Below are 57,671 nucleotides of genomic sequence, written 5' to 3'. Positions count from 1 at the left end.
CAGTCTTGGGCGAGTCATGGAGTTGCGTGGCGAAGAACCCACGGTGTTTTCACCGGTCGCGCCGAAACCGTTTCCGACTTCGGGCGAGCTGCGTTTCGACGCGGTGCACTTCAGCCATCCGGGCCGCCCAAGTACGTTGAGCGGGATCGAAGCGACGATTCCCTACGGTTTGAAAGTCGCCTTGAGCGGCGGCTCCGGCGTTGGCAAATCGACGCTGATCGACCTGCTGCAACGGCATCACGATCCGCAGGCCGGGCGGGTGTTGCTCGGCGAAGTGGATCTGCGTGAACTGGAACTGTTCGAACTGCGCCGACGCATCGCCGTGGTCAGTCAGGACATCGTGCTGTTTCGCGGCAGCCTCGCCGACAACCTGGCTTACGCAGTGCCGGACGCCAGCCGCGAAGCCATCGCCGAAGTCGCACGGCTGGCGCAACTCGACAGCCTGATCGCGTCGTTACCCGCAGGCCTCGACAGCCCATTGGGCGAGCGCGGTCAGCAGTTGTCCGGCGGACAGAAACAGCGGATCGCGATTGCCCGGGCGCTGTTGCAGGATCCGCTGATTCTGGTGCTCGACGAGGCTACATCGGCCGTCGACGAAACCACCGAGCGCGAAGTGATCGAAGCCATCGACCGGTTGTTTGCCGGGCGCACGCGGATCCTCATAAGCCATCGTCCGTCGACCCTGGCCGATGCCGATCTGCGCTTTGAATTGCTCGACGGTGTGCTCATTTCGAAAACGGTGCTGCATGAAGCCTGAATTGCGGATTGGTGTGGTCGACAGCGGGCACTCGGCGGCGCAGCGAGTGCAAGTGATTGCCGGGCGGCGATTCTCGTTGCTGGAGGATGGACTGGCTGAATCCGATTTGCGCGACGATCCCCTCGGGCATGGCAGCGCGGTGATCGAAGCAATCAGCCGTCGGGCACCGGCCGCACAGATTTGCGTGGCCCAAGTGTTCGATCAGCGCGGCATTACCAGCGCTTTGCAGATCGCCTCGGCCATCGACTGGCTGGTGGCGCAGGACGTGCGGCTGATCAATCTGAGCCTCGGCCTGCGCCAGGATCGCAGCCTGTTGCGCGAGGCCTGCGCGGCGGCGGTGGCCCATGGAGTGTTGCTGTGTGCATCGAGCCCGGCGCAGGGCGCGGCGGTGTTTCCAGCGAGTTATTCGCAGGTGTTGCGGGTGACCGGCGATGCGCGTTGTACCGATGAGCAATGGTCATGGCTCGACAGTGCGCAGGCGGATTTTGCCGCGTGTGTTCGCGGCACTTATCCGGGGCAGTCCGGGGCCAGTCTGGGGTGTGCCGCGTTGAGCGGGCATATTGCCGGCTATCTGCTGGAGTATCCGCAGGCGAGCAATGTCGAAGTTATTGACTGGCTGAAACAGCACGCTAGTTATCGCGGCCCTGAACGGCGTTTCGATCCGTGACTTCGATCCTGATTCTCGGTGCCGGTCCGGCTGGTGCGGCGGTCGCATTGGGGCTGCGACGACTGGGTTACGCGGTGACGCTGGTCAGCGAATGGCGGCGGTTTTCGGCCCTCGAAGGTGTGTCGCAACGGGTGTTGGAGGCGTTGCGTGGTACCGGGTTGAATCATGCTTTGGCGAATGCCACGTTGCCGTCCCAAAGGCAGGTTGCGTGGAACGGTCAGCAGCATGCGCAGAACATCGAGTTTTTGCTGGATCGTCCGACTTTTGATCGCGGCTTGCGTGAAGACTTGCGGGTGGCCGGGGCCGAGGTGATTGAAGGGCGAGTCCTGAATGTTCATTCCTCGGCTGAGGGGCATCGGGTTGAACTCGATGGCGGTCAGACGCTAACGGCAGATTTTCTGGTGGAAGCCCGTGGGCGACAGGCGCCGGCGTCCGGTAAAGGTCTGCGCGGGCCGGAGACGGTCAGCCTGCTCAATCGCTGGCAAGGCGCGCCGGGTGTGACTGCCAGCGCCGTGGAAAGCCTTGAAGACGGCTGGGCGTGGATGGCCCGACGGGACGATGGCCAGTGTTATTGGCAGTGGACGGTGGATGTGGCCAGCGCCCAATTACCGGGCAAGGCGCAGTTGCTCGACTACTGTCGCGCGCGGCGTAAGGCCTCGGAATTTGCTCAAGCCTTCTTTGCCGCCGGGCAGGAATTGGAGTTGCAACTGCACGCTCGCAGCAGCACCGCGATTCTTGCGCACCAGGTCTGCGGTGATAACTGGATTCGTGTCGGCGATGCCGCGATGGCAGTGGACCCGCTGTCGGGTAACGGGATTTTTCAGTCGCTGTCCTCGGCGTTGCAGGCGCCGGTGGTGATCAACACGCTGTTGCGCAAACCGGAACGAGCGGCGCTGGCCCAGCGTTTTCACCGTCAGCGTGTGGAGCAACTATTCCTGCGTTTTGCGCGGATCGGCCGGGACTTTTATGCCGATGAACAGCGTTGGCTCGATCAGCCGTTCTGGCAGGCGCGGCGGCAGTGGCCAGATGCTGAAGTGGCTCATGCGCAAGCGGACTTTGCCGCGTTGCGCATCGAGCGGATGCCGGTGTTGCGTGACGGGTTTGTCGATGAAGCCGAGGTGGTGATCACGGCGGATCAACCGCTGGGGATCTGGCATGTGCAAGGTGTCGAGCTGGCTCCGCTGGTGCATCGCTTGCGCGATGAACCGGCAGATCAGGTGTTGGCGGGATTGACGCTTGAGCAGGGGCGAGCCGTTCGCGGGTGGCTGTTGGCTCAGGGTTTCAAACCCTGAGCCGTGAGCGCAGTCATTACAACTTGATCAACACCGACTTCAGCTCGGTGTAATGCTCGATCGCCGCATACCCCATCTCGCGCCCGACTCCGGACATCTTGTAGCCGCCAAACGGCAACGCCGGATCCAGCGCGCTGTGGCAGTTGACCCACACCGATCCCGACTTGATCCGCGGAATCATCCGGTGTACCGCCGCCAGGTCGTTCGACCAAATGCTCGCGCCCAAACCGTAAGGGCTGTCATTGGCCATGCGCAGCGCATCGGCCTCGTCATCGAACGGAATCGCCACCAGCACCGGCCCGAAGATCTCTTCCTGAACCAGCGAATGCCGCTGATCGACATCGACAATCACCGTCGGCTTGACGAAGAACCCCGGCCCGAACTGCTCGCCGCCGCAGGCGATGGTCGCGCCGCTTTCCCGGCCCATTTCGATGTAGTTGTAGACCCGCTCCTGCTGGCGCGCGGAAATCAGCGGGCCCATATCGATGCTCGGGTCGAGGCCGTTGCCGAGTTTCATCGCATTGGCGATGTCGCTGATATCGGCCACCACATTGTCGAAATGCTTGCGCTGCACATACAGCCGAGAACCGGCGCAGCAGACCTGGCCCTGGTTGAAGAAAATTGCACTGGCCGCACCCGCCGCGGCGGTTTTCAGGTCGGCGTCGGCCATGACGATGGTCGGTGATTTGCCGCCCAGTTCCAGAGTGACCCGGGTCATCGAGTCCATGGCGATCTTGCCGATTTGCTTGCCGACAGCGGTGGAGCCGGTGAAGGTCAGCTTGTCGACCAGCGGGTTGTGGGTCAGGGCGGAGCCGGCCGTGATGCCGGTGCCGGTGACCACGTTGAACACGCCTTCGGGGTAGCCTGCTTCCAGCACCAGTTCCGCCAGTTTCAGCGCGGTCAGTGGGGTTTCGTCGGCCGGTTTGAGCACCACGGTGCAACCGGTGGCCAGCGCCGGGCCGAGTTTCCAGCAGGCCAGCAGCAACGGGAAGTTCCAGGCGACGATGGCGCCGACCACGCCGACTGCTTCGCGACGAATGAAACTGTGGAACTGATCGCCGGGCATCAGCGGCAACGAAACGTCGACGCTGGAACCTTCGATCTTGGTCGCCCAACCGGCCATGTAACGCAGGAAGTCGATGGCCAGTTGCACGTCCATCACCTGCGCCACCGCCGCGCTCTTGCCGTTGTTCAGGCATTCCAGTTGCGCCAGCAGCTCGGCGTCGCGCTGCATCAGGTCGGCAAGTTTCCACAACAGGTTCTGCCGTTCGCGCGGACGGGTGCGGCTCCAGGCCGAATCATCGAAGGCTTGCCGGGCGGCGAGCACCGCGCGGTCGACATCTTCCGGGGTGGCTCGAGGCACCACACACAGTACTTCACCGGTGGCCGGGTTGTGCAGCGGCATGGTCTGGCCGTCGGTGGCTTCGACCCAGTCGCCGCCGATTAGCATGCGCGGCGGGCGCTGGATAAAGGCCGAGGTGGCAGGGAGCAGATAGGGCAGGGGCATGGCGAAACCTCTTGTTGTTCGATGGGATCGAGAGGGGCTTTCGCAATGGTTGTGCCAAATGCTCGAAGGTGGCGCACAGCCCGGTTGTACGGGCTAACGGAGGAGGCGATTGAGTGGCAGTGGGCGTTAATTTGTCTCAAAACGCGACACCCGTTGAGAAGCAAGATACGCGTCCTACAAAGCCAACGCCGCTGTGATGGGGCTTGAGCAAAATCGGACCGTTTCAGGTGTAGGAAAAGCCGCGCGTCTGACAGTTTTTACCGACTGGTGGAGGCATGAGGTACGAGCTAAGTTGCTTGGTGTATAGGGTTTTCCTGCCATGGATTTGGCGGGTCAGTGTCTTCACAGGGATGTCGATGAACAACTTAACCATTCGATGGCTAACCAATTTTACGATGGGCGTGGGGACTGGATTTCTGGTGACGGGGATTGCGGCGCTGTTGATCGGCGACCTGGCCGATTTCGATACGATTCGGGCAGGTGCCTGGATGGCTTCAATCAGTTTTTTCGTAATCGTTACCTCATTCGGTGTTGCCATGATGGAGGGAAAATGATGGCGGCTTTAATTGTGGGGCTGTGGTGTATGGGTGTCAGTTTGCTGCTCGCGTATGGGTATCACCGGGATCGTCGAATTCAAGCGGCCCAGCGTGATTCCGCGGCATTGGCAGCCAAGGCCGGCGCCCACTGTGAATGCTCGATGGTTTGCAACTATTGTGGGCGTTACAAGGTTCACCCGGACAACTCTGTTCGCTAGGCGCGGGTAAACAACCAATACAAGAGCCCCGTCATTGGCGGGGCTTGTTTTCGTGTGGGTTCGGCAGGCGTCACTCTTCTGGAGGTTTTTCATGGGGGATGCTGCCAGCTCCGGGTCATCTGTCGCGCGACGCAATGTCGCTGACGCCGCAACAACTATGCTTGTCTCAGACTGCAACAGCTGTCGCGAAATTGGACGTCGGCAAGCACCGCCAGTACCGCCACTTCGCCTTGATCTTCACGTAACTGCTTGATTGAAAAGCTTATCGGCAAGCTGGCACGCTCCGTGTATTGCTCACAGCAGACGTTTCGCTTGCCTCCGTTCGTGCATCGCCACGAACGGCAGAAACCATAAAAACGATAAGCCACAACAATAAGAAAGCACCGTGCGAGGTTCGACGTTGATGAAGAGAAAACTCCGATCAGGCATGAGCGCCAGCCTGCTGGCCGTGGCCGCTTGCGTGGCCCTGCATTCGCCGTACAGCCTGGCAGCCCGCGATGCCCAGACCATCCTCAAGGAAACCTGCCAGGGCTGTCACACCCCTGAAACCGGCGACCAGTTGAGCCGCATCAGTCACCAGCGCAAGACCCCGGAAGGCTGGCTGATGAGCATCGCCCGGATGCAGACCATGCACGGTTTGCAGATCAGCGATGACGACCGTCGCACGCTGGTCAAATACCTCGCCGACACCCAGGGCCTGGCGCCCAGCGAAACCGATGGCGTGCGTTACGCACTGGAACGGCGGCTGAACACCGTCGAGCAGTTCGACGAGAAAACCGCGCAGATGTGCGGCCGCTGCCACTCCGGTGCGCGGATCGCCCTGCAACGGCGTCCGGCTCAGGAATGGGAACGTCTGGTGAATTTCCACCTCGGTCAATGGCCGTCGCTGGAATATCAGGCCATGTCCCGCGATCGTGACTGGTTCGATATCGCTCGCAAGGAAATGGTCCCGCTGCTGGCCAAACGTTATCCGCTGGATAACCCGGCATGGCAGTCCTGGATCAAAACCGCACCGAAAGCCGAGGCGCTGGTGGGCGACTGGAGCTTCAGCGGCCATTTGCCAGGCAAGGGTGAGCTGGCCGGCACCATGAGCGTCACCGCCGATGGCAGTGACACCTTCAAGGTCGCCGTCAAAGGTCAGTACGCCGACGGCAGCCCGTTCAACGGCGACGGCAGTGCGATCCTCTACACCGGCTACGAATGGCGCGGCAACCTGACCGTCGATGGCGTGACCATGCGTCAGGTGTTCGCCGCACAGGGCAACGCCATGCACGGCCGGATGTTCGAGGCCGAGCACGATGAGCGCGGTTTGGACTTTGTCGCCGCCAAACAGGGTTCGCAGCGCTTGCTGGCGGTGCAGCCAGGTTATGTGAAGGCAGGCAGCGAAACCGAAGTGACCCTGATCGGCAGCGGTCTGAGCGGCAAGCCGAATTTTGGCAAAGGCGTGGACGTGGTCGAAGTGGTCGAGCAGAACGCCGACCGGATCAAGGTCAAAGCCAAAGCGGCAGCCAATGCCCAGCCGGGTCTGCGCGCGGTCAGCGTCGGCAGCCTGAAAGGCCCGAACCTGTCGGTGTACAGCAAGATTGCCTCGGTCAAAGTGGTGCCGGAATTCTCGGTGGCACGGATCGGCGAGGGCGGCGTTTCGACGCCGAAAGTCCAGGGCCGCTTCGACGCCGAAGCCTGGGGCAAGGGGGCCGACGGCAAGCCGTATCGCATCGGCGTGTTCCCGGCGCAATGGAAAGTCGAAGCCTTCGACGAGCGCGCCAAAGAGGACGAAGACGTCAAGTTCGCCGGCACGATGCAGGCCGACGCGGGCGTGTTCACCCCGGGCGATGCCGGGCCGAATCCGGCGCGCAAGATGTCCACCAACAATGCCGGCAACCTCAAGGTGATCGCCGCCGTCGACGACGCAGGGAAATCCCTGACCGGCGAAGGCCACCTGATCGTCACCGTGCAACGCTGGAACAATCCACCCATTCCCTGATGTTGAAACGTGAGTTGAGCTGAGCGACAGCGATTCAGACACTTTTCGGAATGACCGCAAGTCCCCCACGCGGGGCTTGCACAGGAGGTTTGCAATGGGCGCTATCTTGAATCTGGTCGAACGTAATCTGCACGAAGTGCACGTCGACGCCGACCGCATGCTGTTCCACATCCCCAGCAGTTCGCTGTTTGCCAGCGATGAACTGACCGGTACCATCATCGATGCGTTGCGCGGCCCCGGCTGCTCCTCGGAGGACTTGATCCAGCGCCTCGGCGCGCGGTTCAACGGCGAGGAAATCAACGAGACCCTGCGCGAGCTGATTTCGCTGGAACTGGTCAGCGACGGCTCGCCGCTGACGCCGGACATCGCGGTCAAACGCGTCGAGCGCACCGCGATCAACACCGTGGTGCTCAACGTCAACACCGGCTGCAACCTGAGCTGCACCTACTGCTACAAGGAAGACCTCGACAAGCCGTCCGCCGGCAAGAAGATGGACGTCGAAACTGCCATCGCGTCAGTGGAAATGCTGTTGCGTGAATCCCCCGACGAAGAACGTTTCACCGTGGTGTTTTTCGGCGGCGAGCCGTTGAGCAACCGCAAGTTGATCGAGTACATGGTCGATTACTGCGAGAAGCGGTTTGCCGAGGCCGGCAAGTTCGTCGAGTTCGTGATGACCACCAACGCCACGCTGCTCACCGAAGAAACCGTGGACTACCTGAATGCCCATCGCTTCGGGCTGTCAGTGAGCATCGACGGGCCGAAAACCGTGCACGACCGCAACCGCATCACGGTGGGCGGGCAGGGCACCTATGACGTGGTTCGGCGCAAGGCCGAAATGCTGCTGTCGCGCTACAACAGCCGTCCGGTCGGAGCGCGGGTGACCCTGACTACCGGCGTCACCGACGTTGAAACCATCTGGGATCACCTGTTCAACGAACTGGGGTTTGCCGAGGTCGGATTTGCTCCGGTGACCTCCGGCGATATCAGCAGCTTCAACCTGACCACTGACGAGTTGATCGAAGTATTCGCCAGCATGAAACGCCTCGGTCGGCGTTATCTGGAGGCTGCGTTGGAACACCGCAATATCGGTTTCTCCAACCTGCATCAACTGATCACCGATATCCACGAAGGCCATAAAAAGGCCCTGCCGTGCGGCGCCGGACTGAAGATGCTGGCGGTCGATCACAAGGGCGAACTGAACCTGTGCCATCGCTTCACCGGCTCGTCGCTGCCGACCTTTGGCAACGTCCACAGTGGCGTTAAACAGGTCGAGTTGAACGACTTCCTGTCCCAGCGCCTGGATCGCACCAACACCGGTTGCCATGACTGTCAGATCCGCAACCTCTGCTCCGGCGGCTGTTATCACGAGAGCTATGCCCGCTACGGCGATCCGGCCCACCCGACTTATCACTACTGCGAACTGATGCGTGACTGGGTCGACTTCGGCATCGAGGTCTACACCCGGATCATGGCCAACAACCCTGCGTTCATCAGCAGCTACATCACTCCGCGCAAGGCTCACTGATATGAAACATCTCAAGGCAATCAATAACAAAGCGTTGAAGCTGGATCAGGCCGCGGACGAGAACCGCATCGAAGAAGTGGTGGCGATGAGCTCCGTTGCCGGTTGCGCCTCGACCACCGACCCGGGTTGGGAAATCGATGCCTTCGGCGGGGTGTCGTCGCTGTGCCAGCCGATGGAGGCTGACCTCTACGGTTGCTCCGACCCGTGCTGGTGGCCGGCCCAGGTGCCGGACATGATGAGCACCTACCCGGACTGGAACAAGGATGCCCAGGCGTCCAACGACAACTGGCGCAACCTCGGCACTGTCTTCCCGAAAGACAAGTGATCCCCAAGAAAAAGGATTCCAGCATGCCTAGCCTCAACAAAGCCTGCGGTGTTGCCGCACTCGCGGTTCTGAGCGCCTGTTCGCTTCCGGTTCTGGCCGATGAAAACACCGCGCTGCAAGACGGTCACGAGTACATGTTGACCACCAACTATCCGAACAACCTGCACGTCATCGACCTGGCGACCGACAGCCTGTACAAGTCCTGCAAGATGCCCGATGCCTTTGGCCCCGGCACTGTGCAGCTTTCGCCGGATCGCAAGACCGCGTATGTGCTGAACAACCATTACGCCGATGTCTATGGTGTCGAACTGGACAGTTGCAAGCAGGTGTTCCACGCCAGCATCACCCAGCAGCCGGGGGAAAAGGCGCGGTCGATGTTCGCCTTCACCGTCAGCCATGACGGCAAGGAGCTGTACACCATCGCCAACCCGACCCAGATGCTCAATGACCGATACGAGGTCAAACAGCCGCGTCTGGACGTGTACGCCACCGACGCCTGGATGGACGCCAAACCGGTGCGCAGCTTCCCGGCGCCACGGCAGTTGACGATCATGCAGAGCGGCGATGACGGCACGCTGTATGTGGCCGGTGCTGATGTGTACAAGGTCGATGTGAAGAGCGGCAAGTTCGACGTGCTGATCCCCAGCCGTCACTGGAAACGCCCGAACTACAGCGCGCCGGACGTGCTTTACGTGTGGAACCAGCAGACTTACCGCCACGATTTCTCTCTGCTGTACACCGCCGCCAAGTTCAAGGATAAGAAGCAGGATCCGGCCACCGCTGAATATCTGTACGGCTTGTTCAGCGTCGATCTGAAAACCGGCAAGACCGAAACCACCGATTTCGGCCCGCTGACCGAGATCTACTTCAGCGGCATGCGCTCGCCGAAGGATCCGAACCTGATGTTCGGCGTGCTCAATCGTCTGGCCAAGTACGACATCAAGCAGAAGAAGCTGATTCAGGCGGCGACACTGGATCATTCCTACTACTGCATTTCGTTCAACAAGGAAGGGAGCAAGATCTATTTAGCCGGGACGTTCAACGACGTGGCGATCTTTGATGCCGAGACCATGAAACAGACCGGCAGCATCAAGTTGCCGGGCGGGGATATGGCGATTACCACGGCGCAGATTTTTGTTCGGTAATTAGCGGCGTCAGGGATGACGCCTTCGCGAGCAGGCTCGCTCCTACAGGGAATTTGTGAACGGCACAAAACCAATGTGGGAGCGAGCCTGCTCGCGATGAGGCCTTCAACGGCTCGGAAAAATCAGGCCCCGGGCACCGGGCAGCTCATGTCACCTTCCTCACATTTCAAATACTGTTTGAGCGCTTCGGTTCGCGTCTTCGTCACCGAGGCGATGCAATTGTTGTAGATCAACGGATAAACACTCCCGCCTGCCACGCCGGATGCCGAAAACTTGCACTCGGCATCACGAAAGCCAATCCACGCCCGTTGCGCGCTCACCAGCAGTTTCTTGCCATCAGGGTTGTCCTTCAACCGGGCGGTAATCTGCTGATAAACCGCGTTCAACTCCTTGTCCGCCGCCTTGTTTTCCTGTGCGGCGCACTGATTCATCGTCGCCTGATCGCTGGCATTGGCGCAGTCTACGGCAGCTTGACCAACGGAAGTGAAAAGAAAGGGTGTCAGGGCCAGAAGCAGGCGTGGGGACATGAGTCATCTCGCTTTGATGAATGAACGTGCCGGGCAGTTTAGCGACTTCGCCGCGCCATCAGGATTTATGCTGCCTCGATGCGTTGAGCAACCGTTCGGCAGTCGCCGCAATTTCCTCTCCGTCATGCAGTTTTTCCAGCCACCCGGACGGGATTCCCTGCACGCCGTAATGGGCGCCGGCCAACTGGCCGACGATGGCAGCCGTGGTGTCCGCGTCATCGCCCAGATTCGCCGCTTGAAGGACGGCTGCGGCAAAGCTGTCGGTGTGCTGGAAGCACCATAACGCCGCTTCCAGGGATTCGACGCAGTAACCGTTACCGCGAATGTCGCGCTCGGTCTTGTGCAGGTACTCGCCCCGGGCAATCGCCGCCACCTTGGGCTGGCTGAACGCGGTTTGCGGCAGGGTGCGCAGTTGCGCTTTCGATGAGCCTTCCAGGGCCTTGCCGAGCAGTTCGGCAAACAGCTGGCAACATTCGATGGCCTCGGGCGCCGCGTGGGTGGTGCGCGAACTGTCGGCGGCGAATCGCCTGGTTTTCCGGGCATCGGGGAAATAAAACAGCACCACGGGCACCAGTCGCATCAACGAGCCATTGCCGGCACTGTAGGGATCGGTGGAACCGGCAAACGGCTCTCCGGTGTGTTGATAGCGATCCAGCGCCTGACTCACGGTCATGCCGATATCGAAACATTCGCCGGTCGAACTCAGATAACCCCATTGCCACCAGTTCAGGTAGCGGCCCATCTGGTCGGCGGCATCGAAGCCGTTTTTGTTCAGCAGACTTTCCGCCAGGCACAACGCCATCGAGGTGTCGTCGGTCCATTGACCGGGCTTCAGGCGAAACGGCCCGCCACCAACCATGTCGGTCAGGGGCTGGAAGCTGCCGCGCGGCTGGAATTCGACGGTGGTTCCCACGGCATCGCCGCAGGCCAGGCCGAGCAGGGCGCCACGGTAACGTTCGGGAAGAGAGGGCTGCATGATGACGTCCTTGTGTCGTTTAGTTCGCTGCGAACGTTATCAGTTTCGCCGCGCTGATCCGTGCGCATTCTGACGAACCGGCGCCCTGAAATACTGCCGGATATTTCAATCAGAGCCGACCGTTGCACTGGATTGATACAACTTCGGATTGGACATGTGGTCATACAAGCCTACTGTTCAAAACAGGAGGTGACGTATGAAACCAGTACCCAACAGCTTTGAACGTAAAATCATGCTCAGGTCGCCGCGCTCCCATGTCTGGCGCGCCCTGGTCGATGCCGAGGCGTTCGGCCAGTGGTTCGGCGTTGCGCTGGAGGGCCGGCGGTTTATCGCGGGTGAATGGACGCAGGGGCAGGTGACGTACCCCGGTTATGAACATGTGCTCTGGAACGTGCTGGTGGAACGGGTCGAGCCGCAGCAGCTGTTCTCCTTCCGCTGGCACCCGTACGCGGTGAACCCGAAAATCGACTACTCCCAGGAGCCGACCACCCTGGTCAAATTCGAACTGCAGGACTACGAGAACGGCACGCTGCTGAAAGTCTCCGAGTCAGGTTTCGCGCACATTCCAGACGTGCGCCAGAAGGAGGCGTACTACATGGACAGTCGTGGCTGGGAGGAACAGTTGAGTCGACTTGAACACTTCCTCACGGAGAGCGACCGGGCCCGCGAGCGTGAAGGTGGCTGATCTCGACCTGTTCACGCCGTGGCTGGAACGCTGGACGCTGGCGCCGGACGGCAAGCCGATCATCACCCCGGGCAGCCGCCTGTTGCCGGTGCGTCAGTGCGATGCACCGGCGATGCTGAAAGTCGCGGTGGACGACGAAGAAAAGTACGGCAACCTGCTGATGACCTGGTGGGACGGCGACGGTGCCGCCCGGGTGCTCGCCCATCACGAAGAAGGCTTGTTGCTGGAGCGGGCGATGGGCCAGCGTTCGCTGATGCACATGGCGCTCAACGGTGAAGACGACGAGTCCACGCGGATCATGTGCCGAGCCTTGGCCCGCCTGCACGCACCGCGACCGACGCCGCCACCACCGTTGGTGGAACTGGCGCCGTGGTTTGCTTCATTACGAGTGGCGGCGACCCGATACGGCGGCCAATACGCCGAATGTCTGCAAACCGCCCAGGCCTTGCTCGCCGAACCGCAGGACAAGGTGGTGCTGCACGGCGACATGCACCACGACAACGTCCTCGATTTCGGCCCACGGGGCTGGCTGGCTATTGATCCCAAGCGGGTTCGGGGCGAACGTGGTTACGACTACGCCAACCTGATCTGCAACCCGGAATTGCCAACGGCCAACGACCCGGAGCGCTTTCGGCGACAAGTCGACGTGATCTGCGAAGCAGCGGGAATCGAGCGAAAGCGTCTGCTGCAATGGGTACTGGCGTTCGCCGGACTGTCTGCCGCGTGGTTCATGGAGGATGACGAGCAAACTGCGGCAAAAGGACAGCTGAAAGTCGCGCAACTGGCGGCTTCTGCGCTCGATGCCTGACACGTCTAAGGGTTTTCGGAAGGCCCGCTATGGCGAATGTCTTACACGCGATGGTAGCTATTTCGACTATTGCCGATTGGATCCACAGCGTAACCTAGCCTCATCAACTGAAGCACAGGGAGTGTTTCAGGATCACGGATGATCGACCATTAGCAAGGATCGCTGCCGACAGGGAGTCGATAATGGTCTTGGGAAAAACCCGCTTCGGCGGGTTTTTTTTCGTCCGCAGAAAAGTGCCGTGCCCAAACAGAAACACCGCCAATCGGCGGTGTTTCTGCATCTGCAGGTTTTAAGAGGCGATCAACTGGCGCAACACGTAATGCAGGATCCCGCCGGACTTGAAGTACTCGACCTCGTTCAAAGTGTCGATGCGGCACAGCACTTCGATTTTCTCCTGACGCCCGTTTTCACGGGTGATGACCAGGGTCAGGTTCATCCGTGGCGTCAGCTCGACACCGCTCAGGCCCTGAATATCCAGAGTTTCCTTGCCGGTGAGGTTCAGGCTCTTGCGGTTCTGATCGAGCTTGAACTGCAACGGCAACACGCCCATGCCCACCAGGTTGGAACGGTGGATCCGCTCGAAGCTTTCGGCGATCACCGCTTTCACGCCCAGCAGATTGGTGCCCTTGGCCGCCCAGTCGCGGCTGGAGCCGGTGCCGTATTCTTGCCCGGCAATCACCACCAGCGGGGTGCCCGAGGTTTGATAACGCATGGCCGCGTCGTAGATCGCCAGTTTCTCGCCGGTCGGAATGTAGATCGTGTTGCCACCTTCTTCGCCGCCGAGCATTTCGTTGCGGATACGGATGTTGGCGAAAGTGCCGCGCATCATTACTTCGTGGTTGCCCCGGCGCGAGCCGTAGGAGTTGAAGTCCCGTGGCTCGACGCCTTGCTCGCGCAGGTAACGTCCGGCCGGGCTGTCGGCCTTGATATTGCCGGCGGGGGAGATGTGGTCGGTGGTCACCGAGTCGCCCAATAACGCCAGCACTCGCGCGCCTTTCACATCGGCGCTCACCGGCAAAGGCCCAGAAATGTCGTCGAAGAACGGCGGGTGCTGGATGTAGGTCGAATCCGCCTGCCAGACGTAGGTCGCGGCTTGCGGCACTTCGATGGCTTGCCACTGTTCGTCACCGGCGAACACCTCGGCATATTCCTTGTGGAACATGGCGGTGTTGACCTGATTCACCGCATCGGCGATTTCCTTGCTGCTCGGCCAGATGTCACGCAGGTAAACCGGATTGCCCTGTTGGTCGTTGCCCAGCGGCTCGCTGCTGATATCGGTGCGCACACTGCCAGCCAGGGCGTAAGCGACAACCAGCGGCGGCGAGGCCAGCCAGTTGGTTTTCACCAGCGGATGCACCCGACCTTCGAAGTTGCGGTTGCCGGACAGCACCGACGCCACGGTCAGGTCGGCTTTCTGGATGGCTTTTTCGATCGGTTCCGGCAGCGGGCCGGAGTTGCCGATGCAAGTGGTGCAGCCGTAGCCGACCAGCGAAAAACCAAGCTGATCGAGGTACTGCGTCAATCCGGCAGCCTTGTAGTAATCGGTAACGACTTTCGAACCCGGCGCCAGCGAGCTCTTCACCCACGGTTTGCGGGTCAGGCCTTTTTCCACGGCTTTTTTCGCCAGCAGGCCGGCAGCCATCATCACGCTGGGGTTGGAGGTGTTGGTGCAGGAGGTGATCGCGGCAATCACCACGGCACCGTTTTTCAGGCGATAGGTGTGGCCGTCGTACTCGTAGTCCGTTTCGCCGACCAGATCGGCATTGCCCACCGCGACACCGCCACCGCCCTCGCTTTCAAGACGTCCTTCTTCCTTGCTGGTGGGTTTGAATTGCAGGTCGAGGAAGTCACTGAACGCCTGGCCGACATTCGGCAGCGAGACTCGGTCCTGCGGACGTTTCGGCCCGGCGAGACTGGCTTCGACGCTGCCCATGTCCAGCGCCAGGCTGTCGGTGAACACCGGTTCCTGACCGGGCAGGCGCCACAGGCCCTGAGCCTTGGTGTAGGCCTCGACCAGTTTCACCACTTCAGGCGGACGGCCGGACAGGCGCAGGTAGTCGAGGGTCACGTCATCCACCGGGAAGAAGCCGCAGGTCGCGCCATATTCCGGGGCCATGTTGGCGATGGTCGCGCGATCGGCCAGCGGCAGGTCGGCGAGACCGTCACCGTAGAACTCGACGAATTTGCCGACCACGCCTTTCTTGCGCAGCATCTGGGTCACGGTCAGCACCAGGTCGGTGGCGGTGATGCCTTCCTTGAGCTTGCCGGTGAGTTTGAAACCGATCACTTCCGGAATCAGCATCGACACCGGTTGCCCGAGCATCGCCGCTTCCGCCTCGATCCCGCCGACGCCCCAGCCGAGTACGCCGAGGCCGTTGATCATGGTGGTGTGGGAGTCGGTGCCGACCAGCGTGTCGGGGAAGGCATAGGTGCGGCCGTCTTCGTCCTTGGTCCACACGGTGCGGCCGAGGTATTCGAGGTTGACCTGATGGCAGATCCCGGTGCCCGGCGGCACCACGCTGAAGTTGTCGAAGGCGCTCTGGCCCCAGCGCAGGAAGGCGTAGCGTTCGCCGTTGCGCTGCATTTCGATGTCGACGTTCTGTTCGAAGGCGCTGGCGCTGGCGAACTTGTCGACCATCACCGAGTGGTCGATCACCAGATCCACCGGCGACAACGGGTTGATTCGTTGCGGATCACCGCCAGCCTTGGCCATGGCGGCGCGCATCGCGGCCAGATCGACCACGGCGGGAACGCCGGTAAAGTCCTGCATCAGCACGCGGGCAGGGCGGTACTGGATTTCGCGATCGGAGCGGCGCTCCTTGAGCCACGCGGCAAGCGCCTTGAGGTCGGCGCCAGTGACGGTTTTTTCATCTTCCCAGCGCAGCAGGTTTTCCAGCAGGACTTTCAGCGACATCGGCAGCTTGTCGAGATCGCCCAAGGTCTTGGCGGCATCCGGCAGGCTGAAATAGTGGTAAGTCTTGTCATCGACTTTGAGAGTTTTAAGAGACTTCAGACTATCGAGGGACGGCATTACGATCACTCCTTTGAATCCGCACGGCTACGGATAGAGGGGACGAATAGAGCTTTAAACCTAGCCCTGTTTTAGGTAGCTGGCTAATAACTGGACTCTATGGACAGAACCAAGGTTCCGACATGGGCTATCATGCGCCGGTTTTCGTGACAGGCTTTGCTTCAACGCAGGGTCTGGGCATCGCGCAGGGGATGAATGATCGCCCTCTGCCCAGGAGTAAGAATGAACACCCTATTCATGCATTGCCGGCCAGGCTTCGAAGGCGAAGTCTGCTCGGAGATTTCCGACCTCGCCGCTCAACTGAACGTGGCCGGTTACGCCAAGGCCAAACCGGCCACCGCTTGCGCCGAGTTCGTCTGCACCGAAGAAGACGGTGCCGAGCGCCTGATGCGCGGCCAGCGTTTCGCCGAGCTGATCTTCCCGCGCCAGTGGGCGCGCGGATTTTTCATCGATCTGCCGGAAAACGACCGCATCAGCGTGATCCTCGCGCACATGGCTGAATTCCCGGTCTGTGGCAGCCTGTGGCTGGAAGTCGTCGACACCAACGACGGCAAGGAGCTGTCGAATTTCTGCAAGAAGTTCGAAGGCCCGCTGCGCAAGGCCCTGACCGGCGCCGGCAAACTGGTGGAAGACGCCAGCAAACCGCGTCTGCTGCTGACCTTCAAGAGCGGCCGTGAGGTGTTCCTCGGTCTGGCCGATGCCGGTAACTCGGCGATGTGGCCGATGGGCATTCCGCGCCTGAAGTTCCCGCGCGAGGCGCCGAGCCGTTCGACCCTGAAACTGGAAGAGGCCTGGCACCACTTCATCCCCCGCGATCAGTGGGAAGATCGCCTGCACAGCGACATGACCGGCGTCGACCTCGGCGCGGCGCCGGGCGGCTGGACCTGGCAACTGGTCAATCGCGGCATGCTGGTCACCGCCATCGACAACGGCCCGATGGCCGAAAGCCTGATGGACACCGGTCTGGTGCAGCACTTGATGGCCGACGGTTTTACCTTCAAACCGAAGCAACCGGTGGACTGGATGGTCTGCGACATCGTCGAGAAGCCGGCGCGCAATGCCGCGATGCTCGAAGAGTGGATCGGCGAGGGGCATTGCCGGGAAGCGGTGGTCAACCTGAAGCTGCCGATGAAGCAGCGTTACGCTGAAGTGAAGCGCTTGCTCGAACGTATCGCCGACGGTTTCAAGGCCCGTGGGATCAAGGTCGACATCGGCTGCAAGCAGCTTTACCACGACCGCGAGGAAGTGACCTGCCATTTGCGCCGCCATGACGTGAAGAAAACCAAAGCCCGCTGAGCACGCGACAGGTGACCGAACACCCGGCATTGGGCGACAATGCCGGCCAGTTTCAGGAGTGAATCATGAGTGAAATGATTGATACGCCGGTCGACGGCACCCTCGACGCCACGGGCCTCAACTGCCCGGAGCCGGTGATGATGCTGCACCAGCACATCCGTGACCTGGTGCCCGGCGGCCTGCTCAAGGTGATCGCCACCGACCCGTCGACCCGCCGCGACATCCCCAAGTTCTGCGTGTTTCTCGACCATGAACTGGTGGGGCAGCACGAAGAGGCCGGGACCTATCTGTACTGGATCCGCAAGAAGTCCGGGTGATCGGAAGGCAAAAAAAGACCTGCAAGTGCAGGTCTTTTTTTATGGCCGGTCAGCCCATCGAACGGCTGATGCGAATGCGTTTGCGTGCGCTGCGCGTCAGGCGGATCGACAGCATCAGCGCCGCGCAGCTGAGGCCGACGATCAGGCCTTCCCACAAGCCGCTCGGGCCGCGTGGCTCGCCGAGCCAGTCGGTCAGGCCGAGGGCGTAACCCACCGGCAGGCCGATGCCCCAATAGGCGAACAGGGTCAGGATCATCGTCACCCGGGTGTCCTGATAACCGCGCAGGGCGCCGGCGGCGGTGACCTGGATCGCGTCGGAGAACTGGAACAGCGCCGAGTACACGATCAGCATCGCCGCGATGTGAATCACCATCGGATCGGAGGTGTAGATCGCAGCAATATGTTCGCGCATCAGCAGCATCATGCTCGCCGACAGGCAGGCGTAAGCCAGCGCGGTACCCATGCCGACACCCGCCGCGAAACGCGCTTCGCGAGGTTCTTCACGGCCCAGAGCCTGGCCGACCCGCACGGTCACTGCCATGCCCAGCGAGTACGGAATCATGAACACCAGCGAGCTGACGTTCAGCGCGATCTGGTGCCCAGCCACCACAGTGGCGCCGAGGCTGCCGATCAGCAGCGCGATCACCGCGAAAATGCTCGACTCGGCAAACACCGCGACGCCGATCGGCAGGCCGATGGCCAGCAAACGCTTGATCACCGCCCATTGCGGCCAGTCGAAACGGCTGAACAGTTCGCTCGACTTGTAGGCTGGCGCCCAGCGCTCATAACCGGCCAGACCCAGCGCCATCAACCACATAACGATGGCCGTGGCCCAGCCGCAGCCGACGCCGCCCATGGCCGGCACGCCAAAGTGGCCATAAATGAACACGTAGTTCAGCGGAATGTTCAGCGCCAGACCGCACAGGCCCAATACCATCGCCGGGCGGGTGCGACCGAGGCCGTCACTGGTGCAGCGCAGCACATGGTAGAAGGCCACCGCTGGCAGACCGCTGGCGATGCCGTGCAGGTATTGCATGCACGGTCCGATCAGCTCCGGATCGACTTTCATCAGGTGCAGGATCGGTTCGGCGCTGAACAGCATGGTGGTCGCCATCAGGCCCACCACCAGTGCCAGCCACAGGGCCTGACGCACGATCGGGCCGATTTCGCTGTGGGTGCCGGCGCCGAAGCGTTGGGCGACTTTCGGCGTGGTGGCCAGCAGAGTGCCGGTCATCAGCAGGAATACCGGCACCCAGATCGAGTTGCCCAGCGCCACGGCCGCCAGATCCTTGGGCCCGACGCGCCCGGCCATCACCGCATCGACGAAGCCCATGGCGGTGGTCGCCAGTTGCGCGATCATGATCGGCAGGGCCAGGCCGAGCAGATTCTTCAGCTCCAGGCGAACCCGGGCAGGGCGGTTGAGGGAAACGGCGGCAGGGCGGTCAGTCACGGAATTCACAGGCAAAGCGTCCACAGGGGTTGATGCGCAAGGCCGGGCATTCTACGCCGCTGACGTTATGGTCAGGAAAAATCCTCTGTTGCGTATTTGTAATCGCCGCGCCTTATCAAGAATCAAAGCCTGCTGGCTCATCGCGGTCCCAGCGCCTACACTGCCGATCCGCCCAAGGAGCCCCGCCATGCTGATTGTTGCCGACGAAAATATCCCGCTGCTCGATGCCTTTTTTGCCGGTTTCGGCGAGATCCGCCGGGTGCCTGGCCGCTCCATCGACCGAGCCGCGGTCGAGCAGGCCGATGTATTGCTGGTGCGCTCGGTGACCAACGTCAACCGCGCACTGCTTGAAGGCAGCAAAGTGCGTTTTGTCGGCACCTGCACCATCGGCACCGATCATCTGGATCTCGACTATTTCAACGAGGCCGGCATCAACTGGTCCAGCGCGCCCGGCTGCAATGCCCGGGGCGTGGTCGATTACGTGCTTGGCAGCCTGATGACCCTGGCTGAAATCGAAGGCGTCGATTTGCGTGAACGCACTTACGGTGTGATCGGTGCCGGTGAAGTCGGCGGTCGCCTGATCAAGGTGCTCAAAGGCCTGGGCTGGAACGTGAAAGTCTGCGACCCGCCGCGTCAGGCGGCCGAGGGCGGTGACTATGTCAGCCTGGAGCAGATCATCGCGCAGTGCGACGTGATCAGCCTGCACACCCCGCTGACCCGCAGCGGCGACGGCGCGACCTGGCATTTGTTCGACGAGCAGCGTTTGCAGCAGCTCAAGCCCGGCGCTTGGCTGATCAACGCGGCTCGCGGTCCGGTGGTGGATAACACCGCGTTGCGCGAAGTGCTGCTGGAGCGTGAAGACCTGCAAGCGGTGCTCGATGTCTGGGAAGCCGAGCCGCAAGTCGATGTCGCGCTCGCCGAACTCTGCGTACTGGCGACGCCGCACATCGCTGGTTACAGCCTCGATGGCAAACAGCGGGGCACCGCGCAGATCTATCAGGCGTACTGCGAATTTATCGGTGAGCCCGCCAGCATTCAGCTCGGTGATCTGCTGCCGGCGCCTTGGTTGTCGGAAGTTTCCTTGCATGCCGACAGCGATCCGGCCTGGGCACTGGCGATGTTGTGCCGTGGCGTGTACGACCCGCGCCGGGATGACGCGGATTTCCGTCGCACGCTGCTGGGCAGTGTCGGTGAGCAACGTGCCGCGTTTGATCTGCTGCGCAAACAGTATCCGTCGCGACGCGAGATCGAAGGCTTGAAGGTGCGGATCGAAGGCGATTCGCCGGCCCTGCGCCAGATCGTGACCGCGCTGGGCGCTGTGGCCGTATAAACAGCGGGCAGAAAAAACCCGGCCTGCAGGGGCCGGGTCAGGAAGACGGTGGCGATATCACTTTTGTTCGGCAGGCTTGACCAATCGCTTCTCCAGTTCGCTGCAAGCTTCCTGGATCATGTCTTCAGTGATCTCGATTTCACGCCCGTTTTCGTCGATGATCGAGCAACCCAGAGGTTGGCCGGGCTTGGTGCGGATCACTTCAATCTTGTCTTCGCTGCTGTTTTGCAAGGACATGGCCTGTCTCCTCATCAGGTTGTGTGCCTAGATTAAAACCGTCAGGTGACCAGGCTGTGACAACTCCCTGCGGTCGGTCCGGAACGGCATCTCCACTCAAACAGAAATGACCGTCTGTCTCAACCCGGACCTTAGACCAATAGCATCTAGGGGGTAGTCTTGCCGGTCATATTTAACCTGACTCATTGTGATTTACAGAGTTCCACCCCATTGAGTGTCCAGGCTGGCCCCATTAATCAGCACACGACGTGAACCTGAATGATCCCGATGCTTTCCTCGCGCCACCGCCGGGCCCTACGCCTGACCAGTCATTTCCTTGCTCCCTATCGCTGGCCGGCCTTCGGCGCACTGCTGGCGCTGATCGTCACGGCGGGCATCACCCTGTCGATGGGGCAGGGCATCAAGTTGCTGGTCGATCAAGGCTTCATGACCCAGTCGCCGCACTTGCTCAATCAATCCATCGGTCTGTTCATGCTGCTGGTTTTCGGCCTGGCGGTCGGCACCTTTGCGCGGTTTTATCTGGTGTCCTGGATTGGCGAGCGCGTGGTGGCAGACATTCGCCGGCAGGTGTTCAACCATCTGGTGTACCTGCATCCCGGGTTTTACGAGGACAATCGCAGCTCGGAAATCCAGTCGCGGCTGACCGCTGACACCACGCTGCTGCAATCGGTGATCGGCTCGTCGCTGTCGCTGTTCCTGCGCAATTTACTGATGGTCATTGGCGGTGTGGTGCTGCTGTTCATCACCAACACAAAGCTCACCAGCATCGTGGTGATCGCACTGCCGTTGGTTATTGCGCCGATCCTGATTTTCGGCCGCCGCGTGCGTAACCTCTCCCGGTTGAGTCAGGACCGGATCGCCGACATTGGCAGCTACGTGTCGGAAACCCTCGGCCAGATCAAGACCGTGCAGGCCTATAACCATCAGGTGCAGGACGAGCAGCGTTTCGCCAGTACCGTCGAGCAGGCATTCGAGACCGCGCGCAAACGGATTTTCCAGCGGGCCTGGCTGATCACGCTGGTGATCGTGCTGGTGCTTGGCGCCGTCGCGGTGATGTTGTGGGTCGGCGGCATGGACGTGATTGCCGGGCGGATTTCTGCCGGTGAACTGGCGGCGTTCGTGTTCTACAGCCTGATCGTCGGCAGTGCCTTTGGCACATTGAGCGAAGTGATAGGTGAGTTGCAGCGGGCAGCCGGCGCCGCCGAGCGCATCGCCGAATTGCTGCGTTCGGAGAACATTATCCAGCCACCAACCACGGGATTGGTGACGCTGCCGGAGCGAGTCAAAGGCGAGCTGGAATTGCAGGATGTGCGTTTTTCCTACCCTTCGCGTCCCGAAAGCCTTGCTGTCGATGGTTTGAGTCTGACGATTAATGCGGGGGAAACTCTGGCGCTTGTGGGGCCGTCCGGCGCGGGCAAGTCCACGGTGTATGACTTGTTGCTGCGTTTCTATGATCCCCGGGAGGGGCGGATCCTGATCGATGGCGTGCCACTGACGAGCCTTGATCCGCTGGACTTGCGTCGCTGCTTCGCGCTGGTCTCGCAAACCCCGGCGCTGTTCTTCGGCAGTGTCGAAGAGAACATTCGCTACGGCTGCCCCACCGCCACGCTGGAGCAGGTGCGGGAAGCTGCGAAAATCGCTTATGCCCACGACTTCATCGAACAGATGCCCGACGGCTACCAGACCCACCTGGGCGACGGCGGCCTGGGCCTTTCAGGCGGACAACGCCAGCGACTGGCGATCGCCCGGGCGCTGCTGGTCGATGCGCCGATCCTGCTGCTCGACGAAGCCACCAGCGCCCTCGACGCCCAGAGCGAACACCTGATCCAGCAAGCGCTGCCGAGCCTGATGCAAAACCGCACCACACTGGTGATCGCCCACCGGTTGGCCACGGTGAAAAACGCCGACCGGATTGCTGTGATGGATCAGGGCAAACTGGTTGCGATTGGCACGCATCAGGAGTTGATCGCCAGCAATCCGCTGTATGCGCGGTTGGCGGCGTTGCAGTTCAATGATGGTCATCAGGCTTCGACCGACCAAGTAACCGACTAAGTAACCGACCATGTAACCGACCCAGTAGAGCGCCATAAAAAATGCCCGCATCTCTCGATGCGGGCATTTTTGTTTACGTCGATCTATCGGCGAAACACGCCCCGATCACTGATCGTCGAAATACCGCTCATGCCAGTCCACCAGCGGTTGCGGCGAGTTGAGTTTCTGGCCGTAGATCACCGAGTAGGACAGCACGTTCTGTACGTACTGGCGGGTTTCGTCGAACGGGATGCTTTCCACCCACACGTCGAAGCTCAGGTGGTCGGCGCCACGCAGCCACTGGCGCACGCGGCCGGGGCCGGCGTTGTAGGCGGCGGAGGCGAGCACGCGGTTACCGTTGAACTGGCTGTGCACCTGGCTCAGGTAAGCGGCGCCGAGCTGGATGTTTTTATCCGGATCGAGCACCTGCTGTGGTGAGGCCAATGGAATGCTGAACTTGCGCGCGGTTTCCTTGGCGGTGCCGGGCATCAGTTGCATCAGGCCGCTGGCGCCGACGCTGGAGCGGGCGTCGTCCATGAATGCACTTTCCTGACGGGTGATGGCGAACACCCAGCTCGAATGCAGGCCGCGCACCTTGGCTTCGCGCACCAGAGTGTCGCGGTGGGCCATCGGGAAGCGGATGTCCAGATCATCCCAGTACTGCGCCTGACTGATGGTGCGGATGGCTGGGAAGTACCATTTCAGGTCGTAGGCCAGTTTCGCCTGGGCGACCATTTCGTCGCGGCTGAAGTGCCGGCTGACGTGATACCACTCGCGGCGACCGTCGACGATCTGGCCACGGGCGTGGAACTCCAGCGCACGACGCACGCCAGGGGTGTTGCGCACCTTGTTGATCAGCGCCTGACTGAGCACCAGCGGCTTGTTGTTCAGCGAATACGGCGACTGCGAGCGGTCGGCGGCGAGGAAGCCGTAGAAATCACGCTCCCGCGACAGATTCTTGTACAAGGTCTGCGCTTCCGGGTTTTGCGGTTGCGCCAGTTCCAGGCTGCGGGCCTGCCAGTAGCGCCAGCGGTTGGTAGTGGCCAGATCCTGCGGCAGACGGCGGGTCAGTTGGTAGGCGTCGTCCCAGCGCGCCAGACGCAGCAGCAGGCGCAGACGCCATTCGGACACGGTGTTGTCGCGCAGCTCCGGGTCGTACTTGGTCATCACGTCCAGCGCGCGGCTGTCGAATCGACGGGCGAGGGTCAGGCCGATTTCCCGGGCGATGGCGACTTTTTCATCCCGGGAGAAATGCATGCTGCTGGCATAACCGTCGAGCAGGGCCATGGCCTTGTCCGGATCCTGACGCGCGAGGCGCCGCAGGCCGAGGCTGACCACGTCCGACATCGGTTCATCGGCCGGTGTGAAGCGCGACGGCTGGTTGAGCAATTCCGGTTTCTGCGCTACGTCCACCAGCAAGCGGCCGCGCGGGGCGAGGGTGGTCAGGCCGTTGACCAGGCTGTTGGCCAGTGGATAGTTGCGGTGCTGGGCGGCGAGTTTGGCGCGTTCCCAGCGTTTCTGTTCGGTCAACTGACCTTCGGCGGCCCACATGCCGAACAGCGCATCACAGGCGGCGGGCTGGGATTTGCCGGTCAGCCAGAGTTTCTCGGCGTTGGCGTAGCCCTCGGCCTTCTTGTTGTGGCTGATCTGGTACTGCGCGTTCAGGCAGTCCAGTTCGGTGAAATTCAGTTTGGGGTCGTAATACTTGACGAACGTCGCCCAGTCGCCGCGATCGGCCAGCCAACGCAACCAGCGCAACTTCATCCAGTTGGCCTGGGGCAGGTCACCGTGCTCGGCAAGAAACTTTTCGATCTCCGCGTTGCTGGCGGTTTTCAGTCGGGCGGTCAGCTCGTCGTAAGCCAGGTATGGCTCCAGCGGATAATCGGCGAGGGCCTGGCTGTAACGGAAATACGGGCCGGTGTCGCCCTTGGCCAGGGCGCGCTTGGCTTCATCGTAATACTGGCGTTGGGTGGACAGGTCCACCGCCTGGGCGGATTGAACGGCAGCGGCGGAAAGCAGCAAACATGACAAAACACTGAAGAGGCGACTGCGCATGAGACATCCGGGCAGAGAAATCATGACAAGTGCCGGCCCAAAACCCGCACTGAATTGTCTGTAGCTTAGCCTTTTGCCAGCAGGCGGCGAAAGCTTTGCCGGCCTTGCAGCACAAGTTCGCAACAATTGTTGTGCAGAGTGCGTCAGCGGCGAAATTGCCGGCCTGCTCGGGCCCCGATTCAGGTAGAATGCGCGCCCGGTTTTTGGAGAAGCTCATGACCCTGCTCAAATTCAGCGATGTGTCCCTTGCATTCGGCGCGATGCCGTTGTTGGACAAGGTGTCCTGGCAGATCGCCCGTGGTGAGCGGGTGTGCATCATCGGCCGCAACGGCACTGGCAAATCCAGCATGATGAAACTGGTCAAGGGCGACCAGAAGCCTGATGACGGCTCGGTGTGGCGTGCCCCCGGTCTGAAAATCGGTGAATTGCCACAGGAATTGCCGGTGGCCGACGAGCGGACTGTGTTCGACGTGGTCGCCGAAGGCCTCGACGGCGTCGGCGCCTTGCTCGCCGAATACCATCACCTGAGCCAGAACATCGTTACCGATGCCGATCTGGACAAGCTGATGCACGTTCAGCACGACCTCGAAGCCCGCGATGGCTGGCGCTTGCAGACCCTGGTCGACAGCACCCTGAGCCGCCTGCAACTGCCGGCCGACAAGACCCTCGCCGAACTGTCCGGCGGCTGGCGTCGTCGTGTGCTGCTGGCGCAGGCGCTGGTGTCCGAGCCGGATCTGCTGCTGCTCGACGAGCCTACCAACCACCTGGACATCGGTGCGATTGCCTGGCTTGAAGAAGCGTTGAAGGATTTCCAGGGCGCCGTGCTGTTCATCACGCACGACCGTTCCTTCCTGCAAAACCTCGCCACCCGCATCCTGGAACTGGATCGCGGCGGCCTGATCGACTGGAACGGCGACTACGCCAGTTTCCTCGTCCATAAAGAAGCCGCGCTGGCCGCTGAAGAAACCGCCAACGCGCTGTTCGACAAGCGTCTGGCCCAGGAAGAAGTGTGGATTCGCCAGGGCATCAAGGCTCGTCGTACCCGTAACGAAGGCCGCGTACGTGCGCTGAAAGCATTGCGCGTGGAGCGCAGCGAGCGTCGTGAGCGCACCGGCAAGGCCAACATCCAGCTGGAAACGGCGGAGAAGTCCGGCAAGCAGGTGATGGTGCTGGATAACGTGAGCTTCGCGCATCCGGGCGGTCCGTTCCTGATCCGCGATTTCTCCATGGTGCTGCAACGCGGCGACCGGATCGGTTTGCTCGGCGCCAACGGTACCGGCAAGACCACTTTGCTGAAACTGATGCTCAGCGGTCTGCAACCGACTAGCGGCAAAGTGGAAGAGGGCACCAAGATCGACGTGGCCTACTTCGACCAGTTGCGCCATCAACTGGATCTGGAAAAGACCGTGATCGACAACGTCGCCGAAGGTCGCGACTTCATCGATATCGACGGCCAGAGCCGCCACGTGCTGAGCTATCTCGGCGACTTCCTGTTCAGCCCGCAGCGTGCCCGCACGCCGGTGAAGGCGTTGTCCGGTGGTGAGCGTGCGCGTCTGTTGCTGGCCAAATTGTTCAGCAAGCCGGCGAACCTGCTGGTACTCGACGAACCAACCAACGACCTCGACGTGGAAACCCTCGAGCTGCTCGAAGAAGTGCTGCTGACCTTCAACGGCACTGTGCTGATGGTCAGTCACGACCGGGCATTCCTCGACAACGTGGTCACCAGCACCTTGGTATTCGAAGGTGAAGGCAAGGTTCGCGAATACGTCGGCGGCTACCAGGACTGGATCCGTCAGGGCGGCTCGCCGCGTCTGCTGGGCGTGACCGAAAGCAAATCCGGCAAGGCCGACCTGAACTCGGCGGTGGTCACTGCCGAACCAGCGTCGGTTGCCGCACCAGTCGCTGCGGCCCCGGCTGCGAAGAAGAAGTTGAGCTACAAGCTTCAGCGCGAGCTGGAAGCGCTGCCGGGCGACATCGACGCCAAGGAGCAGCAGATTGCTGCTGTCGAGGCTGAAATGGCCGAGGCCGGCTTCTATCAGCGTCCGCCGGCCGAGACGGCCAAGGTGATTGCTTCTCTGGAGCAGTTGCAGGCTGAGCTGGATGCGCTGGTGGAGCGTTGGGCCGAGCTGGACGCCTGATTGTTTCAGGTATGAAAAAGCCCGGCGTCCAGTGATGGGCGTCGGGCTTTTTTAGCTTTTCACAAGTGCCTGGGATCAGCGTTTGACCAAGTGCACCGCCAGCACATCGCAAGGTGCACCGTGCAGCACGTCGTTGGCGGTCGAGCCCAGCAACAGCGCCAGACCATGCCGGCCATGGCTGCCGACCACGATCAGGTCGCATTCCTGTTCCTTGGCGAAATGGTGGATTTCCTGACGCGGCTGGCCGTAGGTCAAGTGGCAGTTGGCGCCTTCGAGCTCGGTGTACTTGTGCTTCAGGCGTTCCAGGCGTTCCTTGGCCTGATCGAACTGCTGTTGTTGCAGTTGTGACAGATCCATCGGCACGTCACCGCCAAAGGCCATGGCCATCGGTTCAACGATATGCACCAGCGACAGCTTGGCGCCATTGCTCACTGACAGCTCTCGGGCGCGGTGGATCACAGGGTCGCACTCTTCGGTCAGATCTACGGCGACCAGGATATGGTGGTAGGGCATGAGGTGCTCCTCGTGAGGGATCAATATTGTTAAGTATGGCTGGTTTCAAGCGCATTGGTTCCAAAGTGACGCAATGGGCTCATCAAGAATCGGGAGTAGAGATATGACGGTCTGGCTGGTGGTGTCAATCCTGCTGGTGGTGTTGAGTCCCCTGGCGTGGTTGCGTCCGTCCCGTGCACAGAGTGGCCGGATAGCCTTGCGCACGGAGGCTCGACGTATCGGGCTGGCCATGCAGCTGGCGCCCCAGGAGTGGCCGCACTGGCTGAGCCAGGAGCCGCCAAACCCGTGCGCGCAATACCATCGGCCACGCCGTGGCAAGCAGCCGGCGTGCTGGACGTATTGGCAGAAATCCCCGGGTGTTTGGGTGAATCAGTGGCAGGAAGTCTGTGAGGATCCGCTGCTGCTGAATCATTTCGAAAAATTGCCGGGCAACGTTTTCAAGGTCGAGGCCGATAAGCAGATGATCGCTCTCTACTGGGGCGAGAAGGGTGATGCGTCGGTTTTGCTGGAAATCGATGCCACGCTGAAAGCACTGGCATGACTTGCAGACTTTTCGCGCTGCAACGGTGCGAAATGTCTGGCAGACGCGCAATAAAAAGCCCGACATGATTCATCGGGCGGGGTTGGCCAGGCAGGCCGGAAATTCTTTTTGGCGTTGAACCGGAGTCATCCGGTCAGCAAATCTGCGCCTGTTTTCCTTCGTAGTCCAGCCAGCGTAGCCTGTTAAACAAGGCTTGCGGTGAATTAGGGCGACTTTTCTAACTATTAATCTTATGAATGCCCTCACATGCAAGCGTGTGTGGCCGGGCTGCGTCCTACAGAAATGACCGCAAAGTCGCATTTCAACCCGTATTTAGGGCGATTGACAATTGTCGGAAATTCCGTGAAGGTGGCGTACCCAAATCAAACGGGCGTATGAATTGAGCGTTTGTATTGCAGACTGCTCCTACAGAATCCCGACTATCGCGTTGGCGGGTGTGCCGGGTGGATGGGTGTCAGCATCGACGAAAAAACGTCCTGCCGAGCCATTTGCCTGCGTCCGACGTGTACTGTTCAGCTTCCATATCGTGGAGATCAGTTGATGATTTACGAAGGTAAAGCCATCACGGTTAAAGCTCTTGAAAGTGGCATCGTCGAATTGAAATTCGACCTCAAGGGTGAGTCCGTCAACAAGTTCAACCGTCTTACCCTGAACGAACTGCGTCAGGCCGTAGACACCATCAAGGCAGATGCTTCGATCAAGGGCGTGATCGTCAGCAGTGGCAAGGACGTGTTCATCGTCGGCGCCGACATCACCGAATTTGTCGACAACTTCAAGCTGCCGGATGCCGAGCTGGTTGCTGGCAATCTCGAAGCCAACAAGATCTTCAGCGATTTCGAAGACCTCAACGTTCCGACCGTCGCCGCGATCAACGGCATCGCCCTGGGTGGCGGTCTGGAAATGTGCCTGGCAGCGGACTACCGCGTCATGTCGACCAAGGCCAAGATCGGTCTGCCGGAAGTCAAACTGGGCATCTACCCGGGCTTCGGCGGTACCGTGCGCCTGCCGCGCCTGATCGGTGCCGACAACGCCATCGAGTGGATCGCCGCCGGCAAGGAAAACCGTCCTGAAGACGCGCTGAAAGTCGGCGCCGTCGATGCCGTGGTTGCCCCTGAAAAACTGCAGGATGCCGCCCTTGAGCTGATCAAGCGCGCCGTCTCCGGCGAGTTCGACTACAAGGCCAAGCGCCAGCCCAAGCTGGAAAAGCTCAAGCTGAACGCCATTGAACAAATGATGGCTTTCGAAACCGCCAAAGGTTTCGTGGCTGGCCAGGCTGGCCCGAACTACCCGGCCCCGGTCGAAGCGATCAAGACCATCCAGAAAGCCGCGAACTTCGGTCGGGACAAGGCGCTGGAAGTCGAAGCCGCAGGTTTCGTGAAACTGGCCAAGACCTCTGCCGCGCAGAGCTTGATCGGTCTGTTCCTGAACGATCAGGAACTGAAGAAAAAGGCCAAGGCCTACGACGAAATCGCCAAGGACGTGAAGCAGGCTGCCGTATTGGGCGCCGGCATCATGGGTGGCGGTATCGCCTATCAGTCGGCTTCCAAAGGCACGCCGATCCTGATGAAAGACATCAACGAGCACGGCATTGAGCAAGGTCTGGCTGAAGCCGCCAAGCTGCTGGTCGGTCGCGTTGATAAAGGCCGCATGACCGCCGCGAAAATGGCTGAAGTGCTCAACGGCATTCGTCCGACCCTGTCCTACGGCGATTTCGGTCACGTCGACCTGGTCGTTGAAGCCGTGGTCGAGAACCCGAAGGTCAAGCAAGCCGTTCTGGCGGAAGTCGAAGACAAGGTCAAAGAGGACACCATCCTCGCATCCAACACCTCGACCATTTCCATCAGTCTGCTGGCCAAGGCCCTCAAGCGTCCGGAAAACTTCGTCGGCATGCACTTCTTCAACCCGGTGCACATGATGCCGCTGGTGGAAGTGATCCGTGGCGAGAAGTCCAGCGAGCTGGCGATTGCCACCACCGTTGCCTACGCCAAGAAAATGGGCAAGAACCCGATCGTCGTCAACGACTGCCCGGGCTTCCTGGTCAACCGTGTACTGTTCCCGTACTTCGGCGGTTTCGCCAAGCTGGTCAGCGCCGGTGTGGACTTCGTCCGTATCGACAAGATCATGGAAAAATTCGGCTGGCCAATGGGCCCGGCGTACCTGATGGACGTGGTCGGCATCGACACCGGTCACCACGGTCGTGACGTGATGGCCGAAGGCTTCCCGGACCGCATGAAGGACGACCGTCGTTCGGCCATTGACGTGCTTTACGAAGCCAAGCGTCTCGGTCAGAAGAACGGTAAAGGCTTCTATGCCTACGAGGCCGACAAGAAAGGCAAGCAGAAGAAAGTCGCCGATCCGTCGGTACTGGAAGTGCTCAAGCCGATCGTCTACGAGCAGCGCGAAGTCACTGACGAAGACATCATCAACTGGATGATGATCCCGCTGTGCCTGGAAACCGTGCGTTGCCTGGAAGACGGCATCGTCGAAACCGCTGCCGAAGCCGACATGGGTCTGGTCTACGGTATTGGTTTCCCTCCATTCCGTGGCGGTGCGCTGCGCTACATCGACTCGATCGGTGTTGCCGAGTTCGTTGCCCTGGCCGACCAGTACGCTGATTTGGGCGCGCTGTACCACCCGACCGCGAAGCTGCGCGAAATGGCCAAGAACGGCCAGAGCTTCTTCGGTTAAGCGCCCCCAACTAGAGTGAGAGTGAACTTATGAGCTTGAATCCTAGAGACGTCGTGATTGTCGACTTCGGTCGTACTCCGATGGGCCGCTCCAAGGGCGGCATGCACCGCAACACCCGAGCCGAAGACATGTCGGCGCACCTGATCAGCAAACTGCTGGAACGCAACACCAAGGTCGATCCTGCAGAAGTCGAGGACGTGATCTGGGGCTGTGTGAACCAGACCCTCGAACAAGGCTGGAACATCGCGCGCATGGCGTCGCTGATGACCCAGATCCCGCACACCTCGGCCGGCCAGACCGTCAGCCGTCTGTGCGGCTCGTCGATGAGCGCGCTGCACACCGCTGCGCAAGCGATCATGACCGGCAACGGTGACGTGTTCGTGGTTGGCGGCGTCGAGCATATGGGTCACGTGAGCATGATGCACGGTGTCGATCCGAACCCGCACATGTCCCTGTACGCGGCGAAAGCCTCGGGCATGATGGGCCTGACCGCTGAAATGCTGGGCAAAATGCACGGCATCACTCGCGAACAGCAGGACGCCTTTGGCGTGCGTTCCCACCAGTTGGCCCACAAGGCGACTGTGGAAGGCAAGTTCAAGGACGAAATTATCCCGATGCAGGGTTACGACGAGAACGGTTTCCTGAAAACCTTCGACTACGACGAAACCATTCGTCCGGAAACCACCCTGGAAAGTCTGGCGGCTCTGAAGCCGGCGTTCAATCCAAAGGGCGGCACCGTGACGGCCGGTACTTCGTCGCAGATCACCGATGGTGCTTCGTGCATGATCGTGATGTCGGCACAGCGTGCGCAAGACCTGGGCATCCAGCCTCTGGCGGTGATCCGCTCGATGGCGGTAGCGGGTGTGGACCCGGCCATCATGGGCTATGGTCCGGTACCGGCTACTCAGAAAGCACTGAAACGTGCCGGCCTGGGTATCAACGATATTGACTTCTTCGAGCTCAATGAAGCGTTCGCCGCACAGGCTCTGCCAGTGCTGAAAGACCTTAAAGTGCTCGACAAGATGAATGAGAAGGTTAACCTGCACGGCGGCGCGATCGCCCTGGGTCACCCGTTCGGTTGCTCCGGTGCCCGTATTTCCGGCACCTTGCTGAACGTGATGAAGCAGAATGGCGGCACCTTCGGGGTGGCCACCATGTGCATTGGCCTCGGCCAAGGCATCTCCACCGTCTTCGAACGCGTTTAAGCGTCTCGTCGATGGAAGCCGGGGCCAAGTGCCCCGGTTTTTGTTTTTGCGGATTTATTTTTGTTTTTATTTTGAAAAAATTTGAGTGAGGGCCGAAGCATGCCGATACAACCTGGGCTCTACCAACATTACAAAGGTCCGCAGTACCGCGTATTCAGTGTTGCGCGGCATTCCGAGACCGAAGAAGAAGTGGTCTTTTACCAAGCCCTGTATGGCGATTACGGCTTCTGGGTACGTCCCTTGAGCATGTTCCTGGAGTCCGTCGAGGTTGACGGGGAGCAGGTCCCACGCTTTGCTTTGGTGCAAGCCGAACCGAGCCTTTTTTCGAAGCCGTAAGGCGAGTGCGCGCAAAACCCTGCGCTTGACCTCACCTTGTAGCCACTATATATAGCGGTGCCGCGTCAGGCGCCAACCGCCTTTCACTTCTAGAATTCAGGAATTTTCTGATCCATGGGCAAATCGCTGGTCATTGTGGAATCCCCGGCTAAGGCCAAGACCATCAACAAGTATCTGGGCAACCAATACGTGGTGAAGTCGAGTATCGGCCATATCCGAGACCTGCCCACCAGCGGTTCGGCTAGCGCCAGCAAGGAGCCAGCCGCCAAGCGCGGGAAAGCTGCTGCGGGCGAAGCGCCAGCGCTGTCGCCGAAAGAGAAGGCGCGCAAGCAGCTGGTCTCGCGCATGGGTGTCGATCCCGAGCACGGCTGGAAAGCCAAGTACGAGATCCTCCCGGGCAAGGAAAAGGTCATCGAAGAGCTGCGCCGGCTCGCCAAGGATGCTGACACCATCTATCTCGCAACCGACTTGGATCGCGAGGGGGAAGCCATTGCCTGGCACCTGCGCGAAGCCATCGGTGGTGATGACAGCCGCTACAAGCGCGTGGTGTTCAACGAAATCACCAAGAAGGCGATTCAGGAAGCCTTCTCGGAGCCGGGCGAACTCGACATCGATCGAGTGAACGCGCAGCAGGCCCGTCGTTTCCTCGACCGCGTCGTCGGCTACATGGTCTCACCGCTGCTGTGGGCGAAGATCGCTCGTGGCCTGTCCGCCGGTCGCGTGCAATCGGTTGCCGTGAAGCTGGTGGTGGAGCGTGAGCGCGAGATCCGTGCGTTCAACCCGGAAGAGTACTGGGAAGTGCACGCCGACCTCGGCACCACCAAAGGTTCGACCGTGCGTTTCGAAGTGGCTCGCGAGAAAGGTGAAGCCTTCAAACCGCTGAACGAAGCCCAGGCTACGGCCGCGCTGGAGAAGCTCAAATCTTCCAGCTACAGCATCGTCAAGCGTGAAGACAAGCCAACCAGCAGCAAGCCGTCGGCACCGTTCATCACCTCCACACTGCAACAGGCCGCGAGTAACCGCCTGGGCTTCGGTGTGAAGAAAACCATGATGATGGCTCAGCGTCTGTACGAAGCCGGCTACATCACTTATATGCGTACCGACTCGACCAACCTCTCGGCTGATGCCGTGGCGATGGCGCGCGATTACATCGAAACCGAGTTCGGCAAGAAGTACCTGCCGGAGTCGCCGAACGTCTACAGCAGCAAGGAAGGCGCACAAGAGGCTCACGAAGCGATTCGTCCGTCTGACGCCAACACCACGCCAGCCAAGCTGGCCGGCATGGAGCGCGACGCTGAGCGCCTCTACGAGCTGATCTGGCGCCAGTTCCTGGCTTGCCAGATGCTGCCGGCGCAATACCTGTCGACCACCGTCAGCGTCGCTGCCGGCGACTTCGAGCTGCGCGCCAAGGGCCGCATCCTGAAGTTCGACGGTTACACTCGTGTGCTGCCGCAGATCACCAAGCCTGGCGACGATGACGTTCTGCCGGACATGGCGCAGGGCGACGTGATGAAGCTTATAAAGCTCGATCCGTCCCAGCACTTCACCAAGCCGCCGGCCCGTTATTCGGAAGCCAGCCTGGTGAAGGAAATGGAAAAGCGCGGCATCGGCCGTCCTTCGACCTACGCAGCGATCATCTCGACCATTCAGGATCGCGGCTACGTGACCCTGCACAACCGTCGTTTCTATTCGGAAAAGATGGGCGACATCGTTACCGAGCGTCTGTCGGAAAGCTTCTCGAATCTCATGGACTACGGCTTCACCGCCGGCATGGAAGAGAATCTCGATGACGTGGCCCAGGGTGAACGCGACTGGAAAAACGTGCTGGACGAGTTCTACGGCGACTTCAAGAAAAAACTTGAAGTGGCGGAGAATCCGGAAGCCGGCATGCGTGCCAACCAGCCGGTAATGACCGACATTCCTTGCACCACCTGCGGCCGTCCGATGCAGATTCGTACTGCATCGACCGGTGTATTCCTCGGCTGCTCGGGTTACAGCCTGCCGCCGAAAGAGCGCTGCAAGGCCACCGTCAACCTGGTGCCGGGCGATGAAATCGCGGCGGACGACGAGGGCGAGTCGGAATCCCTGGTGCTGCGCGGCAAGCATCGCTGCCCGATCTGCAGCACGGCGATGGACGCCTACCTGCTCGACGAGAAGCGCAAGCTGCACATCTGTGGTAACAACCCGGATTGCGCCGGCTACGAGATCGAAGAAGGCAGCTATCGCATCAAGGGCTACGAAGGTCCGAGCCTGGAATGCGACAAGTGCGGCAGCGAGATGCAGCTCAAGACCGGCCGTTTCGGCAAGTTCTTCGGTTGCACCAACCCGACGTGCAAGAACACCCGCAAACTGCTGAAAAGCGGTGACGCGGCGCCGCCGAAGATGGATCCGGTGAAGATGCCTGAGCTGAAATGCGAAAAGGTCAACGACACCTACATCCTGCGCGACGGTGCATCCGGCCTGTTCCTGGCGGCCAGCCAATTCCCGAAAAACCGCGAGACCCGTGCTCCGCTAGTGATCGAGATTCTGCCGCACAAGGACGAGATCGATCCGAAGTACCATTTCCTGTGCGAAGCGCCGCAGAAGGATCCGGATGGCCTGCCAGCGGTGATCCGCTACAGCCGCAAGACCAAAGAGCAGTATGTTCAGACCGAAGTCGACGGCAAGCCGACTGGCTGGAAAGCGTTCTTCGACGGTGGTAAGTGGACAGTTGAGGACAAGCGTCCGGCGAAAGCCAAGGCTTGAGCAATCGCTGATCTGAAGGTGCCCTGACTGGGCATCTTCAACACAAAAGGCCGCATGACAACCTTCGGGTTTTCATGCGGCCTTTTTGTTTAATGCTTGCGGTCAGATCGGCTGATCCATGACACTGTCCGGCCTGTGTGAAGCAATTATTTCGTTGTGGAGAGTGCCGACATGGCCCACGAACTTTATACCCGTACCAATCAGAAGATCTATTTCGCGGGTTTGTCGCTGGAAGCGCTGGCCAGGGCCGAAGAGGGGCGGGCGATGAACTCGCTGGCGCTGATTCAGGCCGGGCGCGAATCCGCACTGTTTCATCTCTACGGTGCGTTGTTGGGGCTGTGTCATGAAATCGCCGGCTTCTATCGTTTGCCGCAAGCCAATGCGTCGCGGGCGGAAACTCTGCTGACCCGCGAAGTGCTGGAGTCGATTGCCATTCCTGAGCTGGCGGAGATGATCGAGCTGGCAGGCAATCCGGAGACCTGGCTGGCTAAATTGCTGGCCGCGCACTCGGCGCTGTTTCAGCCGCCACGGGTGCCACACAAGCCGAAGGGCGATGTGACGCAGCCGTTAATTCAGGCGGTGAATCTGGATGAAGAAGAGGCGGTTGAAGAGCTGAGCCGCGAAGAGCTCGAGAGCTGGCGGCAGAACCTCAAGGGGCTGGCGATCCGTTTCCGTGAAGGCTTGAACGAGTGCTGAGGAACTGTGGACTGGCGGCGACGAGAGGCGTGCTGCTGGTCAAGATCCCGAGCGAAGCCTGAATGATGTCTATATAATCCCTGCCTTTCGTGGAGAACAGACCTATATGCCAACGTCCTTTCTAGAAATTGTCGAGCTACCAGACGGCCGAATCGAACTGCGCAGGGCCGAGGACGAGGGTTCTCTGGTGACTCTGGATTTCTCCGAGGATGCCAAGGCGTTTCTGCAAGGCCAGCACGTTGAAATTGCCAAGGCGATGTTGAGCGTCGGCGTGCAAATGGCGGGGCGTATGGTTGAAGGCGAATTCGATAAGGATGAGGGGCCGCGGGTTCTTCATTGATCCGCTGTCTGTCAGTTACTGCTCCAGATCGGCTTCTCTATCCCTGGAGAAGCCCTGCGCTTTACATGGCGCGCATTGTTGCTGAATCACCCCAAACGAATGTTCAGGCTTTGAGCGTCCCCGGTACGGGCGGCGCTGATCAGCTGTTGCCGTGATCCTGCGCTCAGTGGATTCAGCCACGTGACGACTGTGTGGCTGCGGCCCAGGCGTAATGCTTCGCAGGCCAGTTGCTGAGCGCTTTGAGCACCACGTGGTTGCAACAGCAGGATGCGTTCGCGATTCAGTCCTGCGTCCCGCAGCCAGGTCTGGGTCAGGCTGGCAGGCGGTGCAATCAGGGTGAGCCAGCGTGCATCCTGATCTTCGCTCAGTTCGCGAAGAATCGGTGCCAGCAGGTTCAGGCAGTTCCCGGCCGCACCGCGCAGTGATAGCTCGCTGAACGCTTCAGGTTCGGTATTCCACGGACGCTCGACGACATCCTTGAGGATGGGGGCGAGCGGTTGCGCCAGAAACGCTTCGAACAACGGCAGTTGTGTTTGCTGAGGTGCGTGTGGGAACTGCATAAAGCCTCCTTTAGCGGCGGATGACGCCGACACTCAAGCCTTCGATGACCAGTTCCTGGTCTTTCAGGTTGACTTCGATAGGGGCGAACTCGGGGTTTTCGGCAATCAGCCAGACTTTGCTGCCGTCACGCTTGAAGCGTTTGACGGTAACTTCGTCGCCGATCCGCGCAACCACGATCTGACCGTTGCGTGCCTCGCGGGTGGTGTGAACCGCTAGCAAGTCACCGTCGAAAATACCGATGTCCTTCATGCTCATGCCGTGGACGCGCAGCAGGTAGTCGGCGCGCGGATGAAAGAAGGCCGGGTTGATGTTGCAGGACTCTTCGATGTGCTGCTGGGCGAGAATCGGCGCGCCGGCAGCCACTCGACCGATGATCGGCAGCGTGGACTCGTCGACCTTGGCTTCGAAGCCGGGGATGCGAATGCCGCGAGAAGCGCCGGGTGTCATCTCGATCGCGCCTTTGCGGGCGAGGGCCTTGAGATGCTCTTCGGCCGCGTTGGGTGATTTGAAACCCAGTTCCTGAGCGATTTCCGCACGTGTCGGCGGGTAGCCGTTGTCTTCGAGGCAGCGTTTGATAAAGGCCAGAATCTCGGCTTGGCGTGGCGTCAGCTTAAGCATATTGATCGCTCTGTCTTTTTATACAGTGACTGGGATTATATACAGTGAAGCAGTCTTGGCAATGATCGTTTTTTGCCATGCCGCCGGACGGTCAGTGACGACGTCGATTAATGTGGCGTCCTTGTTGTGGTTAAATAACTGACCGACCATTCCCAAAACGAACTGGCAGGCTTGACAAGGCATAGGCTGAAACGTATGTTTCAAACAAGTGTTTGTCAGGCGGAGTAGCCATGGCCCAGTCGGAAACCGTTGAACGCATTCTTGATGCTGCAGAACAGCTGTTCGCGGAAAAAGGTTTCGCTGAAACCTCATTGCGTCTGATCACCAGCAAGGCAGGGGTCAACCTCGCTGCGGTGAACTATCACTTCGGCTCGAAGAAGGCGCTAATCCAGGCGGTTTTCTCGCGCTTCCTCGGTCCGTTCTGCATCAGCCTCGACAAAGAGCTGGAGCGCCGCCAGGCCAAGCCAGAGAACAAGCCCTCGCTCGAAGAGCTGCTGGAAATTCTCGTCGAGCAAGCGCTGGTGGTGCAGCCACGTAGCGGCAACGATCTATCGATTTTCATGCGCTTGCTCGGTCTGGCATTCAGTCAGAGCCAGGGCCACCTGCGCCGTTATCTGGAAGACATGTACGGCAAGGTATTCCGTCGCTATATGTTGCTGGTGAACGAAGCCGCGCCGCGCATTCCTCCGATCGAACTGTTCTGGCGTGTGCACTTCATGCTCGGTGCTGCAGCATTCAGCATGTCGGGTATCAAGGCCTTGCGCGCGATTGCCGAGACCGATTTCGGTGTCAACACCTCCATCGAACAGGTGATGCGTCTGATGGTGCCGTTCCTGGCAGCCGGCATGCGTGCCGAAACCGGCGTCACCGACACGGCCATGGCCACTGCGCAGTTGCGACCACGCAGCAAATCCGCGCCGGCACCTGCCAAGGTTTAACCGTCCATGGGTGGGCGCGGCAGCTGACATCCGCTAAGCTAGCCGCCCATGTCGACTCTCGTTCTGAACCCGTTTCTCATTGAAATCACCGACCCGCCGGGCAATGCCCCAGGCGGTGATTTCGTGAGCGACGGGTTTTTCGTTTCCAAGGAATCTCTATGACTGCTGGCCTGCAAGGCTCGTTGATGGTGGACGTCGCCGGTACCTGGCTGACGGCCGAAGATCGCCAATTATTGCGCCAGCCCGAAGTGGGCGGCCTGATCATCTTTGCCCGCAACATCGAGCATCCGCGCCAGGTGCGCGAGTTGAGCGCGGCGATCCGTGCCATTCGTCCGGACTTGCTGTTGGCTGTCGATCAGGAAGGCGGTCGCGTCCAGCGTCTGCGTCAGGGCTTCGTGCGTCTGCCAGCCATGCGCGCCATCGCTGACAACCCGAACGCCGAGTATCTGGCCGAGCAATGCGGCTGGATCATGGCCACCGAAGTGCTGGCGGTCGGACTCGACCTAAGCTTCGCGCCGGTGCTGGATCTGGATTACCAGCGCAGCGCCGTCGTCGGCACCCGCTCGTTCGAAGGTGACCCGGAGCGCGCCGCGCTACTCGCCGGTGCTTTCATCAAAGGCATGAACAGCGCCGGCATGGCTGCCACCGGCAAGCATTTTCCCGGCCACGGCTGGGCGGAAGCCGACTCGCACGTCGCGATTCCCAACGACGAGCGCAGCCTCGAAGAGATTCGCGCCAACGACCTCGTGCCGTTTGCCAGACTCAGCAAGCAACTGGCCGCCGTCATGCCGGCCCACGTGATTTATCCGCAAGTCGATGCGCAGCCCGCCGGTTTCTCCCGGCGCTGGTTGCAGGACATCCTGCGCGGCGAGCTGCAGTTCGACGGCGTTATCTTCAGCGATGACCTGTCGATGGCCGGCGCGCATGTAGTGGGCGACGCCGCCAGTCGTATCGAAGCCGCGCTCAGTGCCGGTTGCGACATGGGCCTGGTGTGCAACGATCGTGCAGCCGCCGAGCTGGCCCTGAGCGCCGCGCAGCGCATGAAGGTCAAGCCGTCGCCGCGTATCGCACGCATGCGCGGTCAGGCATTCGCCAACACCGAATACCGTCAGGATCCGCGCTGGCTGACCGCTGTCGGCGCGCTCAAAGACGCTCAACTGATCGATTAAGGATTTTTCGCTATGACGGTTTACGCAATCATCGGCGGCACTGGCCTGACCCAGCTGGAAGGCCTGAACATTCGTCAGTCGCTGGCGGTGGATACGCCTTATGGCGCGCCATCGGCCGAGGTCCAGATTGGCGAATACGCCGGCAAGGAAGTGCTGTTCCTCGCTCGTCACGGTCACCCGCATCGCTTCCCGCCGCACAAGGTCAACTACCGCGCCAACCTGTGGGCGTTGAAGCAGGCCGGGGCCGAAGCGATCATCGCGGTCAACGCCGTGGGTGGGATTCATCCTGCAATGGGCACCGGACATTTCTGCGTGCCGCATCAGATCGTGGACTACACCAGCGGTCGCGAGCACACCTATTTCGCCGATGACCTGGAACATGTCACACACATCGACTTCAGCTTTCCCTACAGCGAACCGCTGCGTCAGCAATTGATTGCTGCGTTGGCCGCCGAAGGTTGCGAGTACAGCGATCAAGGCGTTTACGCCTGCACCCAGGGCCCGCGTCTGGAAACCGTGGCCGAGATTGTGCGTTTGGAGCGTGATGGCTGCGACATCGTCGGCATGACCGGCATGCCGGAAGCGGCGCTGGCTCGTGAGCTGGATCTGGATTACGCCTGCCTGTCGCTGGTGGTGAACCCGGCCGCGGGCAAGACCACTGAAGTGATCACCATGGCCGAGATCGAGCAGGCGTTGCACGATGGCATGGGCAAGGTGAAGTCGACGCTGGCGCGCGTACTCAAGGGCTGAGTCTGGCTGCGCATTGACTTGCATGAACAAGCGCTGAAGATCTCAGCGCTTTTCAAACTTGTCCGGCAACGGCGCAAACAGCGCCTCGATATCATCACTCTGCAGCTTCCAGTCCCCGGCCTTGCGCCCATCCAGCACACCGGCCGCCAGGTCGGACTTTTCCTTCTGCAAGTGCTGAATCTTCTCTTCGACCGTACCCCGGGCAATCATCTTGTAGACGAACACCGGCTTCTCCTGACCAATGCGATAAGCACGGTCGGTTGCCTGATTCTCGGTCGCCGGGTTCCACCACGGATCGTAGTGAATCACCGTGTCCGCTTCCGTCAGGTTCAAGCCCACACCGCCAGCCTTCAGGCTGATGAGAAAGATCTGACGCTTGCCGCTCTGGAATTCCTTCACAGGCGTTCGCCGATCCCGAGTCTGTCCCGTCAGCAGCGCATACGCGACATTGCGTTTTTTCAGCTCGTCCTCGATCAGTGACAGCATCGAAGTGAACTGCGAAAACAGCAGAATCCGCCGACCTTCCTCAAACAACTCCTCAAGCATTTCCATCAGGCTGTCGAGCTTGCCCGAGGTGCTGCCGCGAGCGGGCAGGGTGGCGTCGTTGACCAGACGCAAATCGCAGCAGACCTGCCGAAGCTTGAGCAGTGCTTCGAGAATGATGATCTGACTGCGTGCCACGCCTTTGCGGGTGATCTCGTCGCGAACCTTCTTGTCCATGGCCAGGCGCATGGTTTCGTACACGTCGCGCTGGGCCTCGTTGAGCTCGACCCAGTGGATGATCTCGGTTTTCGGTGGCAGCTCGGTCGCGACCTGTTCCTTGGTGCGGCGCAGCAGGAACGGTTTGATCCGACCGTTGAGGTGCTGAAGTCTGACTTCGCTCGCGCGCTTTTCAATCGGCACGCGGTAATCGGCGTTGAAGCTTTTGACGTCGCCAAGCCAGCCGGGCAGCAGGAAGTGAAACAGTGACCACAGTTCGCCCAGGTGATTTTCCAGCGGCGTCCCGCTCAGGCACAGGCGTTGACGAGCATTGAGCTCACGGGCAGCCTGCGCCGCTTTGCTGTTCGGGTTTTTGATGTACTGCGCCTCATCCAGCACCAGTACATGCAGCGGCTGCTGGGCCAGACGTTCGACATCCTTGGGCAGCAGTGCATAAGTGGTGAGGATCAGGTCGTAATCGGCCAGATGCTCGAAATGCTTTTTACGGCTGGCACCGTACAGCGCGACAACCTTGAGCTGTGGCGTGAAGTGCGCCGCTTCGTCCAGCCAGTTGGGAATCAGGCTGGTAGGCATCACCACCATGCACGGGCGATCCAGGCGTCCGGCATTCTTCTCGCTGAGAATATGCGCCAGTGTCTGTAGGGTTTTGCCCAGGCCCATGTCATCCGCGAGAATCCCGCCGACTTCAAGTTGCCGCAGCGACTGCATCCAGCTCAAGCCTTCGAGCTGATAAGGACGCAGCGTTGCATTCAGTCCCTTCGGTGCTTTGGCGCTGTAATCGCGGATGTCGCGCAAGCGCTGGGCGAAGCTGCGAATCTGTTCGCCACCCTCCCAGAGCAGGGGAATGCCTTCCAGCGAATTCAGGCGCGTGGCGTCGGCCTTGCTCAGGCGCAGGGTGGTTTCGCCCGGTTCCTGCAAATAAAACTCGCCAAGGGTCGCCAGCACCGGCTTCAGCCGGCCGAGGGGCAGGGCGACTTGTAACGGTCCGTGCTCGCTGTTGCGTTGCGGAATGTTCACCAGAATCAGCTCATCGTCGCGACGTCGGGCGAGACGTTCCGGATTAAGGATTTCCGTGTGCGAACGCATCAGATTGAGCAGGATCGGCAGCAGGCTCAGGCGCTCGCCGTTGACGATGATCCCCAGCTCCAGATCGAACCAATCGCGCTCCGGCGTCTGCTCGACGGTGGCGTACCAGTCGTCGACGGCGGTCAGGTCGAAGCCAAACTCATCGTCGACCAGCAGCTCCCAGCCTTGAGTGCGCAGCTTCGGCAGATCGTTGAGGGTGAATGTCAGCCAGGCGCTGTCGTTGACCATCTCGTAGAGTTCACCGGCGCTTTCCGGCAGGGCCTTGCTCTGGCGGGTGGCGATGCGGAACCCGAGAATTCGCAGCTGCTCGCGGTAGCTCTGTTCGATGTCCGGGTGGCGTTTGACCCGCAGGGTCTGGGCTTCCTGGCGAATCAGAATGTCGCTGTTCTTTTGCCCGCTGACGTATTCGTCGAGGTAGCTGAAGGACAGTGCCGCACGATGCTGGATATAACGCTGCATCTTGCCGTTGCGCGGTTCGAACGCGCTGAACTCGACGCTCGCCAGCCACAAGCGCGGCACCGGCTGCACGTTGTCCACCAGCACTTGCGGCGGCGCCTTCGGGCTGCGGTTTTCCAGCACGGCCTGGAGTTTTTCCAGCAGTTCGGCGTCCTTGGCGGCGGCGGGGTATTCGAGGGTTTCCTGCACTTGCAGCAACACCGCCGCACAGTGTTTGCAGTTGCTGTGCACCGGGCAGGTGCAGGTGGCGTCGACCATCAGCAGCGTGCCTTTGGCTGACTCGCGCAGATGAATCGTCTGACGGTAGACGTTACCGCCAGAGCCTTCGCAGCTGGCGGTAATGGTCGCGTCGCCGACCTGCACGAATCGCACCCGGTTTTCCAGCGCGTAGCGACGGCCACGCTCCAGGCTTTGTTCCTTGAATCGGCTGACCCAGGAGGAGGCCAGCGGTTTACTCAGTGGCGGGGGCATAAGGACTTCGATCAGTCCGGAACGACTTCAGGCGCTTCCCGAGGCGCGGGCGCCGTCAGTGAAGTGATCTTGATCAGCAGGGCCAGGTGGCCGTTGTCGAGGTAGTTGAGTTGGCCGTTCTTGGTGTGGCTGTCCTGTTTCAGGCGCTCGCTGGCGGTGACCATGCCGTTGGCGTCGATCTGATTGACCCAGAAGTCGGCATTCACGTCAGTGAAGCGCCCGAGCTTCATTTCAATCGTGCCTTCGATCGGGAACTGGCCGAACTGCTCCTGACCTTCGCTGACTGCAACTTTCGCCGGCGTCTCGCCGAGAGTCTGCTGCCAGGCTTTGTGCATCAGCACGCTGTACTCGCCGCTGGCGGTGAGTTTGGTCACAACGTCGTTCAGCGCCGGGGTGCGTTTGCTGTCATCGCCCAGGCGTTGAGCGCCGGCCGCCCAGTCTTCCGGTGCGGCGCGGCTGACAATTGCCGGCACGGCGTTCTGGCGTACCAGAATCATTTCGACCTGATACAGGTCATCGGCAAACGCCGTAGGTGCCACCAGAGTCAGTAGCAAAGTCAGAGAGCGAAACAGGCGCATGCGGCGTCCTTCAAGCAGTTTTCGGGATGAGGCGCTCGAACAGCGCCTCCACAGTATTAAAGCGCTCTTCCGGGCGCTCCATCGGCACCTGGAACTTGAACATCGTGGCGCCTTCGAATTTGTAGCGTTTTGGCTGGCTCTGGATCAGTTTGATCAGGGTCATCGGATCGACCGGCGTTTGCGCCGCGAACTCGATGCGCCCACCTTGCGGGCCGCCATCGACTTTCTTGATGCCCAGTTGCTCGGCCTGCAATTTCAGCGCCGTGATGCGCACCAGATTCTTGGTCGGCTCTGGCAGCAGACCAAAACGGTCGATCATCTCCACTTGCAGATCTTTCAGGCCTTCCTCATCGGTGGCCGAAGCGATGCGCTTGTACAGGATCAGGCGTGCGTGCACATCCGGCAGGTAATCTTCCGGAATCAGCGCCGGCACCCGCAGATTGACTTCCGGGCCGCCGCCGAGCGGCTGGTCGAGGTTCGGCTGTTCGCCCTTGCGGATCGATTTCACCGCGCGCTCGAGCATTTCCATGTACAGCGTGAAACCCACGGCCTGAATCTGACCGCTCTGACCGTCGCCCAGCAGTTCGCCAGCACCACGGATTTCCAGGTCGTTGGTGGCCAGCACGAAGCCCGCACCCAGATCCTGAGTATTGGCAATCGCCTCCAGGCGTTTTTCCGCATCGCCAGTGATTTGCTGGCGCGGCGGGGTCAGCAGGTAGGCGTAAGCCTGGTGGTGGCTACGGCCAACGCGACCGCGCAACTGGTGCAACTGCGCCAGACCGAACTTGTCGGCGCGCTCGATGATGATGGTGTTTGCGCTCGGCACGTCGATGCCGGTCTCGATGATGGTCGAGGCGATCAGCACGTTAAAGCGCTTGTGGTAGAAGTCGCTCATCACCTGTTCGAGTTCGCGCTCGCGCATCTGCCCGTGGCCGATGCCGATGCGCGCTTCCGGCACCAGTTCGGCCAGGTCGGCGGCGCACTTCTCGATGGTTTTCACGTCGTTGTGCAGGTAATAGACCTGACCGCCGCGCAGCAGCTCACGCAGCAAGGCCTCTTTGACCGTGCTCTTGTTCTGCTCCATCACGAAGGTGCGCACCGACAGGCGTCGCGCCGGCGGTGTGGCGATGATCGACAGGTCGCGCATGCCCGACACCGCCATGTTCAGCGTGCGCGGAATCGGCGTGGCGGTCAGCGTAAGAATGTCGACTTCGCTGCGCAGGGCCTTGAGCTGTTCCTTCTGACGGACACCGAAACGGTGCTCTTCGTCGATAATCACCAGCCCGAGGTTTTTGATCTTGACGTCGTCCTGCAGCAACTTGTGCGTGCCGATGACGATGTCGATGTTGCCTTCGGCCAGTTCGGCCACCGCAGCGTTCACTTCCTTGGCCGACTTGAAGCGGCTCATCACTTCCACGGTCACCGGCCAGTCGGCGAAGCGGTCGCGGAAGCTGTTGTAGTGCTGCTGGGCGAGCAGGGTGGTCGGCACCAGGATCGCCACTTGCTTGCCACCGTGCACCGCGATGAACGCGGCGCGCATGGCCACTTCGGTCTTGCCGAAACCCACGTCGCCGCAGACCAGTCGATCCATCGGTTTCGGCGCGAGCATGTCTTCGCGCACGGCTTCGATGGTGGATTGCTGGTCCGGGGTTTCTTCGAACGGGAAGCCGGCGCTGAAGGTCGCGTAATCGGCCTTCGGATCGGCAAACGCATAACCTTCGCGGGCAGCGCGACGGGCATAGATGTCGAGCAATTCGGCAGCCACGTCGCGCACTTGCTCGGCGGCCTTGCGCTTGGCTTTCTGCCAGGTCTCGGAACCGAGGCGGTGCAGCGGAGCCAACGCATCGTCGCTGCCGGTGTAACGGGCGATCAAATGCAGGTTGGCCACCGGCACGTAAAGCTTGGCGTTCTCGGCGTATTCGAGGGTCAGGAATTCGGCGGCCTGATTGTCGATTTCCAAAATTGTCAGGCCGAGATAGCGACCGACGCCGTGGTCGATGTGCACCACCGGCGCGCCTTCACGCAGTTCGGTGAGGTTCTTGATCACCGCATCGTTGTTGGCGTCGGCGCGTTTTTCGCGGCGGCGACGCTGCATCACGCGCTGGCCGAACAGCGGACTCTCCGCGACCAGTGCCAGCGCCGGGTCGTCCAGCATCAGGCCTTCGTCGAGCGGGGCGATGGTGATCGCCAGGCGATCCTTGCTCGCGACGAAGTCCGGCCAGCTGTCGACGGTTTTCGGTCGCAGCTTCAGGCGATCCAGCAACTCCAGCAGCACTTCGCGACGGCCTGCGGATTCGGCGGTAAACAGCACGCGCCCCGGGAATTCGCCGAGGAAGGCCGAAAGCGCGGCCAGCGGCTGGGTAGCCTTGGCTTCGATCGCCAGATTCGGCACGGCCTGCGCCGGAAAGCGCTCGCGGCCGGCACCGGTTTCCACGTCCTGCTGGCTGGCGACCACGCGCGGCCAGTTCTTCAGGCGGGCGAAGCAGTCTTCCACCGGCAGGAACAGTTCGGCCGGCGGCAATAAAGGACGGGATGGATCGACGCGACGCTCTTCATAACGGTTGCGCACATCGTTCCAGAAGTTTTCCGCCGCCTGCTCGATGCCCGGCAGCGAGAACACTTGGGTGTCCTGCGGCAGGTAATCGAACAGGGTCGAGGTTTCTTCAAAGAACAGCGGCAGGTAGTACTCGATCCCAGCCGGCGTGATGCCGCTGCTCAGGTCCTGGAAGATCGGGCAGCGACGGAAGTCGACGTCGAAACGCTCGCGAAAACGCGCCTTGAAGCGGGTGACCGCGTCTTTCTGCAGCGGGAATTCCTTGGCCGGCAGCAGCTTGACCGAATCGACCTTGTCGATGGAGCGCTGGTTTTCCGGATCGAAGGTGCGCAGGGTTTCGATTTCATCGTCGAACAAGTCGATGCGATAGGGCAGTTTGCTGCCCATCGGGAACAGGTCGATCAGTGCGCCACGCACGGTGAACTCGCCGTGTTCGTAAACCGTATCGACGTAGCGATAGCCACTGGCTTCGAGCCGCGCGCGCATTTGCTCGACATCGAGTTTCTGCCCGACATCCAGCACCAGGCTGCTGCCGAGCAGGAATTTGGTCGGCGCCAGACGATGCAGGGCGGTGGTGATCGGCACCACCAGCACGCCATGTTCAAGCTCCGGCAGTCTATAAAGGCTGGCAATGCGCTGGGAAATGATGTCCTGGTGCGGCGAAAACAGGTCGTAGGGCAGGGTTTCCCAGTCGGGGAAATGCAGCACCGGCAAATCCGGGGCGAAGAAACTCAGCTCCTGCTCCAGCCGTTCGGCACTCTGGCTGTCGGCGGTCAAAAGCAGCGTGAAGCGCTTGGCAGCGCTGGCAGCCTCGGCAATCGCCAGGCTCAGGGCGGCACCGGGGAGGTTGCCCCAGTGCTGTTTACCTGCCGCGGCAGGGAGAAGCGGTAGACGCAGAACAGGCACGGAAGGTTGAGCTCCAGGCGTTGCGACAAAGTCGGTAATTGTAGCGGCGTCCGGTGCCGCCTGTCAGTTGCAGGATGCGTCTATCTGCGCTGTTTGGGAAAAATGTAGTGGTAACCATAAAAAGCAGCGCTTTTTTTACGGTTATGTAGTGCCAAATGTTGGTGGTGTTACGGAGGGTTACAGACATCGTCTAACAGTCGTCGAAAAAATGGCTGCGCTGGAAGCCCCGGTTTTACTGGGCTGGCGGGGAGCGTTATTTTTTTGGACGGATTTTTGTTACCGATTGCGCGACAAGCGCGCATTGCTACAAGAGGTTCTCGGCGGCATAATGTAGCCCCTTTTTTCTGCCCCTACATGTGGAAGGTTACCGTGACTCAGAAGCCCGACCAGTGTCTTGGTGAATGGATCGACCGTGAAGCACTCGCAGAAGCGATGATTCCGCTTATCGGTCAGCTCTACCGCAACAACAACGTGGTGAGCTCGATCTATGGCCGCAGCCTGATCAACCAGTCTGTCATCGCGATTCTCAAAGCTCACCGCTTTGCTCGCCACCGTTCTGCCGACGACAGCGAACTCTCCGTCCACGAAACATTCCCACTGCTCAAGGCCATGAGCGAGCTCAAGCTCGGCGCGGCCTCGGTAGATCTGGGCAAGCTGGCGTACAAATTCCGCAACGAAGGCAACGGCCGTACCGCCGAGCAATTCGTTCGCGAAGAAATGGCTGACGTGGTTGGCCAGCAAAACGCTTCGGCACGCAAAGGCACCGACGTTGTACTGTACGGCTTCGGTCGTATCGGCCGTCTGCTGGCGCGTATCCTGATCGAGAAAACCGGTGGCGGCGACGGCCTGCGTCTGCGTGCCATCGTGGTGCGCAAGGGCGCCGAAAACGACCTGACCAAACGCGCCAGCCTGCTGCGTCGCGATTCGGTACACGGTTCGTTCAACGGCACCATCACCATCGACGAAGAAAACAACACCATCACCGCCAACGGCAACCTGATCCAGGTTATCTACGCGAAGAACCCTACCGAAGTGGATTACACCCAGTACGGCATCAAAGATGCGCTGCTGGTGGATAACACCGGTGTATGGCGTGACGCCGATGGCCTGGGCCAGCACTTGCAGTGCCCGGGTATCGACCGCGTTGTTCTGACCGCGCCTGGCAAGGGCAAGCTGAAGAACATCGTTCACGGTATCAACCACAACGAAATCACTGCTGACGACAAGATCGTGTCCGCCGCCTCCTGCACCACCAACGCCATCGTGCCGGTGCTGAAAGCCGTGAATGACAAGTTCGGCATCATCAACGGTCACGTCGAAACCGTTCACTCGTACACCAACGACCAGAACCTGATCGACAACTTCCACAAGGGCGATCGCCGTGGCCGTAGCGCCGCGCTGAACATGGTAATCACCGAGACCGGTGCTGCCACCGCTGCTGCCAAGGCCCTGCCTGAGCTGGCCGGCAAGCTGACCGGTAACGCGATCCGCGTTCCGACGCCGAACGTGTCGATGGCCATTCTCAACCTGAACCTTGAGAAAGCCGCCTCCCGTGAAGAGATGAACGAGTACCTGCGCTACATGGCGCTGCACTCCGATCTGCACAAGCAAATCGACTTCGTCAACTCGCAGGAAGTGGTTTCGACCGACTTCGTGGGCTCGCGCCACGCCGGTGTGGTCGACGCTGAAGCGACCATCGTTCAGGACAACCGCGTTGTTCTGTACGTCTGGTACGACAACGAGTTCGGTTACAGCTGCCAGGTGATCCGCGTGATGGAAGACATGGCCGGTGTAAACCCGCCAGCGTTCCCGCGCTAAGCCTTAGCTGCAAATGAAAACGCCCCGACTTAGGTCGGGGCGTTTTTGTTTGTGCGCGATTTGCCTTAGCGGGGGATAGCGGCTTGCGCCGTGCGCAGTTCGTGCCTGTTGCCACGGAACAGCACCAGCGTGGCGATCAGGCCCAACACGGCTGCGCCGCTGAGCCAGATCCCCGGTGCCGCCTTGTTGTCCAGCACATGGATCAGATAAGTGCAGGCCGCCGGTGTAAAGCCACCGAAGGTCGCAGTCGCCAGGCTGTAGGCCAGCGAGAAACCGGTCGTACGAACTTCCACCGGCATGATCTCGGTGAGCGCCACCACCATCGCCCCGTTGTACGAGCCGTACAGGAACGACAGCCACAACTCGACGATCAGCAAATGGCTGAAGCTCGGGTTCGCCACCAGCCACGATAACGCCGGGTAAGCGGTCAGGATCGCCAGAATCGTCGCCGCCAACAGTAGGGGTTTACGCCCGACCTTGTCCGACACCGCGCCCATCACCGGCAGCCAGAAGAAGTTCGACAGGCCGATGCATACGGTCACCAGCAACGCATCGAAGTCTGACAGGTGCAATTCCGCCTTGCCGAACGTCGGGGTATAAGCGGTGATCAGGTAGAACGACACGGTGGTCATCACCACCAGCGCCATGCCGGCGATGACGATGCCAAAGTTCTGACCGATCGAACGGACGATTTCCTGCAGGGTCGGGCGATGTTTGCGCGCCTGGAACTCCGGGGTTTCCTCCAGCGAGCGGCGGATGACGAAAATCACCGGGACGATCATGCAGCCGATCAGGAACGGCACGCGCCAGCCCCATTCGCCCATCTGTTCCGGGCTTAGCCAGTGGTTGAGGCCGACACCGAGCAAGCCGGCGAACACCACGGCCGCTTGCTGGCTGGCGGACTGCCAGCTGACGAAAAAGCCCTTGCGGCCCGGCGTGGCGATTTCCGCCAGGTACACCGACACGCCGCCCAGTTCAACGCCGGCCGAGAAGCCTTGCAGCAATCGGCCGAACAGCACGATCAACGGCGCGGCAACCCCAAGGGTGGCGTAGCCCGGCACGCAGGCAATCAGCACGGTGCCGGCCGCCATCAGGGCCAACGTGATGATCAGGCCCTGGCGGCGGCCGTGACGGTCTATGTAGGCGCCGAGAAAAATCGCCCCCAGCGGACGCATCAGGAAACCTGCGCCGAAAGTGGCCAGGGCGAGCATCAGGGAAGCGAAGGCGCTGTCGGTGGGAAAGAAGGTCTTGGCAATGGCCGTGGCGTAGAAGCCGTAGACCATGAAGTCGAACATCTCGAGAAAGTTGCCGCTGACAACGCGAAAAATCGCCTTGCCTTTGCCGGTCGTGGAGGACATGGGTAGGTACTCACTCTAAATCTTGTAAGAAAGCGTTGCGCTCGTAGCCCATAATGGCCGGCGCGGTTTTGCGGGGAGATGAAGAATTGTTAACTAGACGGTGGGGGATTCTCGTGCTGCTGACCGGGGTTTTGTCCGGCTGCGGCAACGGCGATTCGCTCGAGACTTTCGGTGGCCCGACGATGGGCAGCACCTATTCGATCAAGTACGTGCGCCATGCCAATCTGCCTGCCCCGCAGGAGGTGCGTGTCGAAGTGGAAAAAATCCTCGCGGACGTCGACCGGCAGATGTCGACTTACCGCGCAGACTCCGACATCTCGCGCTTCAATGCATTGCCGGCTGATCGCTGTCAGATCATGCCTGTGCCGGTCCTTGAATTGATTCGGGTGGGCGAGCAACTGTCGCAACAAAGCGAAGGCTCCTACGACCTCACCGTAGAACCGCTGATGAATCTATGGGGTTTCGGCCCGCAGGGGCGTGAAGAAAAAGTCCCGGATGCGGCGGCGCTGGCCGAAGTGCGACAGCGGGTTGGCCATCAGCACCTGCGGATCGACGGCGACCGGTTGTGCAAGGATGCGGCGGTCGAGGTGGATTTCAACAGCATCGCTGCCGGTTACGCAGTCGATACCATTGCCGCGCGGCTCGAGGCCCTGGGCATTCATGATTACCTTGCCGAAGCCACCGGCGAGCTAAAGGCATCCGGCAAGAAGCCCGATGGTTCGCCATGGCGTATCGCTCTGGAAGAGCCGCGCGACGATCAGCAGGTGGCAGAGCGCGTCATTAATGTCGATGGCTATGGCCTGTCCACGTCCGGCGACTACCGCAACTATTTTCAGCAGGATGGCCGGCGCTATTCCCACACTTTCGATGCCCGGACCGGTGCGCCGGTCCTACATGATCTGGCGTCGGTCACGGTGATTCATCCTTCAGCGCTGATGGCCGATGGACTATCGACGCTGTTGCTGATTCTCGGGCCTGAAAGGGCCTGGGACTATGCCGAAAAACACGACATTGGTGCATTCTTTGTGATTCGTGCCGATACAGGTTTCGTCACACGCACCAGTCACGCTTTCGAACGGCTCAGTGGCGCAAAAGTTGACTGAGAACAGTACGAAAGCTGGCGTTGTAGTGCAGGCAAAAGTAGCCTACGACGCGACCAAGGGTTAATGTGCGCGGCGTTGACGCTTCTATAGACTGTGTCCGGGTTTTCTACTGGCCCCCAATTGTTCCTTCGCGCCGTCGTTCGGCGTGATTTAGCCGCCGGTGCTGCTGGCACCGCGGCCTGTTCTGAGGAGTACGCATGGCTGTCTACAACTACGACGTGGTGGTGCTGGGTTCCGGCCCGGCGGGAGAAGGCGCGGCAATGAACGCCGCCAAAGCAGGGCGCAAGGTGGCGATGGTCGACAGCCGTCGCCAGGTCGGCGGCAACTGCACCCACCTGGGCACCATCCCGTCCAAGGCCCTGCGTCACTCGGTGCGGCAGATCATGCAGTTCAACACCAACCCGATGTTCCGTGCGATCGGCGAGCCGCGCTGGTTCTCCTTCCCGGACGTGTTGAAAAGCGCCGAGAAAGTCATCTCCAAACAAGTCGCTTCGCGTACCGGCTACTACGCCCGTAACCGCGTCGACGTGTTCTTCGGCACCGGCAGCTTCGCCGACGAGCAAACCATCGAAGTGGTCTGTGCCAACGGCGTGGTCGAGAAACTGGTGGCCAAGCACATCATCATTGCCACCGGTTCGCGTCCTTATCGCCCGGCGGACATCGATTTCCACCACCCGCGTATCTACGATAGCGACACCATCCTCAGCCTCGGCCACACCCCGCGCAAACTGATCGTTTACGGCGCCGGCGTGATCGGCTGTGAGTACGCTTCGATCTTCAGCGGTCTGGGCGTGCTGGTCGAGCTGGTGGACAACCGCGGTCAGTTGCTGAGCTTCCTCGACTCGGAAATCTCCCAGGCGTTGAGCTACCACTTCAGTAACAACAACATCACCGTGCGTCACAACGAAGAATACGACCGCGTCGAAGGCGTGGACAACGGCGTGATCCTGCACCTGAAGTCCGGCAAGAAGATCAAGGCCGACGCCTTGCTCTGGTGCAACGGCCGTACTGGCAACACCGATCAGTTGGGTCTGGAAAACATCGGGGTCAAGGTCAACAGCCGTGGCCAGATCGAAGTCGACGAGAACTACCGCACCTGCGTGCAGAACATCTACGGCGCCGGTGACGTGATCGGCTGGCCGAGTCTGGCCAGTGCCGCCCACGACCAGGGTCGTTCGGCCGCTGGCAGCATCGTCGACAATGGCAGCTGGCGTTTCGTGAATGACGTGCCGACCGGCATCTACACCATTCCGGAGATCAGCTCGATCGGCAAGAACGAGCAGGAGCTGACCCAGGCCAAAGTGCCGTACGAAGTGGGCAAGGCGTTCTTCAAGAGCATGGCGCGTGCACAGATCGCCGGCGAGCCGCAAGGCATGCTGAAGATCCTGTTCCACCGTGAAACCCTGGAAGTGCTGGGCGTTCACTGCTTCGGTTATCAGGCGTCGGAGATCGTGCACATCGGTCAGGCGATCATGAACCAGCCGGGCGAACTGAACACGCTGAAGTACTTCGTCAACACGACGTTCAACTACCCGACCATGGCCGAAGCCTACCGGGTAGCGGCGTACGACGGCCTCAACCGGCTTTTTTGACGGGCTCCGGCCGGTGGCCTGAGCCGGCCGGGGAGACCGATTTCAGCAATTCCCGAGGGTGGCAGTGGCCAAACCGGGAAAGTCTGTAATCAGGCTGTCAACGCCGAAGTCGGCGAGTCTGCGCATCAGCGCAGGCTCGTTGACGGTCCACACCGACACATGCAGCCCCTGACGCTGCGCCTTTTGCAGGCGTTCCGGCGTACACAGCGTCCAGTTCAACGCCAGAATCTCGCAACCGTAACTTTGCGCGACCTTCAACGGGTCGAGCCAGGCGTATTCGGCCACCAGGCCGCGCGATACGTCGGGCACCAGATCCAGCGCAGCCTTCAATACTTCCCGCGAACTCGAGGTGATCGTCACCTTGTCGAGCAGCCCGTGCCTGACTGCCATTTCACGGATGGCCAGCACGGTGGTCGCGGCGCGGGTACGCGAAGCGCTTTTGACTTCCAGCTGCCAGTGCTCGAAATCGCATTTTTCGAACAGCTCTTCCAGGGTCGGAATCGGGCACGGCTTGATCCAGCCCGGGCCGCCCTTGCGCGCGTCGTAGGTCACCAGATCGGCGGCGGTGTGCTCGACTACCTTGCCGCGCCGGTCGGTGGTGCGCTTGAGGGTCGGGTCGTGGATGACCATCAGCTCGCCGTCCTTGGACAGGTGCAGGTCCAGCTCGCAACGGCGCACGCCGTGCTTGAGACATTCCTGAAAACTGCTCAGTGTGTTTTCCGGTGCTTCGCCCTTGGCGCCGCGGTGGCCGTAGATAAGGGTCACGGTTCTTCCTTAATTTAGATGCCTGATTCGTTCTGTTCGCGGGCCAGACGTCGTTCCTGGGCCTGCTTCTGCAAGATATAGCGGGCGAGCAACTGGCGCTGGGCGTCGGTCAGGTGTTCGAACTCGGTGCCGACGTCGTAACCGTCGCCCTTGCGGTCGCAATGGGTTACACGGGCGCGCAGCAACAGGCCAAGCGCCTGAGGCATCAGCACCAGTTTCACCGACAGGTGGGCGCCGGTGGCGATCGGCGTCGGGTGCTGAAAGTCGATGCCGCCCTCGGAGATGATCACTGGCTGCGGCTCGCCGATATGGCCGAGCACGGTCAGGGCGACCACCTGGCTGAGCAGGTCGATGCGTTTGTTCTGGGATTTCAGGAACGCCGATATGGCGCGGTCGCGTTCGCTGATCTGGCGCAGCAGGTGCTGCGACTCGAATTCGCTCAGGTGCAATTCGCTGAGCAGGTTGAACAGTGGAGAAGCATCCTGCAACACTTCCTGGCCTGCAGCTTCGGGAGCGGACAGGGGCCGAATTTCCAGTGCGATCGTGTCCTCGATACGGTAGTATTCGCGGCGATCTTCTTCATCTAATGTCGACATGGCGAACCCATGGTAGCGGCGGTGGTCTGAGTGTAAAGCTGGTTATCGACCCCCGCCACAAGGACGTTCCTTTTCCCTCCGAACAAGCCCCGACATGTTCAGACCTCTCTTCGTATTTATCGGCACGCGTTATACCCGTGCAAAGCGTCGCAATCATTTTGTGTCATTCATTTCCCTGACTTCGATGATCGGGCTCGCCCTTGGCGTGGTCGTGATGATCGTGGTGCTGTCGGTGATGAACGGCTTCGATCATGAGATGCGCACCCGCGTGCTGGGCATGGTGCCCCACGCGACCATCGAGTCCGGTGAAGCCATCAACGACTGGCCGAGCCTGGCCGCCAAGGTCAAGCAGAACCCGCAGGTGGCGGCCGTCGCGCCGTTCACCCAGATGCAGGGGTTGCTGACCAACAACGGCCAGGTGTCCAAGGTTTTGCTCAATGCCATCGATCCGGCGCTGGAACGCAACGTCTCGATCATCGACAACTTCATGAAGCAGGGCAAACTCGACGATCTGACGCCGGGCAGCTTCGGCATCGTGATCGGCGACAAGGCCGCGACCAAGCTCGGCGTGGGCCTCGGTGACAAGATCACCTTCGTCGCACCGGAGGTCAGCGTGACCCCGGCCGGGATGTTCCCGCGCATGAAACGCTTCACCGTGGTCGGCATCTTCCATGTCGGCGCCGGTGAACTGGACGGTTACCTGGGCGTCACCAACCTGCAGGATCTGGCGAAGATGCACCGCTGGAAGCCTGATCAGGTGCAGGGCCTGCGTCTGAAGTTCGACGATCTGTTCCAGGCCCCGCGTGAAGCGTGGAACATCGCCCAACGTCTCGGCGAAGACCGTTACTACGCCCGCGACTGGACCCGTACCCACGGCAACCTGTATCAGGCGATCCGCATGGAAAAAGCCATGATCGGCCTGCTGTTGCTGCTGATCGTCGCGGTGGCGGCGTTCAACATCATTTCCACGCTGGTGATGGTGGTGAACGACAAGAAGGGCGACATCGCCATTCTGCGCACACTGGGCGCCACACCGGGCACGATCATGCGCACGTTCATGGTGCAGGGCACGGTGATCGGCGTGGTCGGCACGGCCATCGGCGCCGTGGTCGGGATCTTCGCCGCGCTCAACGTCAGCGCCGCGATTTCGGCCCTCGAAGGCGTGATCGGACACAAATTCCTCAACGCCGACGTGTATTTCATCGATTACCTGCCGTCGCAGGTGCAGAGCCAGGACGTGGTCATGGTCTGCGCCGCTGCGTTGGTCCTGAGTTTCCTCGCCACCCTGTATCCAGCCTGGCGTGCCGCGCGCACCCAGCCGGCGGAGGCGCTACGTTATGAGTGAGTCGGGCATGAGTGAAAAAGCAATCTTGAGCTGCCGCAACCTGGGCAAATCCTACGAGGAAGGCCCGGAGTCGGTGGAAGTGCTGGCCAACCTGCAACTGGAACTGCATCCAGGCGAGCGGGTGGCGATCGTCGGCAAGTCCGGTTCGGGCAAAAGTACCTTGCTCAACCTGCTGGGCGGTCTCGACACACCGACCAAGGGCGGTGTCTGGCTCGACGGTGAAGAACTGTCGGCGCTGAGCGAAAAGAAGCGTGGCCTGCTGCGTAACCGCGCGCTCGGGTTCGTGTACCAGTTCCACCACTTGCTGCCGGAATTCACCGCGCTGGAAAACGTCTGCATGCCGCTGCTGATCGGCAAGACCTCGATCCCGGAAGCCCGTCAGCGTGCCACGGCGTTGCTGGAGCGGGTCGGTCTGGGCCATCGCCTGGAACACAAACCGGCAGAGCTGTCCGGTGGCGAGCGTCAGCGCGTGGCTATCGCCCGTGCGCTGGTGAACAATCCAGGGCTGGTGATGCTCGACGAGCCGACCGGCAACCTCGACTCCCACACCGCCGAGGGCATTCAGGATCTGATGCTGGAACTCAGCACTTCGATGCGCACGGCGTTTCTGGTGGTGACTCACGACATGAACCTGGCTCGCCAGATGGACCGCGTCCTGCAATTGCAGGAAGGTTGCCTGACCCCCATCTGACGGCTTGAAACCCGGTGCCTGAAAAGGCATCGGGTCTTTTATTTTTATACGGTGCCCCAGCGAATGTTCAGACCGTTATCGATCTTTATCGGCACGCGCTATACCCGCGCCAAGCGCCGCAATCGCTTTGTTTCGTTCATTTCGATGACCTCGATGATCGGCCTCGCCCTCGGCGTGCTGGCGATGATCGTGGTGCTGTCGGTGATGAACGGCTTCCAGCGCGAAATGAGCTCGCGCATCCTCGGCATGGTGCCGCACGCGACCATCGTCGGCGTCAAGCCGATCGACGACTGGCAGCCAGTGGCCGCCGCCGCGATGAAGAATCCGGAAGTGACGGCCGCCGTGCCGTTCACCGAGATGGAAGGCATGCTGTCCTACAAGGGCATGATGCAGCCGATCCAGATCAGCGGCGTCGACCCGGCTCAGGAAGGCAAGGTGTCGATCGTTGCCCAGCACATTGTTCAGGGCCGTCTCGATGCCTTGAAGCCTGGTGAATTCGGCGTAGTGCTGGGTGAAATCACCGCCCGGCGTTTCCGCCTCAATGTCGGCGACAAGATTACCCTGATCGTGCCGGAAGTCAGCACCGCACCGGGCGGCATCACTCCGCGCATGCAGCGCTTGAACGTGGTCGGCGTGTTCAAGGTCGGTGCCGAACTCGACGGTTCCATGGGCCTGATCCACGTCTCCGACGCCGCGACCATGCAGCACTGGGAGCCGAATCAGGTGCAGAGCGTGCGTCTGGCGGTGAAAGATCTGTACGCCGCACCGAAGGTTTCGTCGGATATCGCCAGCGGCCTCGGCGCCGATTTCAAGGCTGACGACTGGACCCACACTCAGGGCAGCCTATTCAGCGCGATGAAGATGGAAAAAACCATGATCGGCCTGTTGCTGCTGATGATCGTCGCGGTGGCGGCGTTCAACATCATCGCGACCTTGATCATGGTGGTGAACGACAAGGGCGCGGACATCGCGATCCTGCGCACCATCGGCGCCACGCCACGACAGATCATGGCGATCTTCATGGTGCAGGGCACGGTGATCGGCATCGTCGGCACCATCATTGGTGGCGTGCTGGGCGTGATTGCGGCGCTGAACGTCAGTGAAATGGTGGGCTGGGTCGAGCGGGTGACCGGGCAGCACATCTTCAGTTCGGACGTGTACTTCGTCAGCAACCTGCCATCGGAATTGCAGGGCGGCGACGTGCTGCTGATCTGCTCGGCGGGCTTCATCCTCAGCTTCCTTGCCACGGTTTACCCGGCATGGCGGGCGGCGAAGATCGAACCGGCGCACGCGTTGCGTTATTCCTAAGCATCCTGATGCTCGTTCCCACGCTCCGCGTGGGAATGCATCAACGGACGCTCCGCGTTCGGCTCTTTAGGGCGCAGAGCGCCCCGGGCTGCATTCCCACGCAGAGCGTGGGAATGATCAGCTTCGAGGCAACTCAATCACAAACCGCGTCCAGCCCTGAGCCGATTCGCAATGAATCTGCCCGCCATGGGCCCGGATGATCGACTGAGTAATCGCCAGCCCCAATCCCGCATGCTCGCTGCTACCTTCCTGGCGCGCCGGATCTGCCCGGTAGAAGCGGTCGAACAAACGCGGCAGCAACTCGGTAGAAATCCCCTCGCCACTGTTCTCCACCGTCACGCTCAAGGATTTCGCCTGCTCGGTGACCCGAATGCGCACCTCGCCGTT

At 60.7% G+C, this 57,671-nt stretch carries 48 protein-coding genes (2 of these 48 cut by a window edge); 31 read left to right on the top strand and 17 right to left on the bottom strand.

Annotation, left to right across the window (positions count from 1 at the left end):
* The 3 genes in view from AC0R79_RS21275 to qhpG are tightly spaced (each overlapping or abutting the next) and all read left to right on the top strand, a layout consistent with a single transcriptional unit that may run on beyond the window.
* On the top strand, positions 1-757 hold the final stretch of the coding sequence (locus AC0R79_RS21275) for an ABC transporter ATP-binding protein (protein WP_474731617.1). Its footprint begins 962 nt before the window's first position; only the last 757 of its 1,719 coding nucleotides appear in the window; the start codon falls outside the window, past its left edge; the stop codon is at positions 755-757.
* A complete protein-coding gene (gene qhpE / locus AC0R79_RS21270) occupies positions 747-1,424 on the top strand; it encodes a subtilisin-like serine protease QhpE (protein WP_474731616.1) in 678 nt (225 codons plus the stop codon). The genes AC0R79_RS21275 and qhpE overlap by 11 nt, the downstream gene beginning before the upstream one ends.
* Positions 1,421-2,716, top strand: a complete 1,296-nt coding sequence (qhpG, locus tag AC0R79_RS21265) for a flavin-dependent monooxygenase QhpG (RefSeq protein WP_474731615.1) — start codon at positions 1,421-1,423, stop codon at positions 2,714-2,716. Before qhpE ends, qhpG begins: the two co-directional genes overlap by 4 nt.
* Positions 2,717-2,732: 16 nt before the next feature.
* On the opposite strand, the gene AC0R79_RS21260 is transcribed toward qhpG, so the two are convergent.
* Entirely contained in the window at positions 2,733-4,223 is a 1,491-nt protein-coding gene (locus tag AC0R79_RS21260; RefSeq protein WP_102718161.1) for an aldehyde dehydrogenase family protein, read from the bottom strand.
* Positions 4,224-4,579: 356 nt separating this feature from the next.
* On the opposite strand from AC0R79_RS21260, the gene AC0R79_RS21255 reads away from it, so the two are divergent.
* The 5 genes from AC0R79_RS21255 to peaD all read left to right on the top strand — a co-directional run bounded on the left by AC0R79_RS21255 (position 4,580) and on the right by peaD (position 9,956).
* Entirely contained in the window at positions 4,580-4,777 is a 198-nt protein-coding gene (locus tag AC0R79_RS21255) for a hypothetical protein (RefSeq protein ID WP_474731614.1), read from the top strand.
* Positions 4,778-5,380: 603 nt separating this feature from the next.
* Positions 5,381-6,961: a quinohemoprotein amine dehydrogenase subunit alpha gene (gene peaA / locus AC0R79_RS21250; RefSeq protein ID WP_474731612.1), complete on the top strand. Its 1,581-nt coding sequence runs from the start codon at positions 5,381-5,383 to the stop codon at positions 6,959-6,961.
* Positions 6,962-7,055: 94 nt separating this feature from the next.
* Positions 7,056-8,486: a quinohemoprotein amine dehydrogenase maturation protein gene (gene peaB, locus AC0R79_RS21245; protein ID WP_085608195.1), complete on the top strand. Its 1,431-nt coding sequence runs from the start codon at positions 7,056-7,058 to the stop codon at positions 8,484-8,486.
* A 1-nt stretch (position 8,487) separates the two neighbouring features.
* Positions 8,488-8,811 (top strand): quinohemoprotein amine dehydrogenase subunit gamma, encoded by a 324-nt coding sequence (gene qhpC / locus AC0R79_RS21240; RefSeq protein ID WP_008016081.1) that lies wholly within the window; start codon positions 8,488-8,490, stop codon positions 8,809-8,811.
* A gap of 23 nt (positions 8,812-8,834) precedes the next feature.
* On the top strand, positions 8,835-9,956 hold the full coding sequence (gene peaD / locus AC0R79_RS21235) for a quinohemoprotein amine dehydrogenase subunit beta (protein WP_474731611.1): 1,122 nt from the start codon (positions 8,835-8,837) through the stop codon (positions 9,954-9,956).
* A 122-nt stretch (positions 9,957-10,078) separates the two neighbouring features.
* Here the strand turns inward: peaD and AC0R79_RS21230 are convergent, their stop codons facing one another.
* Both AC0R79_RS21230 and AC0R79_RS21225 read right to left on the bottom strand, forming a co-directional pair.
* Positions 10,079-10,483, bottom strand: coding sequence for a lysozyme inhibitor LprI family protein (locus AC0R79_RS21230; protein ID WP_474731610.1), 405 nt, complete (start codon positions 10,481-10,483; stop codon positions 10,079-10,081).
* A 58-nt stretch (positions 10,484-10,541) separates the two neighbouring features.
* Positions 10,542-11,459 (bottom strand): ADP-ribosylglycohydrolase family protein, encoded by a 918-nt coding sequence (locus tag AC0R79_RS21225; protein WP_474731609.1) that lies wholly within the window; start codon positions 11,457-11,459, stop codon positions 10,542-10,544.
* 196 nt (positions 11,460-11,655) lie between these two features.
* Between AC0R79_RS21225 and AC0R79_RS21220 the strand changes: the two genes are divergently transcribed.
* A complete protein-coding gene (locus tag AC0R79_RS21220) occupies positions 11,656-12,144 on the top strand; it encodes an SRPBCC family protein (protein WP_007953087.1) in 489 nt (162 codons plus the stop codon).
* Positions 12,137-12,952 carry an aminoglycoside phosphotransferase family protein gene (locus AC0R79_RS21215; protein WP_474731608.1) on the top strand — a complete coding sequence of 272 codons (816 nt, stop codon included), beginning with the start codon at positions 12,137-12,139 and terminating at the stop codon, positions 12,950-12,952. Before AC0R79_RS21220 ends, AC0R79_RS21215 begins: the two co-directional genes overlap by 8 nt.
* A gap of 289 nt (positions 12,953-13,241) precedes the next feature.
* Here AC0R79_RS21215 and acnA read toward each other — a convergent pair whose 3' ends face one another.
* The gene (acnA, locus tag AC0R79_RS21210; protein WP_474731607.1) at positions 13,242-15,983 is read right to left on the bottom strand and encodes an aconitate hydratase AcnA; all 2,742 of its coding nucleotides are present in this window, start codon (positions 15,981-15,983) and stop codon (positions 13,242-13,244) included.
* A gap of 222 nt (positions 15,984-16,205) precedes the next feature.
* Between acnA and rlmM the strand changes: the two genes are divergently transcribed.
* A complete protein-coding gene (gene rlmM / locus AC0R79_RS21205; RefSeq protein ID WP_375747585.1) occupies positions 16,206-17,279 on the top strand; it encodes a 23S rRNA (cytidine(2498)-2'-O)-methyltransferase RlmM in 1,074 nt (357 codons plus the stop codon).
* Between the two features lie 65 nt (positions 17,280-17,344).
* A complete protein-coding gene (gene tusA / locus AC0R79_RS21200) occupies positions 17,345-17,596 on the top strand; it encodes a sulfurtransferase TusA (protein ID WP_007953079.1) in 252 nt (83 codons plus the stop codon).
* A 49-nt stretch (positions 17,597-17,645) separates the two neighbouring features.
* On the opposite strand, the gene AC0R79_RS21195 is transcribed toward tusA, so the two are convergent.
* Positions 17,646-19,055 carry an MATE family efflux transporter gene (locus AC0R79_RS21195; RefSeq protein WP_474731606.1) on the bottom strand — a complete coding sequence of 470 codons (1,410 nt, stop codon included), beginning with the start codon at positions 19,053-19,055 and terminating at the stop codon, positions 17,646-17,648.
* 178 nt (positions 19,056-19,233) lie between these two features.
* Here AC0R79_RS21195 and pdxB point away from each other — a divergent pair, with 178 nt between their 5' ends.
* A complete protein-coding gene (gene pdxB / locus AC0R79_RS21190) occupies positions 19,234-20,376 on the top strand; it encodes a 4-phosphoerythronate dehydrogenase PdxB (protein WP_474731605.1) in 1,143 nt (380 codons plus the stop codon).
* 57 nt (positions 20,377-20,433) lie between these two features.
* On the opposite strand, the gene AC0R79_RS21185 is transcribed toward pdxB, so the two are convergent.
* Positions 20,434-20,613: a PA1571 family protein gene (locus tag AC0R79_RS21185; protein ID WP_085608203.1), complete on the bottom strand. Its 180-nt coding sequence runs from the start codon at positions 20,611-20,613 to the stop codon at positions 20,434-20,436.
* 258 nt (positions 20,614-20,871) lie between these two features.
* Here AC0R79_RS21185 and AC0R79_RS21180 point away from each other — a divergent pair, with 258 nt between their 5' ends.
* Positions 20,872-22,665, top strand: a complete 1,794-nt coding sequence (locus AC0R79_RS21180; RefSeq protein ID WP_474731602.1) for an ABC transporter transmembrane domain-containing protein — start codon at positions 20,872-20,874, stop codon at positions 22,663-22,665.
* Positions 22,666-22,770: 105 nt separating this feature from the next.
* Here the strand turns inward: AC0R79_RS21180 and AC0R79_RS21175 are convergent, their stop codons facing one another.
* Positions 22,771-24,699 carry a transglycosylase SLT domain-containing protein gene (locus AC0R79_RS21175; protein ID WP_007953066.1) on the bottom strand — a complete coding sequence of 643 codons (1,929 nt, stop codon included), beginning with the start codon at positions 24,697-24,699 and terminating at the stop codon, positions 22,771-22,773.
* 215 nt (positions 24,700-24,914) lie between these two features.
* Here AC0R79_RS21175 and AC0R79_RS21170 point away from each other — a divergent pair, with 215 nt between their 5' ends.
* Positions 24,915-26,837, top strand: a complete 1,923-nt coding sequence (locus AC0R79_RS21170; protein ID WP_474731601.1) for an ATP-binding cassette domain-containing protein — start codon at positions 24,915-24,917, stop codon at positions 26,835-26,837.
* Between the two features lie 75 nt (positions 26,838-26,912).
* Here AC0R79_RS21170 and AC0R79_RS21165 read toward each other — a convergent pair whose 3' ends face one another.
* Entirely contained in the window at positions 26,913-27,350 is a 438-nt protein-coding gene (locus tag AC0R79_RS21165) for a universal stress protein (RefSeq protein ID WP_007953063.1), read from the bottom strand.
* A 103-nt stretch (positions 27,351-27,453) separates the two neighbouring features.
* Here AC0R79_RS21165 and AC0R79_RS21160 point away from each other — a divergent pair, with 103 nt between their 5' ends.
* The 7 genes from AC0R79_RS21160 to AC0R79_RS21130 all read left to right on the top strand — a co-directional run bounded on the left by AC0R79_RS21160 (position 27,454) and on the right by AC0R79_RS21130 (position 35,901).
* A complete protein-coding gene (locus AC0R79_RS21160; RefSeq protein WP_011335196.1) occupies positions 27,454-27,891 on the top strand; it encodes a hypothetical protein in 438 nt (145 codons plus the stop codon).
* 540 nt (positions 27,892-28,431) lie between these two features.
* Entirely contained in the window at positions 28,432-30,579 is a 2,148-nt protein-coding gene (gene fadB, locus AC0R79_RS21155; RefSeq protein ID WP_007953061.1) for a fatty acid oxidation complex subunit alpha FadB, read from the top strand.
* Positions 30,580-30,608: 29 nt separating this feature from the next.
* Entirely contained in the window at positions 30,609-31,784 is a 1,176-nt protein-coding gene (gene fadA / locus AC0R79_RS21150; protein WP_007953060.1) for an acetyl-CoA C-acyltransferase FadA, read from the top strand.
* Positions 31,785-31,883: 99 nt separating this feature from the next.
* Entirely contained in the window at positions 31,884-32,120 is a 237-nt protein-coding gene (locus AC0R79_RS21145; protein WP_007953059.1) for a DUF1653 domain-containing protein, read from the top strand.
* A gap of 114 nt (positions 32,121-32,234) precedes the next feature.
* The gene (topA, locus tag AC0R79_RS21140) at positions 32,235-34,865 is read left to right on the top strand and encodes a type I DNA topoisomerase (protein WP_085608207.1); all 2,631 of its coding nucleotides are present in this window, start codon (positions 32,235-32,237) and stop codon (positions 34,863-34,865) included.
* A 171-nt stretch (positions 34,866-35,036) separates the two neighbouring features.
* Complete coding sequence (locus tag AC0R79_RS21135) at positions 35,037-35,561, top strand: DUF6586 family protein (RefSeq protein ID WP_085608208.1); 525 nt, start codon at positions 35,037-35,039, stop codon at positions 35,559-35,561.
* Between the two features lie 106 nt (positions 35,562-35,667).
* Positions 35,668-35,901 (top strand): hypothetical protein, encoded by a 234-nt coding sequence (locus AC0R79_RS21130; protein ID WP_007953047.1) that lies wholly within the window; start codon positions 35,668-35,670, stop codon positions 35,899-35,901.
* An 86-nt stretch (positions 35,902-35,987) separates the two neighbouring features.
* On the opposite strand, the gene sulA is transcribed toward AC0R79_RS21130, so the two are convergent.
* Both sulA and lexA read right to left on the bottom strand, forming a co-directional pair.
* A complete protein-coding gene (sulA, locus tag AC0R79_RS21125) occupies positions 35,988-36,461 on the bottom strand; it encodes an SOS-induced cell division inhibitor SulA (protein ID WP_474731600.1) in 474 nt (157 codons plus the stop codon).
* Positions 36,462-36,471: 10 nt separating this feature from the next.
* Positions 36,472-37,080 (bottom strand): transcriptional repressor LexA, encoded by a 609-nt coding sequence (gene lexA / locus AC0R79_RS21120; RefSeq protein ID WP_007953044.1) that lies wholly within the window; start codon positions 37,078-37,080, stop codon positions 36,472-36,474.
* 230 nt (positions 37,081-37,310) lie between these two features.
* Between lexA and AC0R79_RS21115 the strand changes: the two genes are divergently transcribed.
* The 3 genes from AC0R79_RS21115 to AC0R79_RS21105 all read left to right on the top strand — a co-directional run bounded on the left by AC0R79_RS21115 (position 37,311) and on the right by AC0R79_RS21105 (position 39,937).
* Entirely contained in the window at positions 37,311-38,018 is a 708-nt protein-coding gene (locus AC0R79_RS21115) for a TetR/AcrR family transcriptional regulator (protein WP_007953037.1), read from the top strand.
* Between the two features lie 170 nt (positions 38,019-38,188).
* Positions 38,189-39,187: a beta-N-acetylhexosaminidase gene (gene nagZ, locus AC0R79_RS21110; protein ID WP_169432674.1), complete on the top strand. Its 999-nt coding sequence runs from the start codon at positions 38,189-38,191 to the stop codon at positions 39,185-39,187.
* A gap of 12 nt (positions 39,188-39,199) precedes the next feature.
* A complete protein-coding gene (locus tag AC0R79_RS21105) occupies positions 39,200-39,937 on the top strand; it encodes an S-methyl-5'-thioinosine phosphorylase (RefSeq protein WP_127799040.1) in 738 nt (245 codons plus the stop codon).
* A gap of 42 nt (positions 39,938-39,979) precedes the next feature.
* Here AC0R79_RS21105 and AC0R79_RS21100 read toward each other — a convergent pair whose 3' ends face one another.
* From AC0R79_RS21100 to mfd, 3 genes are read right to left on the bottom strand one after another with little or no spacing between them, the layout of a single operon-like run.
* Entirely contained in the window at positions 39,980-42,670 is a 2,691-nt protein-coding gene (locus AC0R79_RS21100; RefSeq protein ID WP_221533871.1) for a DEAD/DEAH box helicase, read from the bottom strand.
* An 11-nt stretch (positions 42,671-42,681) separates the two neighbouring features.
* On the bottom strand, positions 42,682-43,248 hold the full coding sequence (locus AC0R79_RS21095) for a CsiV family protein (protein ID WP_007953029.1): 567 nt from the start codon (positions 43,246-43,248) through the stop codon (positions 42,682-42,684).
* Between the two features lie 10 nt (positions 43,249-43,258).
* Complete coding sequence (gene mfd, locus AC0R79_RS21090; protein WP_474731599.1) at positions 43,259-46,708, bottom strand: transcription-repair coupling factor; 3,450 nt, start codon at positions 46,706-46,708, stop codon at positions 43,259-43,261.
* A 354-nt stretch (positions 46,709-47,062) separates the two neighbouring features.
* Here mfd and AC0R79_RS21085 point away from each other — a divergent pair, with 354 nt between their 5' ends.
* The gene (locus AC0R79_RS21085) at positions 47,063-48,526 is read left to right on the top strand and encodes a glyceraldehyde-3-phosphate dehydrogenase (RefSeq protein WP_007953026.1); all 1,464 of its coding nucleotides are present in this window, start codon (positions 47,063-47,065) and stop codon (positions 48,524-48,526) included.
* Positions 48,527-48,591: 65 nt separating this feature from the next.
* Here the strand turns inward: AC0R79_RS21085 and tcuC are convergent, their stop codons facing one another.
* Positions 48,592-49,884, bottom strand: coding sequence for an MFS transporter (tcuC, locus tag AC0R79_RS21080; RefSeq protein ID WP_007953024.1), 1,293 nt, complete (start codon positions 49,882-49,884; stop codon positions 48,592-48,594).
* A gap of 53 nt (positions 49,885-49,937) precedes the next feature.
* Here tcuC and AC0R79_RS21075 point away from each other — a divergent pair, with 53 nt between their 5' ends.
* Both AC0R79_RS21075 and sthA read left to right on the top strand, forming a co-directional pair.
* A complete protein-coding gene (locus AC0R79_RS21075; RefSeq protein ID WP_474731598.1) occupies positions 49,938-50,987 on the top strand; it encodes an FAD:protein FMN transferase in 1,050 nt (349 codons plus the stop codon).
* A 197-nt stretch (positions 50,988-51,184) separates the two neighbouring features.
* A complete protein-coding gene (sthA, locus tag AC0R79_RS21070) occupies positions 51,185-52,579 on the top strand; it encodes a Si-specific NAD(P)(+) transhydrogenase (protein ID WP_007953019.1) in 1,395 nt (464 codons plus the stop codon).
* Between the two features lie 42 nt (positions 52,580-52,621).
* Here sthA and AC0R79_RS21065 read toward each other — a convergent pair whose 3' ends face one another.
* The gene (locus AC0R79_RS21065) at positions 52,622-53,344 is read right to left on the bottom strand and encodes a glycerophosphodiester phosphodiesterase (RefSeq protein ID WP_007953017.1); all 723 of its coding nucleotides are present in this window, start codon (positions 53,342-53,344) and stop codon (positions 52,622-52,624) included.
* Between the two features lie 14 nt (positions 53,345-53,358).
* Positions 53,359-53,940 carry a PilZ domain-containing protein gene (locus AC0R79_RS21060; protein ID WP_007953015.1) on the bottom strand — a complete coding sequence of 194 codons (582 nt, stop codon included), beginning with the start codon at positions 53,938-53,940 and terminating at the stop codon, positions 53,359-53,361.
* A gap of 94 nt (positions 53,941-54,034) precedes the next feature.
* Here AC0R79_RS21060 and AC0R79_RS21055 point away from each other — a divergent pair, with 94 nt between their 5' ends.
* The 3 genes from AC0R79_RS21055 to AC0R79_RS21045 all read left to right on the top strand — a co-directional run bounded on the left by AC0R79_RS21055 (position 54,035) and on the right by AC0R79_RS21045 (position 57,284).
* Positions 54,035-55,285 carry a lipoprotein-releasing ABC transporter permease subunit gene (locus AC0R79_RS21055; RefSeq protein ID WP_039772786.1) on the top strand — a complete coding sequence of 417 codons (1,251 nt, stop codon included), beginning with the start codon at positions 54,035-54,037 and terminating at the stop codon, positions 55,283-55,285.
* Between the two features lie 7 nt (positions 55,286-55,292).
* Positions 55,293-55,976, top strand: coding sequence for a lipoprotein-releasing ABC transporter ATP-binding protein LolD (gene lolD, locus AC0R79_RS21050; RefSeq protein ID WP_474731597.1), 684 nt, complete (start codon positions 55,293-55,295; stop codon positions 55,974-55,976).
* A gap of 63 nt (positions 55,977-56,039) precedes the next feature.
* Positions 56,040-57,284: a lipoprotein-releasing ABC transporter permease subunit gene (locus tag AC0R79_RS21045; RefSeq protein WP_011335181.1), complete on the top strand. Its 1,245-nt coding sequence runs from the start codon at positions 56,040-56,042 to the stop codon at positions 57,282-57,284.
* 117 nt (positions 57,285-57,401) lie between these two features.
* Here the strand turns inward: AC0R79_RS21045 and AC0R79_RS21040 are convergent, their stop codons facing one another.
* Positions 57,402-57,671: the 3' portion of a heavy metal sensor histidine kinase gene (locus AC0R79_RS21040; RefSeq protein ID WP_474731596.1), read on the bottom strand. The gene runs 1,068 nt beyond the window's last position; 270 of the gene's 1,338 nt are visible here — the last part of the coding sequence; its start codon lies beyond the right edge, outside the window — the gene reads right to left on this strand; the stop codon is at positions 57,402-57,404.

The sequence above is a fragment of the Pseudomonas sp. HD57-3 genome (assembly GCF_056113135.1).
The sequence above is the reverse complement of the archived record's forward strand: the minus strand, read 5'-3'. Positions and strand labels throughout refer to the sequence as shown.

Coding starts and splice junctions, on each gene's coding strand:
- AC0R79_RS21225 (WP_474731609.1), bottom strand. CDS start 11,459: ATGCAGCCCTCTCTTCCCGAACGTTACCGTGGCGCCCTGCTCGGCCTG.
- AC0R79_RS21135 (WP_085608208.1), top strand. CDS start 35,037: ATGGCCCACGAACTTTATACCCGTACCAATCAGAAGATCTATTTCGCG.
- AC0R79_RS21105 (WP_127799040.1), top strand. CDS start 39,200: ATGACGGTTTACGCAATCATCGGCGGCACTGGCCTGACCCAGCTGGAA.
- AC0R79_RS21075 (WP_474731598.1), top strand. CDS start 49,938: ATGGCCGGCGCGGTTTTGCGGGGAGATGAAGAATTGTTAACTAGACGG.
- fadA (WP_007953060.1), top strand. CDS start 30,609: ATGAGCTTGAATCCTAGAGACGTCGTGATTGTCGACTTCGGTCGTACT.
- AC0R79_RS21185 (WP_085608203.1), bottom strand. CDS start 20,613: ATGTCCTTGCAAAACAGCAGCGAAGACAAGATTGAAGTGATCCGCACC.
- acnA (WP_474731607.1), bottom strand. CDS start 15,983: ATGCCGTCCCTCGATAGTCTGAAGTCTCTTAAAACTCTCAAAGTCGAT.
- AC0R79_RS21160 (WP_011335196.1), top strand. CDS start 27,454: ATGACGGTCTGGCTGGTGGTGTCAATCCTGCTGGTGGTGTTGAGTCCC.
- AC0R79_RS21130 (WP_007953047.1), top strand. CDS start 35,668: ATGCCAACGTCCTTTCTAGAAATTGTCGAGCTACCAGACGGCCGAATC.
- AC0R79_RS21055 (WP_039772786.1), top strand. CDS start 54,035: ATGTTCAGACCTCTCTTCGTATTTATCGGCACGCGTTATACCCGTGCA.
- qhpE (WP_474731616.1), top strand. CDS start 747: ATGAAGCCTGAATTGCGGATTGGTGTGGTCGACAGCGGGCACTCGGCG.
- peaD (WP_474731611.1), top strand. CDS start 8,835: ATGCCTAGCCTCAACAAAGCCTGCGGTGTTGCCGCACTCGCGGTTCTG.
- AC0R79_RS21115 (WP_007953037.1), top strand. CDS start 37,311: ATGGCCCAGTCGGAAACCGTTGAACGCATTCTTGATGCTGCAGAACAG.
- AC0R79_RS21180 (WP_474731602.1), top strand. CDS start 20,872: ATGATCCCGATGCTTTCCTCGCGCCACCGCCGGGCCCTACGCCTGACC.
- rlmM (WP_375747585.1), top strand. CDS start 16,206: ATGAACACCCTATTCATGCATTGCCGGCCAGGCTTCGAAGGCGAAGTC.
- AC0R79_RS21170 (WP_474731601.1), top strand. CDS start 24,915: ATGACCCTGCTCAAATTCAGCGATGTGTCCCTTGCATTCGGCGCGATG.
- peaB (WP_085608195.1), top strand. CDS start 7,056: ATGGGCGCTATCTTGAATCTGGTCGAACGTAATCTGCACGAAGTGCAC.
- AC0R79_RS21175 (WP_007953066.1), bottom strand. CDS start 24,699: ATGCGCAGTCGCCTCTTCAGTGTTTTGTCATGTTTGCTGCTTTCCGCC.
- lolD (WP_474731597.1), top strand. CDS start 55,293: ATGAGTGAAAAAGCAATCTTGAGCTGCCGCAACCTGGGCAAATCCTAC.
- tcuC (WP_007953024.1), bottom strand. CDS start 49,884: ATGTCCTCCACGACCGGCAAAGGCAAGGCGATTTTTCGCGTTGTCAGC.
- AC0R79_RS21260 (WP_102718161.1), bottom strand. CDS start 4,223: ATGCCCCTGCCCTATCTGCTCCCTGCCACCTCGGCCTTTATCCAGCGC.
- AC0R79_RS21220 (WP_007953087.1), top strand. CDS start 11,656: ATGAAACCAGTACCCAACAGCTTTGAACGTAAAATCATGCTCAGGTCG.
- fadB (WP_007953061.1), top strand. CDS start 28,432: ATGATTTACGAAGGTAAAGCCATCACGGTTAAAGCTCTTGAAAGTGGC.
- qhpC (WP_008016081.1), top strand. CDS start 8,488: ATGAAACATCTCAAGGCAATCAATAACAAAGCGTTGAAGCTGGATCAG.
- AC0R79_RS21085 (WP_007953026.1), top strand. CDS start 47,063: ATGTGGAAGGTTACCGTGACTCAGAAGCCCGACCAGTGTCTTGGTGAA.
- AC0R79_RS21060 (WP_007953015.1), bottom strand. CDS start 53,940: ATGTCGACATTAGATGAAGAAGATCGCCGCGAATACTACCGTATCGAG.
- lexA (WP_007953044.1), bottom strand. CDS start 37,080: ATGCTTAAGCTGACGCCACGCCAAGCCGAGATTCTGGCCTTTATCAAA.
- AC0R79_RS21230 (WP_474731610.1), bottom strand. CDS start 10,483: ATGTCCCCACGCCTGCTTCTGGCCCTGACACCCTTTCTTTTCACTTCC.
- AC0R79_RS21045 (WP_011335181.1), top strand. CDS start 56,040: ATGTTCAGACCGTTATCGATCTTTATCGGCACGCGCTATACCCGCGCC.
- AC0R79_RS21165 (WP_007953063.1), bottom strand. CDS start 27,350: ATGCCCTACCACCATATCCTGGTCGCCGTAGATCTGACCGAAGAGTGC.
- AC0R79_RS21095 (WP_007953029.1), bottom strand. CDS start 43,248: ATGCGCCTGTTTCGCTCTCTGACTTTGCTACTGACTCTGGTGGCACCT.
- sthA (WP_007953019.1), top strand. CDS start 51,185: ATGGCTGTCTACAACTACGACGTGGTGGTGCTGGGTTCCGGCCCGGCG.
- sulA (WP_474731600.1), bottom strand. CDS start 36,461: ATGCAGTTCCCACACGCACCTCAGCAAACACAACTGCCGTTGTTCGAA.
- tusA (WP_007953079.1), top strand. CDS start 17,345: ATGAGTGAAATGATTGATACGCCGGTCGACGGCACCCTCGACGCCACG.
- AC0R79_RS21255 (WP_474731614.1), top strand. CDS start 4,580: ATGAACAACTTAACCATTCGATGGCTAACCAATTTTACGATGGGCGTG.
- AC0R79_RS21100 (WP_221533871.1), bottom strand. CDS start 42,670: ATGCCCCCGCCACTGAGTAAACCGCTGGCCTCCTCCTGGGTCAGCCGA.
- AC0R79_RS21145 (WP_007953059.1), top strand. CDS start 31,884: ATGCCGATACAACCTGGGCTCTACCAACATTACAAAGGTCCGCAGTAC.
- peaA (WP_474731612.1), top strand. CDS start 5,381: ATGAAGAGAAAACTCCGATCAGGCATGAGCGCCAGCCTGCTGGCCGTG.
- pdxB (WP_474731605.1), top strand. CDS start 19,234: ATGCTGATTGTTGCCGACGAAAATATCCCGCTGCTCGATGCCTTTTTT.
- topA (WP_085608207.1), top strand. CDS start 32,235: ATGGGCAAATCGCTGGTCATTGTGGAATCCCCGGCTAAGGCCAAGACC.